50 protein-coding genes and 2 pseudogenes (1 of these 52 only partly in view) are annotated in these 57,671 nt (G+C 33.1%); 28 read left to right on the forward strand and 24 right to left on the reverse strand.

Going from position 1 to position 57,671, the window contains the following annotated elements:
- From AXG55_RS09645 to AXG55_RS09655, 3 genes are all read right to left on the reverse strand, one after another.
- Positions 1-968 carry the 5' portion of a pyridoxal phosphate-dependent aminotransferase gene (locus AXG55_RS09645; protein ID WP_148697912.1) on the reverse strand. 238 nt of this gene lie to the left of the window's left edge, so 968 of the gene's 1,206 nt are visible here — the first part of the coding sequence; it begins with the start codon at positions 966-968; its stop codon lies beyond the left edge, outside the window.
- Positions 969-1,147: 179 nt separating this feature from the next.
- Positions 1,148-2,620, reverse strand: coding sequence for a hypothetical protein (locus tag AXG55_RS09650; RefSeq protein WP_148697913.1), 1,473 nt, complete (start codon positions 2,618-2,620; stop codon positions 1,148-1,150).
- 234 nt (positions 2,621-2,854) lie between these two features.
- The gene (locus AXG55_RS09655; protein WP_148697914.1) at positions 2,855-3,826 is read right to left on the reverse strand and encodes a flagellin N-terminal helical domain-containing protein; all 972 of its coding nucleotides are present in this window, start codon (positions 3,824-3,826) and stop codon (positions 2,855-2,857) included.
- Positions 3,827-4,117: 291 nt separating this feature from the next.
- Between AXG55_RS09655 and AXG55_RS09660 the strand changes: the two genes are divergently transcribed.
- Genes AXG55_RS09660 through pyk form a run of 6 tightly spaced genes read left to right on the forward strand, consistent with a single transcriptional unit; the run spans position 4,118 to position 12,331 of the window.
- Positions 4,118-5,383 (forward strand): DUF1343 domain-containing protein, encoded by a 1,266-nt coding sequence (locus AXG55_RS09660; protein WP_148697915.1) that lies wholly within the window; start codon positions 4,118-4,120, stop codon positions 5,381-5,383.
- A gap of 4 nt (positions 5,384-5,387) precedes the next feature.
- Positions 5,388-7,112: a hypothetical protein gene (locus AXG55_RS09665; RefSeq protein ID WP_148697916.1), complete on the forward strand. Its 1,725-nt coding sequence runs from the start codon at positions 5,388-5,390 to the stop codon at positions 7,110-7,112.
- On the forward strand, positions 7,109-9,139 hold the full coding sequence (locus AXG55_RS09670) for a hypothetical protein (RefSeq protein WP_148697917.1): 2,031 nt from the start codon (positions 7,109-7,111) through the stop codon (positions 9,137-9,139). Before AXG55_RS09665 ends, AXG55_RS09670 begins: the two co-directional genes overlap by 4 nt.
- Positions 9,136-10,632: an exodeoxyribonuclease VII large subunit gene (gene xseA, locus AXG55_RS09675; protein ID WP_233231127.1), complete on the forward strand. Its 1,497-nt coding sequence runs from the start codon at positions 9,136-9,138 to the stop codon at positions 10,630-10,632. Before AXG55_RS09670 ends, xseA begins: the two co-directional genes overlap by 4 nt.
- Positions 10,633-10,662: 30 nt before the next feature.
- A complete protein-coding gene (gene xseB, locus AXG55_RS09680; protein WP_148697919.1) occupies positions 10,663-10,893 on the forward strand; it encodes an exodeoxyribonuclease VII small subunit in 231 nt (76 codons plus the stop codon).
- Positions 10,880-12,331 (forward strand): pyruvate kinase, encoded by a 1,452-nt coding sequence (pyk, locus tag AXG55_RS09685; protein WP_148697920.1) that lies wholly within the window; start codon positions 10,880-10,882, stop codon positions 12,329-12,331. Before xseB ends, pyk begins: the two co-directional genes overlap by 14 nt.
- A gap of 5 nt (positions 12,332-12,336) precedes the next feature.
- On the opposite strand, the gene trpS is transcribed toward pyk, so the two are convergent.
- The gene (gene trpS / locus AXG55_RS09690; RefSeq protein ID WP_233231128.1) at positions 12,337-13,383 is read right to left on the reverse strand and encodes a tryptophan--tRNA ligase; all 1,047 of its coding nucleotides are present in this window, start codon (positions 13,381-13,383) and stop codon (positions 12,337-12,339) included.
- A gap of 256 nt (positions 13,384-13,639) precedes the next feature.
- On the opposite strand from trpS, the gene AXG55_RS09695 reads away from it, so the two are divergent.
- Positions 13,640-13,981, forward strand: coding sequence for an integration host factor subunit alpha (locus tag AXG55_RS09695; RefSeq protein ID WP_148697922.1), 342 nt, complete (start codon positions 13,640-13,642; stop codon positions 13,979-13,981).
- Positions 13,982-13,997: 16 nt separating this feature from the next.
- Here the strand turns inward: AXG55_RS09695 and AXG55_RS09700 are convergent, their stop codons facing one another.
- Complete coding sequence (locus tag AXG55_RS09700) at positions 13,998-14,333, reverse strand: HU family DNA-binding protein (protein ID WP_233231129.1); 336 nt, start codon at positions 14,331-14,333, stop codon at positions 13,998-14,000.
- A gap of 702 nt (positions 14,334-15,035) precedes the next feature.
- Here AXG55_RS09700 and AXG55_RS14870 point away from each other — a divergent pair.
- From AXG55_RS14870 to AXG55_RS09710, 3 genes are all read left to right on the forward strand, one after another.
- Positions 15,036-15,203 carry a hypothetical protein gene (locus AXG55_RS14870; RefSeq protein ID WP_233231130.1) on the forward strand — a complete coding sequence of 56 codons (168 nt, stop codon included), beginning with the start codon at positions 15,036-15,038 and terminating at the stop codon, positions 15,201-15,203.
- A 114-nt stretch (positions 15,204-15,317) separates the two neighbouring features.
- Positions 15,318-17,870, forward strand: a complete 2,553-nt coding sequence (lon, locus tag AXG55_RS09705; protein ID WP_148697924.1) for an endopeptidase La — start codon at positions 15,318-15,320, stop codon at positions 17,868-17,870.
- Between the two features lie 18 nt (positions 17,871-17,888).
- Positions 17,889-18,986, forward strand: a complete 1,098-nt coding sequence (locus AXG55_RS09710; RefSeq protein ID WP_148697925.1) for an ATP-binding protein — start codon at positions 17,889-17,891, stop codon at positions 18,984-18,986.
- Between the two features lie 129 nt (positions 18,987-19,115).
- Here AXG55_RS09710 and rpmG read toward each other — a convergent pair whose 3' ends face one another.
- A complete protein-coding gene (gene rpmG, locus AXG55_RS09715; RefSeq protein WP_148697926.1) occupies positions 19,116-19,283 on the reverse strand; it encodes a 50S ribosomal protein L33 in 168 nt (55 codons plus the stop codon).
- A 165-nt stretch (positions 19,284-19,448) separates the two neighbouring features.
- Here rpmG and AXG55_RS09720 point away from each other — a divergent pair, with 165 nt between their 5' ends.
- Entirely contained in the window at positions 19,449-20,438 is a 990-nt protein-coding gene (locus AXG55_RS09720; RefSeq protein ID WP_148697927.1) for a polyprenyl synthetase family protein, read from the forward strand.
- A gap of 109 nt (positions 20,439-20,547) precedes the next feature.
- On the forward strand, positions 20,548-21,546 hold the full coding sequence (locus AXG55_RS09725) for a tetratricopeptide repeat protein (protein WP_148697928.1): 999 nt from the start codon (positions 20,548-20,550) through the stop codon (positions 21,544-21,546).
- Between the two features lie 392 nt (positions 21,547-21,938).
- On the opposite strand, the gene AXG55_RS09730 is transcribed toward AXG55_RS09725, so the two are convergent.
- Genes AXG55_RS09730 through AXG55_RS09740 form a run of 3 tightly spaced genes read right to left on the reverse strand, consistent with a single transcriptional unit; the run spans position 21,939 to position 25,234 of the window.
- Entirely contained in the window at positions 21,939-22,232 is a 294-nt protein-coding gene (locus AXG55_RS09730; RefSeq protein ID WP_148697929.1) for a hypothetical protein, read from the reverse strand.
- A 54-nt stretch (positions 22,233-22,286) separates the two neighbouring features.
- Positions 22,287-23,837: a M17 family metallopeptidase gene (locus tag AXG55_RS09735; protein ID WP_148697930.1), complete on the reverse strand. Its 1,551-nt coding sequence runs from the start codon at positions 23,835-23,837 to the stop codon at positions 22,287-22,289.
- The gene (locus tag AXG55_RS09740; protein WP_148697931.1) at positions 23,834-25,234 is read right to left on the reverse strand and encodes a lytic transglycosylase domain-containing protein; all 1,401 of its coding nucleotides are present in this window, start codon (positions 25,232-25,234) and stop codon (positions 23,834-23,836) included. The genes AXG55_RS09735 and AXG55_RS09740 overlap by 4 nt, the downstream gene beginning before the upstream one ends.
- A 69-nt stretch (positions 25,235-25,303) precedes the next feature.
- Between AXG55_RS09740 and AXG55_RS09745 the strand changes: the two genes are divergently transcribed.
- The 3 genes from AXG55_RS09745 to AXG55_RS09755 all read left to right on the forward strand — a co-directional run bounded on the left by AXG55_RS09745 (position 25,304) and on the right by AXG55_RS09755 (position 28,123).
- The gene (locus tag AXG55_RS09745; RefSeq protein ID WP_233231131.1) at positions 25,304-26,059 is read left to right on the forward strand and encodes an ABC transporter permease; all 756 of its coding nucleotides are present in this window, start codon (positions 25,304-25,306) and stop codon (positions 26,057-26,059) included.
- Between the two features lie 24 nt (positions 26,060-26,083).
- On the forward strand, positions 26,084-26,818 hold the full coding sequence (locus AXG55_RS09750) for an ABC transporter ATP-binding protein (RefSeq protein WP_148697933.1): 735 nt from the start codon (positions 26,084-26,086) through the stop codon (positions 26,816-26,818).
- A 456-nt stretch (positions 26,819-27,274) separates the two neighbouring features.
- Complete coding sequence (locus AXG55_RS09755) at positions 27,275-28,123, forward strand: Rpn family recombination-promoting nuclease/putative transposase (protein WP_233231132.1); 849 nt, start codon at positions 27,275-27,277, stop codon at positions 28,121-28,123.
- Positions 28,124-28,171: 48 nt separating this feature from the next.
- Here AXG55_RS09755 and AXG55_RS09760 read toward each other — a convergent pair.
- Positions 28,172-28,339, reverse strand: a pseudogene (locus AXG55_RS09760) (transposase); the annotation flags it as partial.
- Positions 28,340-28,542: 203 nt separating this feature from the next.
- Between AXG55_RS09760 and AXG55_RS09765 the strand changes: the two are divergent.
- The 4 genes and pseudogenes from AXG55_RS09765 to tnpC all read left to right on the forward strand — a co-directional run.
- A complete protein-coding gene (locus tag AXG55_RS09765) occupies positions 28,543-28,833 on the forward strand; it encodes a hypothetical protein (RefSeq protein ID WP_148697936.1) in 291 nt (96 codons plus the stop codon).
- 45 nt (positions 28,834-28,878) lie between these two features.
- Positions 28,879-29,187, forward strand: a complete 309-nt coding sequence (tnpB, locus tag AXG55_RS15165; protein WP_148697937.1) for an IS66 family insertion sequence element accessory protein TnpB — start codon at positions 28,879-28,881, stop codon at positions 29,185-29,187.
- 93 nt (positions 29,188-29,280) lie between these two features.
- Complete coding sequence (locus AXG55_RS09775; protein ID WP_148697938.1) at positions 29,281-29,742, forward strand: hypothetical protein; 462 nt, start codon at positions 29,281-29,283, stop codon at positions 29,740-29,742.
- A gap of 12 nt (positions 29,743-29,754) precedes the next feature.
- Positions 29,755-30,825, forward strand: a pseudogene (gene tnpC / locus AXG55_RS09780) (IS66 family transposase); the annotation flags it as partial.
- Between the two features lie 394 nt (positions 30,826-31,219).
- Here tnpC and AXG55_RS09785 read toward each other — a convergent pair.
- Complete coding sequence (locus tag AXG55_RS09785) at positions 31,220-31,789, reverse strand: imm11 family protein (protein ID WP_148697940.1); 570 nt, start codon at positions 31,787-31,789, stop codon at positions 31,220-31,222.
- 61 nt (positions 31,790-31,850) lie between these two features.
- A complete protein-coding gene (locus AXG55_RS09790) occupies positions 31,851-32,501 on the reverse strand; it encodes an AHH domain-containing protein (RefSeq protein WP_148697941.1) in 651 nt (216 codons plus the stop codon).
- Positions 32,502-32,733: 232 nt separating this feature from the next.
- Between AXG55_RS09790 and AXG55_RS09795 the strand changes: the two genes are divergently transcribed.
- Positions 32,734-33,675: a DUF2079 domain-containing protein gene (locus tag AXG55_RS09795; RefSeq protein WP_233231134.1), complete on the forward strand. Its 942-nt coding sequence runs from the start codon at positions 32,734-32,736 to the stop codon at positions 33,673-33,675.
- Between the two features lie 47 nt (positions 33,676-33,722).
- A complete protein-coding gene (locus tag AXG55_RS09800; RefSeq protein ID WP_148697943.1) occupies positions 33,723-34,073 on the forward strand; it encodes a hypothetical protein in 351 nt (116 codons plus the stop codon).
- A 98-nt stretch (positions 34,074-34,171) separates the two neighbouring features.
- Here the strand turns inward: AXG55_RS09800 and AXG55_RS09805 are convergent, their stop codons facing one another.
- Complete coding sequence (locus AXG55_RS09805) at positions 34,172-34,540, reverse strand: hypothetical protein (RefSeq protein ID WP_148697944.1); 369 nt, start codon at positions 34,538-34,540, stop codon at positions 34,172-34,174.
- Positions 34,541-34,722: 182 nt separating this feature from the next.
- Here AXG55_RS09805 and secA point away from each other — a divergent pair, with 182 nt between their 5' ends.
- Positions 34,723-37,245: a preprotein translocase subunit SecA gene (gene secA / locus AXG55_RS09810; RefSeq protein WP_148697945.1), complete on the forward strand. Its 2,523-nt coding sequence runs from the start codon at positions 34,723-34,725 to the stop codon at positions 37,243-37,245.
- A gap of 56 nt (positions 37,246-37,301) precedes the next feature.
- On the opposite strand, the gene AXG55_RS09815 is transcribed toward secA, so the two are convergent.
- Both AXG55_RS09815 and AXG55_RS09820 read right to left on the reverse strand, forming a co-directional pair.
- Positions 37,302-38,480: a GAF domain-containing sensor histidine kinase gene (locus AXG55_RS09815; RefSeq protein ID WP_148697946.1), complete on the reverse strand. Its 1,179-nt coding sequence runs from the start codon at positions 38,478-38,480 to the stop codon at positions 37,302-37,304.
- A gap of 343 nt (positions 38,481-38,823) precedes the next feature.
- On the reverse strand, positions 38,824-40,380 hold the full coding sequence (locus AXG55_RS09820) for an ATP-binding protein (protein WP_148697947.1): 1,557 nt from the start codon (positions 40,378-40,380) through the stop codon (positions 38,824-38,826).
- Positions 40,381-40,586: 206 nt separating this feature from the next.
- Between AXG55_RS09820 and AXG55_RS09825 the strand changes: the two genes are divergently transcribed.
- Positions 40,587-40,952, forward strand: a complete 366-nt coding sequence (locus AXG55_RS09825; protein WP_148697948.1) for a response regulator — start codon at positions 40,587-40,589, stop codon at positions 40,950-40,952.
- A gap of 5 nt (positions 40,953-40,957) precedes the next feature.
- Here the strand turns inward: AXG55_RS09825 and AXG55_RS09830 are convergent, their stop codons facing one another.
- Positions 40,958-41,260 (reverse strand): rhodanese-like domain-containing protein, encoded by a 303-nt coding sequence (locus tag AXG55_RS09830; protein WP_148697949.1) that lies wholly within the window; start codon positions 41,258-41,260, stop codon positions 40,958-40,960.
- Positions 41,261-41,411: 151 nt separating this feature from the next.
- Here AXG55_RS09830 and AXG55_RS09835 point away from each other — a divergent pair, with 151 nt between their 5' ends.
- The 4 genes from AXG55_RS09835 to AXG55_RS09850 all read left to right on the forward strand — a co-directional run bounded on the left by AXG55_RS09835 (position 41,412) and on the right by AXG55_RS09850 (position 44,656).
- A complete protein-coding gene (locus AXG55_RS09835; RefSeq protein ID WP_148697950.1) occupies positions 41,412-43,085 on the forward strand; it encodes an ABC1 kinase family protein in 1,674 nt (557 codons plus the stop codon).
- Between the two features lie 6 nt (positions 43,086-43,091).
- Positions 43,092-43,502: a hypothetical protein gene (locus AXG55_RS09840; RefSeq protein ID WP_148697951.1), complete on the forward strand. Its 411-nt coding sequence runs from the start codon at positions 43,092-43,094 to the stop codon at positions 43,500-43,502.
- Positions 43,503-43,582: 80 nt separating this feature from the next.
- Entirely contained in the window at positions 43,583-44,275 is a 693-nt protein-coding gene (locus tag AXG55_RS09845) for a hypothetical protein (RefSeq protein ID WP_148697952.1), read from the forward strand.
- Between the two features lie 33 nt (positions 44,276-44,308).
- Positions 44,309-44,656: a histidine triad nucleotide-binding protein gene (locus AXG55_RS09850; protein ID WP_148697953.1), complete on the forward strand. Its 348-nt coding sequence runs from the start codon at positions 44,309-44,311 to the stop codon at positions 44,654-44,656.
- A gap of 21 nt (positions 44,657-44,677) precedes the next feature.
- Here the strand turns inward: AXG55_RS09850 and AXG55_RS09855 are convergent, their stop codons facing one another.
- The 8 genes from AXG55_RS09855 to AXG55_RS09890 form a co-directional block, all read right to left on the reverse strand.
- Positions 44,678-46,471 (reverse strand): leukocidin family pore-forming toxin, encoded by a 1,794-nt coding sequence (locus AXG55_RS09855; RefSeq protein ID WP_233231135.1) that lies wholly within the window; start codon positions 46,469-46,471, stop codon positions 44,678-44,680.
- A gap of 443 nt (positions 46,472-46,914) precedes the next feature.
- Positions 46,915-48,735 carry a leukocidin family pore-forming toxin gene (locus AXG55_RS09860; RefSeq protein ID WP_148697955.1) on the reverse strand — a complete coding sequence of 607 codons (1,821 nt, stop codon included), beginning with the start codon at positions 48,733-48,735 and terminating at the stop codon, positions 46,915-46,917.
- A gap of 93 nt (positions 48,736-48,828) precedes the next feature.
- The gene (locus AXG55_RS09865; RefSeq protein WP_233231136.1) at positions 48,829-50,673 is read right to left on the reverse strand and encodes a leukocidin family pore-forming toxin; all 1,845 of its coding nucleotides are present in this window, start codon (positions 50,671-50,673) and stop codon (positions 48,829-48,831) included.
- A 550-nt stretch (positions 50,674-51,223) separates the two neighbouring features.
- On the reverse strand, positions 51,224-52,303 hold the full coding sequence (locus AXG55_RS09870; protein ID WP_148697957.1) for a DsbA family protein: 1,080 nt from the start codon (positions 52,301-52,303) through the stop codon (positions 51,224-51,226).
- Positions 52,304-52,322: 19 nt separating this feature from the next.
- Entirely contained in the window at positions 52,323-52,934 is a 612-nt protein-coding gene (gene udk, locus AXG55_RS09875) for a uridine kinase (RefSeq protein ID WP_233231137.1), read from the reverse strand.
- 26 nt (positions 52,935-52,960) lie between these two features.
- Entirely contained in the window at positions 52,961-53,614 is a 654-nt protein-coding gene (gene upp, locus AXG55_RS09880) for a uracil phosphoribosyltransferase (protein WP_148697958.1), read from the reverse strand.
- A 210-nt stretch (positions 53,615-53,824) separates the two neighbouring features.
- Positions 53,825-54,961 (reverse strand): dTDP-4-amino-4,6-dideoxygalactose transaminase, encoded by a 1,137-nt coding sequence (gene rffA, locus AXG55_RS09885; RefSeq protein ID WP_148697959.1) that lies wholly within the window; start codon positions 54,959-54,961, stop codon positions 53,825-53,827.
- Between the two features lie 3 nt (positions 54,962-54,964).
- Complete coding sequence (locus tag AXG55_RS09890) at positions 54,965-56,128, reverse strand: glycosyltransferase family 4 protein (RefSeq protein WP_148697960.1); 1,164 nt, start codon at positions 56,126-56,128, stop codon at positions 54,965-54,967.
- A gap of 152 nt (positions 56,129-56,280) precedes the next feature.
- On the opposite strand from AXG55_RS09890, the gene fliD reads away from it, so the two are divergent.
- Positions 56,281-57,633, forward strand: a complete 1,353-nt coding sequence (gene fliD / locus AXG55_RS09895; protein ID WP_148697961.1) for a flagellar filament capping protein FliD — start codon at positions 56,281-56,283, stop codon at positions 57,631-57,633.
- The last annotated feature ends 38 nt before the right edge of the window (positions 57,634-57,671 follow it).

Here is a 57,671-nt window from a genome sequence, read left to right on the forward strand (position 1 = left end):
CGAATAAAACTTTCGACTCTGTTCTTGTATATTTGAACATCCACTTTGGCGTTATAAGCAACAGGTATAATTCTTTGCATTAATCTTGGTGCCGAAACGAAGCCCAGAACGCGGGACGCGTTTCTAAAAGCGTTTATGATTTCTGGAAAAGCAAATTCCCCACGCCACGCAATGAAACCGATACGCTCCCCCGCTAAACCCAGATCTTTTGAGAAAGATCGCACAAGCCAGCTATGAGCATACAAATTCATTAAAGGCACGACCTTAGATTCATCATATATAACACGTGAGTAAGGTTCATCGGAAACAAGTTGAATTACATGCCCCTTCTTATTTTTGATCTCCTCAAGAATATGGACAATACCTTCAATGGTTTTTTTACTATAGGCAATGCCTGAAGGATTATTGGGAGAGTTCATCAGAACCATTTTTGTTTTAGAACTGATTTTTTTTCTGAGATCATCAAGAATAGGTTCATGTTTTTTATCACATTTAACAATAATAGGTTTTGCATTATAATTTTCTACATAAGGGATATATTCTGGAAAATAAGGTGCAAATATAATCACTTCATCATTTTCTTCGATAAAAGTTCTTAACAAAATTTGAATTCCACCGGCTGCTCCAACCGTTAAATAAACAGAATCCTGTGCAATATGAGTTTTTTCGGATTTAGAAAGTTCTTTTGCCAAATAATCTCTCACCTCAAGTAAACCAGCGGAATCCATATACCGGTGATGACCTTTTTCAGAGCTCATAAGCAATTCTTTAAGAGAAGAAAGCACTTCTAGGGGAGGTTCTAAATCAGGATTTCCTAAGGAAAGATCTATTAAATCAAAACTTGGATTTTCTAGCTTGATTTTTTGACCCAGCATAAACATTTTACGAATATCGCCGCCCATTAGTGAAAGATTTTTAAATTTATTTGAGTAACATTTAGCAATGTCAAACTTTTGCAATTTGTGCATAAAAAATTGTCACCTTATTAATAATAAGTTTTGATAATTCTCAAATAAATTTATTAATTCGATTTTATTTAAAAAATTAACAAATTTTAATCATTGTAATAAAATTTATTTTATTACAATGTAACTTGTCTTATTTAAAATGTCAAATTCTATTATATTACGATGAAGTATTAAATAAATTAATTTGCTTGAATTAAAATGGCACTTCCAGAAGGAACACTAACCTCTAAAGCATATTTAGAATTAAATATAAAAGAAATATTTACTGGAGACCACTGACCGTTAATCTCGATTGAACTTCCTGCAAACTGGAATCCCTTTGTGGATTCAAGATGGGGAGCTGTTAACAACATAGCTGTAGCAGAAGAAATTGATTTATGATAAATAACTTTTGTTTTAATCGAATGAATGCGACTGGTATTTATAAGAACCGTCGCAATTTCACCATCCGATTTGATCACAGAATGGGTTTTCAAAAAATTTTCTTTATTATCATGTTTTAATTTAATTTTACTATTTAATATTTCACCAGGAAGCATCTTTGAAAAAAGTAACATTCCATAATATATTGCTTCAGCACCTACAATTTGGCCGTTACGGTGACTTGATATTGGTGTATAACCTCCTATTTTACCACCCCCATGAAAATTTGCACCAACAGCGCCATACTTTGCAAGTGTAAAGCAGTAATCAATGAGCCATAATGCAGAGCCAAAAGCATTGCTAACACCATCTGCACCTCCATTATAAAATGAATTAGTTTCAACCATACGATAGCCATTTGGAATATTATTTAGTTTAGTTACTTTGTTCATTTCAATTAAGCTTAATATGAGTTTTCTATCAGGAGCTAAAAGCAAATCCATGGTTGCATCGGGGCTTTTTCCATTTGCTCGATAATAGTGATGAGTTAATTGGTTAATTTTATTTCCTCTATCTGACGCAAAAGGAATAGTATATTTAGCATAGTAGTGCGCTGAACTTGGACCTGAAAAAACAGGGTTTAAAGAAACATATTTAATTGCAGAAGTAAAATAATCCCAATCAAACAAAAAATGATCATAAGTATAGTTTTCGGGTCGTAATTTATTTTTATGGTATAAATCGGGTTCATTGCCAACTTCAAAACTTTCTAATCTGTCTCCTAAAATTTGTAAAACAAAATCAGCCTCATTTGCAGTTTCATATTCAAGTGATGTGGCGGCATTTAAACCATAAATCACCTTCCAATTTACAGCTCTTAAAAATCCGGCGAGTCTTTCAATGTCTGAGGGAGATGTTTTAAAAGGAATATAACCTTCTCCTTCTGGATGCCATTCTGTCTGATTTACTGTATTACCACCAATTCTCAAAACACCTGTCCCCAAATTAGAAAAAAATCGAATAAGAGCTTTATTATCTGCCTGAAAATGCGGTGTAGATAATATTGATTTTTCATAACTAAACCCTAAAAAATTTTCACCTACGATTCCCATTTTTTGTGAAGATAAAATAACATTTGCCCTTAAAAACTTATCGGAGATAGGTTTCGCTGGCTCTGTTACTTTAGGATTAGCATCATTAAGATGAAATGCTCTAAGTTCACAATGCAAACTAAGTGCAAAAAAGGAAAGCATTGGGGCGCTTAAAGAAATAAATATTCTTCGCATCATATATTATAAATCCCTGTATTAATTATAAAAAAATCCTATCATCTTTGATCAGATAAGAAATAAAAATTTATTTATATTAGAAAAATTGTCAAATTATTTTATAATATTTTATTTTTTACAAAAAATTATAAAAATTATAAGTAAAATATTTTTGCACATAAAAAAAGCTTTCAAGGGTGTTGAAAGCTTTTTTCTTAAGAATTAATTGAAGAACTCTGACACAATCAGATCAAACTATCCCAACAGTTTCAAAGCTGCTGCAGGAGATTGATTTGCTTGGCTTAACACAGCAATACCAGCTTGTTTTAGAATATTGCTTTGCGTATAGCGTGAAGTTTCTTCCGCAAAATCTGTATCGCGAATGCGGCTATTTGCAGCGGAGAAGTTTTCACTTTGAATCGCCAAATTCGCAACCGTGGATCCTAATCGGCTTTGGATAGCACCCAAATCAGCTCTGAATCCTGCAATAGTATTAATAGCATCATCGAGTTTCGCAATTGATTTTTGTGATCTTTGCTTAGAGTCAACTGAGTTTCCACCTTCAATATAGGTACCAATAGATCCTTCACTCTCATCATTCCCGCGACCTAAATTTAATCCAATTGTACTTGTGTTGATTTGATCAAATTTAATACGAATGATGTTTACAGGGTTTCTACCAAAAGGATTATCAACACCTATTGCATCCACTCCTTCATACCAGTTCTTACCAACTTGAACTTCAAAGGGAGGAATATTTGCACGACTTCTCATTTTCTCATCAGGAATATCTTGTTCAATATTCTTACCAACTAAAAGTAAACTGCCGTTATATTCAGTAGAATTTGTAATACGGTCAATTTCATCTTTTAATGCTGTATATTCCTTATTGATAAAGTTACGCTCATTATTACCAATCGTATCTGATGCACCTTGAACAGAGAGTTCTCTCAGACGGTTGAGAATATTACTAATTTCGTTCATACCGCCTTCTGCAACCTGCACCAATGAGATACCATCATTAGCATTACGTTTTGCCATATTTAGGCCTCGAATATCTGCCTTTAATTTTTCACTAATAGCAAGTCCGGCAGCGTCATCGGCTGACTTATTAATTCGAAAACCAGAACTTAATTTTTCATTAGACAAATCATTTGCTAACGTAGAATTTGTAAGTGCTCTTTGTGAATTGAGAGCCTGCATGTTGGTCTGAATTCGTAAACCCATAACCTGTTTCCTCCATGAAACGAACAAACACCCTCTATCAAGGGTTAGCAATCATCCATGATTGCCATTTTCCTCGTTTAAAATCAGCGTAAAAGATTTTATTTCTTATTACGGCGGCATTAAAAATTTTATTTTTAAATTTTGTTATGCCATCATAAACAAGGACTGAAAAAAGAATCGGAGAATACCGAGGCGACTTAACTGGGCAATCGTTGCATATAACAACAATAAGACATTTCAATTTTAACAGATCAAATTTATTTTAAAATATCATTTAATTGTGAGGGATAAATGAAACCAGCTATCGATAGATTAAAAACAGAAACAAATATTTTAAAAAATTTAGGAAAAATTGGGGTAGTATGTAATCAGACATCGGCAAACTCATCCTTTGAACCGAGTTTAGAAGTTATTTATAAAGTAGCAAACAATTCATTCAATTCTTATGTAACATGTATTTTTGGCCCCCAACATGGTTATTCACAAACAGAACAAGATAATATGAAAGAAACGCCCGATGATTTTTATATTTTTCAAGATGGGCAAAAAGTTCCTCTTTATAGTTTATATTCGAGCACACGAGAGCCTACTGAAAAACAACTAGAAAATGTAGATACCATTATTGTTGACTTACAAGATATTGGTTGTAGAGTTTATACATACATGTTGACATTAGCAGCTTGTTTGAAAGCAGGTGCTAAACATAATAAAAAAGTAATAGTACTTGATAGAGCGAATCCTTTGGGGCTATGTCAAAAAAATAAAAATAACTTTTGGAACTATGTCGAAGGTAACAGACTCGAAACAAAATGGCACAGTTTTGTAGGTTGGTATGATATTCCTATGAGACACGGTTTAACAATGGGAGAATTAGGATATTACTTTATTCAATGTGATAATTTAGACATTAAATATGAGGTTATTACAGTTGAAAATTTAACGAGGAATTTAGACATTATTAAGCTAAAAAATATAAAATGGGCTATGCCTTCACCCAACATACCTTCATGGGAATCCGCATTTATGTTTCCTTCATTTGTAACGCTTGAAGGAACAAATATTAGTGAAGGAAGAGGTTCTACAATTCCTTTTCAACTCATAGGATCTCCTTGGCTTAATGCAAAAAAATGTATTCAGTTTTTAAATGACAATAGTAATTTATATTTATATGATGAGAAAATTTCTAATTCTATCTTTTTAAGAAATCATAAATTTAGACCAACATTTAATAAATATACAAATACAATATGTGATGGAATTCAATTTCACATTGGAAAACCTGAAAATCTAGATTTATTTGCATTAGGTATGAGCTTTTTATATTATTGCTGCAGTGAACATTCAGACGAATTCAAATGGGCTCAACCTGGTTATGAGTATAATTATGAAGATTTACCCATTAATCTCATATTAGGGACAGATGATTGGTATAATTTATTTTCAAAATCAGGAGAAAATAAATCAATAGATATTTTGAAATCTAGTTTAAAAAAATCAAAAATTGATGCACAGAATTTTATTAAAAAAATGGAACCAATGTTAATTTACAGAGAATAATAAAATGAATAAACATAGTTTTTCAAAGTCAACCATATCTAATATATCAAAATTTTCAATTGATAAAAACTATTTTTATTTCATAATTCCAGCCATAATATCTTATGTTTCCATTAAAACAATATTAGATATATTAAATTGGAAAAATAACGTTTCTATTTATTTTCCAAAAAATTTGTTTATTGAATCTATTAGCAATCCAAGTATTTATAGTATTTTAAAACTTTCCTCAGTTTTATTTATAGCCATATTAATCCCTACTATTATTTTTAGATTTTGTGTGGGAATTATTTTAATTAAATCTCAAATAAAAGTGCAAAGATTTTTTTCATTTCTAATCACTTTAATATTTATATTTACTGCAAAAAATGATGGATTCTATTTTGGAATTAACAATCTTAACTCTGAAATTATAATCAGCCTATCAAAATTAATAAATATTACATTATTCTATTTTATATTAATTTCATTAATAATGTTATTTATAAATATAAATAACAAAAACGCAAATAAAAGAATGAGAACATACTTTATTTTTTTTATATGTATATTTTATCTAATTTATGATTGGAGAAAAACGAGTAATTTTAGAGAAGAAACCAAAAAAAATATGGAGAATTCAGAGCTCATTTTTATAGTAGATAACACTACTGAAAAAGATTTAAATAATCTCAAAAAAACTTATAATTATAACTACTTAAAAGAGAATTTCAAGCTCCAAGAAGACAACATATCGCTCGTTTCAAATAATAATGCTTCAAATTTTACGTCACTTATTACTGCTCTTCTTCCTTATGAATCCGGCATTCGTAATGAAATCCCTAGTAATTCAAATATTATTTACTTAAAAAACTTTATAGAAAACTACAGAAGAAAAGATAAATTTATATATATTAGTAATATTGGTAATCCTTCAAGCCTAGGTGGCATTATAAATAATTTTGATGGTGGCGTAACATGTGATAACGATTTAAATAGTATCTTTAAATATTCAATGCTTGAAAACTTAAATCCATTACTTGTCTTTTTAACCCCATCTATGCTATTAAACTATACTCCTAGTTCATTATGTTTAAACTCTTATTTAGACAGAGAACAACTTGTTTTAGCAGACTTGTATAAGGGAATTAACTCTCCAACTTCAAAAAACAAAATTATAATAAGTTTTATTGACCCCAAAATTGGGGCAATAAATATTTTAAAAATAATAGAAAAAATTAATGAAACCTTAGAAAGCGAAAAATTCAATACAAAAATGTTATATTTGGACTCACATTCAATGTTTGCGAAATTAATTACACTAAGAAAAACAAAAATTGAAGATAAAAAATACCTAACAATCAATCAAATTGCCGAAAAAGAACTTATTAATTATCCTCAAAAAGACCTTGAAGTCTATCAAGAAAAAAACAAGGAAAATATTTCATTAAATAAAGCAAGTTTTATAGATAATAGATTATCTTATAATTTAAATGATTCAACTATTTACTCCATGAATTTAGAGAGAAAAATTGACTGCTATAATACAGATCAAAAATTATTATCATCGTCATTTTATGAAAAAATATCTAATGATATTCCTCAAAAAATAACTCTCAAAAAAAATATGCAGAATAACGATGAAATTTGTGATAAAATTATTGAAGATAGTTTTAAAAATGATTTTTCATTAATGCTTAGCGATACACTTTTTAAAAAAATGTTTGTAGTCATTTCGGATAAATTATGAAAACAAAAAAAACAGATAGAAATACCGCGATAATTTTTTTTATTATAATTATACTTTCCATTTTATTTGCATTTCGAAATCAAGCCTATACTTTTCTAACATCATTTAGTAAAATTGAAGCTGTACTTGAAAGTTTTAATATAGATGAATATATAAAAGAAAATATTGATAAAAAAATCTTGCAAGTATTAAACCAATCAGAAAGAGTGGAAGATAAAAATTTATTTGATCTTTTCCATTTCACAAAAAAAATGAAATCTAAGCAGCAAGATTTTAATGAATTTAGATATAACGATAAAGTTCTGATAAATATTCAAAAAACAGAATTTTCCTCAAGCTTATTAACTTATCAGTATGGAAACGATAAAAAAACAACCATTCAAGTGAATTCTATTATTTTAGTTCCAGGAGAAATTATATCATGTGATTGTCTAGATAATTTATTAAATAAAACACTCATATTTGAAAGTAAGGGAGTCCCTGCAAATAAGCTTGATACAATGAGCTATCTTAATATAACTTATGAGGACAAAACATTCGATAATTTAGAAATAAAAAATAATCAAATAACAAAGATAAAAATCACACAACCTAAAGAAGGTAAAACTATTGCAATCACATGGAATAAAAATTCATCAGGAGTTTTATTTTTTAGGGGTGTTGATAATACCGAATATAAAAACAAATCAATTTTTATAACAATTAAATCAAAAAATTTGAGCGATAATTTTTTGAATAAAATTAACGAAATTTTTCCAAAAGAATACACTTATTATAACAAAAACTCATTTCCAATATCTTCAAAATATAGTCAAAATATAAAGACTTTAGAAACATTTACATCGCAAATAAACAATGGATTTACTTATAATTCACAAGATTTATTTAAGGAAAAAGAAAAAAACTTTTTTAATTTAATTAATTCCAACTTTAAAGATTTACTTCGAATCAATGTTTTTAACAAAAAAAATGATGATGAATCTATTGAATTTGCAAATACACTCGTCAAAATAAATAGAGAAAGCTCGATATCCAATATTGATTCCCTTATTCCTGATATTGTTAATAATTCCAATGCTGAATTTGTCAGAATAGATATCAACCCTAACTCTGATGACAATGAAGATATATTATATAATATAATCAAAAAATTAGACAAAAAGTCAAACCTATTTATAATAAATGGCAATAATTTTGACTTCAATAAATCAACATTACAGTCGAATCAATCGATACTAATGATAATACCTAATAGCTCAATGATCAATATTATGAATTACATTAAAACTACATATGATAAAAATCCTATTCAACAAAATATTGTTACCGATATACTAAATAAAATTATACGAAATAAAGAAATAACTAAGGAGAACTTAACAAAGCAAAACACAATTGTAGTTCAATCAGAAAAAGAAGAGGCTTTTATATTTAATAAGGAAAACTACTTTACAAATAAAAATTTTTCCATTCCTTTTAACAAAATGAAACAATTTCTTAGCATTATAGATGAACAAAGATCGAAATACCAAATGCGCGATCTGGTATTTTCTTTTTCAAATCTCAAAAGCGCGAAACTTAAAATTTATTCTAAGGATAGAATATTAAGATGTTTTTCAAATAAAAATATAAAAATTGGACAATTTTCATTTGACTTGAAACAGGAATATTACAATGTGGAATTGAAAATCCAAAGTGAAGAGGTTATAGATGAGTGGCAAGTCAGCTGCTTGTTGAATGGAGATAGTTTTAGCAATGATTATAGAATTGAAGCACAAAAAGATGGGAAACAATTAAACCAACTTCAAATTGGAATGGGTGAATACGTGGCACATCCAAATGGCAATTTCATAGTAAGCAATTCATTAAATTTTAATAATTTTACTGATTTTTCTTTACTTTATTCCTTTGAATCACCGCGCAAATCCTATTCTCATCTTTCTGAAGATCTCATTGTATGGTCTCACTTTTTTCCATCCTTGCCAGCAAATTTAAAATATTTTATTACTTACAAAGAGAGAAAATGAATAGGTTTTATCATACCTCTGAAAACAAGATCATTCTTACTGGAGATACTTTTACAATAAAAGAGCAAATAAAAAAAGCAGGAGGAAAATGGGACGCCGCGCAAAAAAATTGGTGGCTCATTCAAAGTGAAGTTTCTGCATCTTTAATTAAAGAACTTGGTTTCTCTTTGCTAATAAATTCAAATGATCGTAATTCTCATTTACCTGAAAAAAATGAGGATCAACAAAAAAACTCTGAAAAATTAAATGTTGAAAATTTACCTGATAATAAGGCTATGAGTGTCACACATTTTGTTTTACTTATTGAAGCTATTATAAGAAAAAATTTGTCCGAAAAATACTGGATATGTGGTGAAATTTCAAGTTTTAAATCAACAAATGGTCATGTTTTTTTTGACTTGATAGACAAAAGCGCTGGAAATGAATTTTCAAGTTTGAGTTTAAGAGCAGCAAGTATTTCTTGTATTTTGTGGGCTAATAAAAAAACTCAACTAAACGAGAAAATTTCGAAAATTTTATTTCAAGATGGAACACGAATTAAAGTATTAGTAACCTGTGACTTTAGAAAAGAAGGTTCAAAAATAAATGCTATAATTGATGACATTGATATTCAGTTTACCCAAGGAGAACTGGCATTACAAAGAATACAAATTATTCAGGAATTAAAAAAAAGAAATTTATACCACAAAAATAAGCAATTAAAATTAAAAGAATTTCCCTTAAAAATAGCTCTTATTACCGCTGAAAATAGCCGCGCCTGCGCCGATTTTTATGATGAACTTCGCATATCACATATTTCTTTTCAAATCACATTATTTGACTGCAATATGCAAGGGGAAAAAACTTCTGAAAATGTAGCTCATGCCTTAAAATACATTACCCTAAATTCTCACCTTTATGATTGCATTGTGATCACACGTGGTGGGGGCAGCCGCCTCGATCTGCGCTGGTTTGACGATCTCAATATTGCTACTCAAATTGCTTTAAGTCCTCTACCGATTATTACGGCGGTAGGCCACTTTGATGACACAAGCATTGCCGATGAAGTTGCTTATCACTGCGAAAAAACACCAACAGCGGCAGCACGATTTTTAACAGAAAATATTTTGTTTCATTTGAATACGTTTTTCTCTAGATTAGAAAAAATGACGAGTTTATTACTCAAGCGCACATCAAAAGAGAAACAACTTTTAGTTTCACTAGAACAACGTTTATGTCATGCCGCAAGAAAAAGAATAGAATCTGAAAAAAAACAAATTAAAGGGATTTCACAAGTTTTAAAAGCTTTTCAATCCAGTATTTCTCAAACTCTTTTAAGAGGCTATGCTCTCGTTTATGACGATAATGGAACACTTATCACAGGGAAAGATTTTTTAAAAAATCCACCTCCCCATTCCCTCAAACTTAAATTCGCAAATGATTGCGAAAATCAACATATCTTTGTAGATGTGTCTGTGAACGGGATCAACCTTAAGAACGATCAACCTTCTTAATATTATGACCTTTTATTACACGGAAAAAACATGGAAAATACAAATTACAACACCATGCTTGCCCAAGTGAATCATATTCTTTCCAGCATGGAAAACGACAAAATACCCATTGATGAACTCACTGAAAAACTTGATGAAGCCTATGCTCTGATTGAAAAATTAAAATCCAAACTTTTTGATACTGAAATTCAAATAGAACAAATCATGAATTCAAGAAATATTCTTATTAACCCAGAAGAGGATAAAAATGGATCTCAATAATCTTCCCCGAACAAAAATTGTTTGCACGATTGGACCGTCTTCGAGCACAAAAGAGATGATCGTTAAACTCATTGACGCCGGAATGAATGTAGCAAGACTTAATTTTTCTCACGGAGATCATGCTGTCCACGCTGCAAATATTTCTTTAATTCGTGAAATTTCAAAAGAAAAAAACATTCAAGTTGCCATTTTACAAGACTTACAAGGACCGAAAATACGTACAGGAAAACTTATCAACGGCGGCATGACACTGACCCGCGGCCAAAGACTCACTTTGCGCTATGCGGCGGAACAAACTAGCAATGAATTTCTTCCTATCGATTATCGCGAATTGGCGTCGGACGTTAAAGTAGGAGCGCGCATTCTTCTTGATGATGGTTTGCTTTCCATGAAAATTATAGACATTCGCGGTTCCGATGTGGATTGTGAAGTCACCCATGGCGGATTTTTAAAATCAAGAAAAGGAGTTAATTTTCCAGAATGTCATCTTTCTATTCCTGCGACAACAGAAAAAGACATTCGAGATCTCCTTTTTGGAGTAGCACAAGGTGTTGATTATGTCGCTTTATCCTTCGTACAAACCCCTGCTGATGTTGCCAAACTCAAAATGATGTTGCGCGCCCTGGGAGCGGATACTCCTGTGATTACGAAAGTGGAAATGCTGAGCGCCGTGCATCATATCGATGAAATTTGCGATGTTTCAGACGGTATTATGGTGGCACGTGGTGATTTGGGTGTGGAATGTGGTTTTGCCAATGTGGCTGCCTATCAAAAGAAAATAATCGAATCCGCTCTAAATCACGGCAAGCCTGTGATTGTGGCGACACAAATGCTCGACTCCATGATTGAACACAGACGCCCCACCAAAGCAGAAGTGTGCGATGTTGCCAACGCTGTATTTGATCACGCCGATGCCACCATGCTTTCAGGGGAAAGCGCTTCAGGCAAATATCCCGAGCTGGCGGTTGCGACCATGCGCAATATTTTAGATCGCGTTGACAAAAGCAAAAGCATCACGCCTTTTGAGCCCACTCCACTCAGTAAAATGAGCGCCGAAACCTCAGCCGAAGTCTTTGCAAGAACAACAGTGGAACTTGCAGAAAAAATGAAAGCAACAGCCATCATTTGCCTCACTTTAACGGGGAGCATGGCACGTTATGTGGCTAAATATCGCCCACAAACTCCTATCATTGCTTTTAGCCCCCGCCCCGATGTGGTTCGTAAACTTTGTTTAGTTAGGGGTGTGATTGGCGTATTGAACAATATTTTTTATGACACCGATACGGCATTTTCAGAAATTGCGAAATATTTAGCAAAAGAAGGTTACGTTAAAGAAGGAGATCTCGTACTTATTACGGGAGGAATTCCAGTCAGTCAGATGCTACCAACCAACACTTTAAAAATTCATCGCGTTTCAAAAAATGACGCTTGCTCTTAATAAAATTAATTAAGATATGATTTTAATCCAAATGCTTGGCGCGCACGCTTCGTGACATTGTCCGCGTAGCTTCGCGCTTTTTCATAGCCTGGTTCTAATAATTTTTTAACTTCATTAAAGTTGTTACAATAATATTCATAACGTTCCCGATGACTCCCAAAAACTTTTTCATGCTCATCGACGAAATCTTTTTTGGCGTGACCATATCCGTAACCCACACCTTTTTCTAATTTTTCTTTCATATATGCAATGGCATCATCAGATGCAAAAGATTTAAATATTTGAAAAATAACGCAAGAATTGGGATCTTTAGGATCGTTTAAACCTTTTGAATCTGTCTTAATTTCTTTGACACATTTTTCTAGCTCTTTTTTAGTCGCAAAAACAGGTAATATATTATTATAACTCTTACTCATTTTTCTTTCGCCATCGGTTCCTATTAACGTTGGTGTTTCCTGAATAACACCTTGTGGCGCAATATATACGTCAACACCCACAAGATTATTAAATAACTTTGCCATATCTGATGCATATTCAAGATGTTGTGCTTGATCTTTTCCAACGGGAACAAATTGACTGTCAAAGGTAATTATGTCCGATGACATAAGCGAAGGATAAAACAATAAGCTTGCCGTGGGAACTTTTCCGTTTGCAATGGCATCTTTGTACGCGTGAGAGCGCTCCAATAAACCTGCTGCCGTGGCACAGGACAAATACCAAGAGTTTTCTTGTATTTGTGGAAAATCACTTTGTAGTATTATGGAATTTTCTTTAATATTGTATCCCAGTGCGAGCAGTAAGGCAATTAACGGATGACTCAACTGCCCCGGGCGCATAATTTCCGCTCTATTTGTCAGTCCATGCCAATCTGCGCACATGAGAATCACTTCATTTTGAACATCCTTTGACAAATCAATACAAGGTTTAATAGCACCAAAATAATTACCAATATGAACATCTCCAGAAGGTTTAATTCCCGTCAAAAATCGCTTGCGGTCTCCCAACGTTTTTGGTGAGGATCTGTTGACTGTGTTTTGGTTGGATTCTTTCATTTTGAAGGGACTCCTAAAGACTGAAAAAACAGAAAATACAGCCAATAGCAATAGCATGTTAAAGTTTTAAAAACAATCTCGTGCATCTTTCAAAAAAAAATGGTAAGCAAGAAAAGCTTCCTTTTTCCTATTTTTTGTCGTAAAGGCTATTGACCACAGGAGAAAAGTTGACACTGATGGGGATTGTGTTTGTCCAGAAGAATGTGAAAAAATAGAACTATAAAAGTTCTTGCTAGTTATCTTAAAGAGGATGCTTATGACTCTAACAAAAGACAAGATTGTCGAATTAATTCGTGCTAAAACTCAATTTTCTTCACACGAAGCCAAGAACTTGGTTGAAACTATTTTAGAATCCATTAAATCTAAATTAGAAAATGGAGAAGAAGTTAAAATTTCAGGCTTTGGTAAGTGGGTTGTCCGCGAAAAAAGAAGCCGTCCCGGCAGAAACCCGCACACAGGACAGCGTATTGAAATATCAGCAAGACGCGTTGTCACCTTTCATCCCTCCGAAAAGCTAAGAGATGCTGTTAACAATGCAAAGCTAGATGATAGCAAGCTTGTTATGGCAGGCTCTCACGAAGAAGATTACAACGAGTAAAAAGAAATAAGTTTACTTATTTCTTTTTAACTGCGGATTTCTTAGCAACTCCAACTCTTTCCTTCAAAGATTTCGCTACGCGAAAACTAATCTTTTTAGACGCAGGTATTTTAATCTCTTCGCCAGTTTGTGGGTTGCGACCTTTACGAGCTGCGCGATCTTTACAAGTAAGAATTCCTACTTTATCAATACGAACCTTATGACCACCGGCAACATTGTCTTCGATAGCTTCTAAAAATGCAGAAATAACTTCTTTAGTAATTTTCTTTGGTAATTGTTCGAAACGAGCAGAAACATCAGCGATGATTACGCTTGTAGGAACAGTTGAAATTGAACTTTTACTCTTAGCCATAATAAATAACTCCATGTGTTAATTAACGAGACCGATTGCCCGGAAATTTGTATTTACATTTCATTCTCTCATAATGCAAGATTTGCAGTGAAAAAATCTGATCCAATATGACGAAAAGATTTTTTATAGATACTCTTAAGTCTTTTTTTAAAAATTTAAACTTATTTAGAGCTATTAAGATTGAACTTTCTTTAACATTATTGGTACCGAACATTATTTTGAATGATTCCCCATTAATTGCAAAATATTTCTTACTAACTGCCAAAGATAAAGAGTTCAATAAATGAGCAAAAATGATTCAATATATAAGAATCAATTTCTTCAGTATCAAAGATAGACAAAAAATCCATAAGAATATTTCCCTATATAAAATTGGGAGACCCCTTAGTTCCCTTCCCATTCTTAAATAAAGAAAATAAATTGTTTTAATATTCAATAAAGAAAATGGATTAAAAATCTGTAGTATATTCCTAGCCCCAATTTACTGGCCAATTGACCTGTATCAAAGCGAACATTTATTGCGGTTACGGCAACAATAGAAAGAGAAAAGAGGAGATTTTTAAATATCCTTTCCAAAATGACATATTTGGATTTGCGCCAATACCTGGCATAGAGAAGCTTTATTATTAAGCAATAAAATTAAAAATTACGAAAAGGATTAGGAAAAAATTTTCTTCCCTCATAATAATATATAAAATTTGAATGAGCCAAGAAATTGTCGTACGGCGAGCAATTCCATTACCTTGTCTCACTAATCAAAAAGCTCTTGCCGAAATTCTAAACAGACAAATAAATTTAGGAAGCTTTTCTAAGAAAAAAAGAAATCCAAAATTTTTTAGAGAAAGAACCTATGACATGCTGTTTCTTTAACAATGTTTAGAAGATAGATGTAAAAAAAAAATGGTATTGCCAATCCATTTAAATGTCATAGAATAGTTATGAAGAGGTTGAAAGTATTCACATGACCACAAAGGAGTAGCTCAAATGGCTGACAAAAAAACGACAAGCCGCACATTACCGCTTTTGCCTTTGAGGGAATTGCTCGTATTTCCGCACACAGTTGTTCCTTTATTTGTAGGTCGCGAAAAAAGCATTAAAGCTCTTGATGATGCTATGGCACGCAATCGAGAAATATTTCTTGCCGCACAAAAAAAACCCAAATCAAACGACCCGCTTCCTGAAGAAATTTATGAATTTGGGACAATTGCGCAAATTTTACAATTACTTCGTTTGCCCGATGGAACAGTGAAAATTCTTGTTGAAGGTAAAAAACGCGGGCGCATACTTAAATATGTTGAATCAAATGAAATGCTTGTTGTAGAAATTAATGAGATTCAAGAGCCTTCCGGTCGCTCTGCTGAAAATGAAGCTCTTGTTAGAACCGTAAAACAAGCTTTTGACACCTATGTCAAATTAAATAAAAAAGTACCACCTGAAATGGTATTTTCCATCTCAAGTATTGAAGACGAAAGCAGACTTGCAGACACTCTCGTTGTGCAACTTGCAAATTTAAAACTTGCTGACAAACAACGCATTCTAGAAACAATTGATCCTGCAAAAAGATTAGAGGAAATATTTAGTATTATTCAATCAGAAATTGAAATATTGCGGGTTGAGAAAAAAATTCGTGCGCGTGTTAAACGCCAAATGGAAAAAACACAAAAAGAATATTATTTAAATGAGCAAATGAATGCCATTCAAAAAGAGCTTGGCAATGCAGATGATATTAGAACAGAAATCGCTGAAATTGAAAGTAAAATAAAAACTAAAAAACTGAGCGATGAATCTAAAGAAAAGCTTAAAAAAGAAGTCAAAAAACTGCGCAGCATGAGTCCTATGAGCGCGGAAGCGACTGTAGTTAGAAATTATATCGATACGGTTTTATCGCTTCCTTGGGCAGATTATGCACCTACAATTAAAGATCAAGCGTTTGCAGAAGATGTTCTCAACGAAGATCATTTTGGACTTGAAAAAGTAAAAGAAAGAATTCTTGAATATCTAGCTGTAACAAGCTTAAGCGATAAAATAAAAGGCCCTATTTTATGTTTAGTTGGTCCTCCAGGCGTTGGTAAAACGAGTTTAGCAAAAAGCATTGCGCGTTCAACAGGCAGAACTTTCTCACGCATTGCTCTCGGTGGTGTTCGTGATGAAGCCGAAATTCGCGGCCACAGAAGAACTTATATTGGCGCCATGCCAGGAAAAATACTAAATGCAATTAAAAAAGCAGGCAGCGGCAACCCTGTCGTTTTACTCGATGAAATCGATAAAATGAGTTCCGATTTCCGCGGCGATCCCTCGAGCGCCATGCTGGAAGTTCTAGATCCAGAACAAAATCATGCTTTTAATGATCATTATCTCGACTTGGACTATGATCTTTCACAAATTCTTTTTATTGCCACTGCCAATAGTCTCAGCGGTGTTCCCAAACCATTGTTAGATCGTATGGAAATTATCCATTTGAGTGGCTATACAGAACAAGAAAAAATCAATATCGGACAACAACATCTTATTCAAAAAGCAATTAAAGCGAATGGACTCGATAAATCCGAATTGAAGTTCGACAATTCTGCCCTTGAAGAGTTGGTACGTTATTATACTCGTGAAGCAGGCGTTCGTAATTTAGAACGTGAAATTTCAAGTATCTGCCGTAAAATTGCGCGCGAATTATTAAAGAGCAATAAAAAACCAACGCCCACTAAGTCAACAAAAGAAAGCAAAGAACAGAAAGAGGCGCAAAAAGAATTAAAAGAAAGTAAAGAAACACAAAAAGAGAATAAAGAAACAAATGAAAAAGTAACACCTCTGGATGGAATGAAAGCGCCTCTTATCGATGGCGCCCTTGTACAAAAATACCTTGGACCAAGAAAATACAGCATTGGTGAAAAAGAATCGAAAAATGAAATTGGTGTGGGTCAAGGCCTTGCCTATACTGAAGTCGGTGGAGATTTATTAGTAACTGAAGTTGCTGTCATGAGTGGCAAAGGAAATTTAAAAATCACCGGAAAATTGGGCGATGTTATGCAAGAATCAGCACAAGCCGCCTTTTCCTATGTGCGCTCTAGAGGATCCTTTTTAGGATTAGAAGATGAGTTTTATTCTAAAATAGATATCCATGTTCACTTCCCAGAAGGCGCCATCCCCAAAGATGGCCCTAGCGCTGGAATTACCATGGCCACAGCCTTGGTGAGCGCTCTGACCAAAAAACCTTTTAACCGTGAAGTTGCTATGACCGGTGAAATCACACTGCGTGGCAGGGTATTGCCTATTGGTGGTTTAAAAGAAAAATTACTGGCAGCACACCGCGGCGGCATTAAAAAAGTGATCATACCTAAGGAAAATGAACGCGATTTGCTTGAAATTCCTAAAAATATATTACAGCAACTTGAAATTGTTCCTGTAGATCACATGGATACCGTTTTGCTACATGCAATAGCTTGGGAAACCAATGATGCTCTGGAAACGAAGTTAAAAAACGCTCAATCCATTGCATTAGCAAATGTAGCTACGATAGGAAATCAACCACTCATTCATCATTAATTCATTGTGCGAGAGGGTATGTCACCCCCTATTAGCAAGAAATTAGTAGAAGATATTAAACTTCAATGGTTGACTATGATTGACACCATTGAAGATCCTCTCGTACTTATTGATGAAAATTATAATATCATTCGTCAAAATAAAGCCTATCTTCAAACAATTCAAAAATCACTGAAAGACATTCGCTTTAAAGATTTAATTGGACAAAAATGCTACGAAACTTTTGCTAAAAGAGCATCTCCCTGCAAACACTGTCTTGTAAAATCAACAAATAAAAAAAATCCCGACACGGCATGGAATAGTTCACAACTTATAAAAGATCACACCTTTGCTATCCGCGCACATTTAATGTCACCCACTGCCGAACATAAATTTCCTCGTTACGTTATTCATTATCGCGACATTACTGTTGAAAAAAAACTAGAAAAAAGCCTTTCCCATTCAGACAAACTGGCTGCTATTGGTAAACTCGCAGGTGGCGTTGCCCATGAAATCAATTCTCCTTTAGCTGCTATTTTAGCATTTACACAAATTATTTTAACGGAAATAGAAAAAGACTCCCCCCATCGAAATGACTTGGAACAAATACAATTAGCAACTCGAAAATGTAAAGAAATTGTCGAAAATCTATTAAGTTTCGCAAGGCATGAAACAAAAATTGTCGAAAAAAATCAAATTCATTTAATTGAAGAAATTAAAAAAACGGTGAGTCTTGCATACGGCATACTTCAACAAAAACATATTAAAATAGTTTGGAATATAGATGAAACAACAGATGATATTATTGTTGGAAATTCAGGACAAATTGGACAAATATTTTTAAATTTAATTACAAATGCCATGCAAGCCATGCCACAAGGAGGATGGATTGAATTTGAAAGACATGATGAAAAAGATTTCATTTGCATTTCTATTCAAGATGCAGGAAGTGGAATAAAACCAGAAATTATCGATAAAATATTCGATCCTTTTTTTACAACAAAAACGGTAGGACAAGGAACAGGATTAGGTCTTTCCATCACATATTCTTTAATAAAACAACATGGTGGAAATATTTCAGTGAGCTCCCTTCTCAATGAAGGAACAACATTTACATTAAGATTTCCGAAAATATAATTAAACATTTTTATGAATTTATGAGTTTATTTTTAATATTTCTTCAGCATAGCTTTTTTCAAAAAATAAAAACGCCTTCTTGCATTTTTTAAGCATAAAGGCGTTTTTAAATAGCGGGCAAATACGGAATTATTTGCTTTCTCTGTGAAGAGTGTGCTTGTGGCAAAATTTGCAGTATTTTCTGAGCTCAAGCTTCTTTGTAGATGCTTTTTTATTTTTTGTAGTTGAATAAAGATTGTTGCCAGAGCAAGCAATCTTGCCATCACCACTACAAATAAGTTTAATGATATCGCGCATTTTAGTTAACTCCTCAATTCTTTTGTCATGCACGCGCTAAAAAAACGCAGTGGCGAAAAACGTACAAACAATTTCATTTTTTTGCAAGCAGTTTCTTAGACTATATGCTACATGATTCTTGTTTTTGGTACTTGAATACGCATCTCTCAAGAAAAAGGCACAAAAATGAGCTATTCTCTCCTTCCTATCGAAAGCCTACTCAAACTCATTGCATCAGATATTGAGAAGTGCGCCATCGCAGCGGACTCCATTGCGCAATGCGACCATTTTTACTCTGAAATTTCAAAAGCTTATACTTACCCACTACAAGCAGGAGGAAAGAGAATTCGCCCCCTTTTGACTTTACTATGCGCGGGAGCTTTAGGCGGCTCAGAAGCCCTGGAAGTGGCTCAAAAATCAGCTTTAGCTATTGAAAAAATTCATACCTATTCCTTAGTTCATGATGATTTACCCTGCATGGATAATGATGATTTACGAAGGGGATTGCCCACAACGCATAAAGTTTACGGTGAAGCAAAGGCTCTCCTCGTGGGTGATGCTCTGCTGACAGAAGCCTTTTCCTTACTGGCAAAAACAGTCTGGCATAAAAATCAAAATGCACTTTATTTAAGCCATTTAATTGAAGATCTCGCAGAGGGGGCGGGTGCTTCTGGAATGATTTGGGGACAATGGCTTGATATTTCTCTTACAGGCGCCACTCATGTGACGTGGGAGCAAATGGAATGCGTTCATAAAAATAAAACGGGCAAACTTTTAGGCTCCTGCCTTGCCCTAGGCGGAATCTGCGGTATTTCAACCTGGGAACAAACCATATCCCAACAAGATCTTTATAGTTTTAGAAAAAAAATGAAAGAGGCGGGTGTTTTCATTGGACTCTCATTTCAAATCAGAGATGATATTCTCGATGCCACAAAAACAAACGAAGAATTAGGTAAAACAGCGGGTAAAGATGAAATTCAAAATAAATTTACTGCTGTAAAATTACTTGGAATTGAAAAAGCGGAAGAAATGTCTCTTTTTTACACTGAAAAATCAATAAATCTTTTAAATGAAATATTTTCTCATCCTTTTTTAAAAACATTAAATAAAGATCATTCTCATTATCAAAAATTACTTATCTCCCAAATAAAACAACTTCTATCTCGAGAAAATTAAAGCCGAGTTACTTTTCCATTAGGCACGGCAATAAATTCACCCCTGTATTAAAAAAATATCTTTAATATAAGAAATAATAATATGCTCTTATATTAGAGGATAATGGATTATGATAAAAAGTTTCCAAATTATAGGTGTTTTTATTTTTACCTTATTTATTTCGTCCTGTGTTTCAAATCCAAATGATTTTCCTAAAAGTAATGAATCTCAAGGAAATTCTGCCACGCCCCCCTCTTCGGGCTCTAATGTGGGGGCACATCAAACAGAGCAAGCAAAAAATTTTGATCCCAAAGAAATTATTGATTTACATGAACAATCTAAACAGGAAACTTTGGAAAAAATAGATCAAATTGAAAGCAGCAGTAAAGAAAGAGAAAAACACATCATGATTTTAGAGAATGAAATCAAAAAAATGAGTTATCAAGTAAATGATTTAAGTCAGGATAATATTGTTTCTAAAAAAGTGATTTCCTATTTAAAAAATGACATGAATAGCTTAAATGAACAATTATTAAGCCAAAGAAAAGAGATTGAAATACTAAAAAGAGGATTACGTTCTGGAATTTTCGAAGATCAAGCTTCTTTTGAAAAACAACCCCCTGGCATTGCCGGTGTGACAATGCTTCCCGACATGATGGAAAGTCGCGATATTTATACCGATAAAAAAATGGATTCAGGTGGGATCCCCCTACAGAGCGCAACAATGATGTCTAATAATGAACCCATGGGACCTCCGCAGTTGCTTTCTGAGGCTGAAAAAAAGCTCACTCAAGGTCAATTTAACGAAGCTCTTACAATTCTAAATAGCATCAAAAAAAATTTTCCGAACTTTGAAGACAATGGCAAGTCTCTCCTCCTCGCCAGTGAAGCGTGGCTCAGATTAGGCGAGTACAATAACGTTTTTAATGAACTCCGCACTTATTATGTTAAATTTCCAAATACTCCAGAACTTGCTCATGCAAAGTTAATGGAAGGCCAAACTTACGAAAAATTGAATAGCAAATCCAAGGCAGCTCAAGTTTATCAAGAAGTTATCAGTCTCTCCCCACAAGGGACTGATGCTCAAAATGCACGCGAAGGACTGCTAAGAATGCGTGATGCAAAATGATTATGGGTGCCACTACAAATAGCGAAGATGACTCATAAATTCTTTTGACTTAAATCACCAATCAATTCTATAATTATTTAAAATTATTTAGATTTTGTTAAATTAAATGAAATCATTCTGATAAAATATGAAAAGAAATCATTTTTATGTTGCAGTAAATCATAAGGCATGCTATCTATTTCGCTAGGAAACCTAATGGGGTAACCCAAAAATAATGTCGTTCGGGTATTGTTTTTGTCCTTCCTAAAAAAAATAATCCTTTCCTTTTGAACTCTTGCCTTTAGCATTATCCTTTCTGTTATTTCCTATCACATTCCCTCCACAGAGGGACGACCAAGCCGCCGGGCGCCGAACAGAGCGGCGGCTAGATTTTTTGTAGCTTACCATTTCAATTAAGTTGGCCTAGGAACACCTGTTTTATCAAAAATGTCTTCTTTTGCAAATTTTCTTAATTTTATTAGATTTTGATCAATTTTCTCAACATTTCTATTAATAGTTGCTACCATATCAGAAAAGTTTTCATGATCAAAACTCGGATCCATATAGCGTTTTCCTTGGGTATCCTCATTTAATTCTTCAAGAAACCCTTTTGCCACAAAAAGAGCGTTATTCACATCATGAATCAACTCTCGCAAGTGCAGACTCACCATATTCACAATGACTTCCGGAGTTTGCTGATCAGCCATCAAAGCCGTCCTCCTGTTTAATAAAATACAATATATTAATATATTAAAAGATTTTTATAATCTGGAAATGAACGTTTCGATAGATCTTGTCACTAGCCTGACACACTTTCCTGTAGCACCGCTGCCTTCAGACCATAAACCCGTTGGTTTATCGCACCACATGTAGGTGTCTATGTGATTCCATTGAGGAATGGTCACAAACTTTTGTAAAAAGAGAGCCGCTGTTATGGAACCTGCAAAACCCGACGTGCCACTATTGGCCATATCGGATACATTGGAATCGAGATAGGATTCATAATCCGCTGGCAAGGGAACCTTCCATACCCAGTCCCCCGTTTCTAAGCCCGTTTTAAATAAGAGCTGCGTAGTTTCTTTATCATTGCCGTAAAGACAGTCAATCATTGTCCCTAAAGCCACACGCGCCGCTCCCGTAAGCGTGGCTAAATCGATTATCCAATCGGGATTTTCCTCACATGCTAAATTCAAGGCATCGGCTAAAACCAATCTTCCCTCAGCATCGGTATTGTCAATTTCAATTTGCAAACCGTTACGAGCACGATACACATCACCTGGACGCATAGCCTGACCCGATATCATATTCTCTGCCAGAGGCAACCAACAAGTTAATTTCATAGGTAATTTTAAGCGCGCGCAAGCAAGAAAAATTCCTAAAGCCGCAGCAGAACCACCCATGTCTTTTTTCATAATGCGCATTCCAGAAGAAGGCTTAATGTCATACCCCCCCGAATCAAAAGTAATTCCTTTTCCTATTAAGGAAACATGGGGCATTTTATTTAAACTTTGATGCGTAGTGTAAGTCAGTTTTATAAGTCGCGGCTTGACTTCACTTCCTTTACCTACGGCAATAATGAGTCCGCAATTTTGTTTTATTAATTCCTGATCATCAAAAACCTCAATTTGAATATGATTCGGCTCATGGGCTTTTTCACATTCAAATTTAATGAGAGATCTTAAATGCATTTCGTACGTTTCAGGATTTAAAATATTAGGAGGCATATTTATAAATGAGCGCGTATAGCACATAGCATCACTCAATGCCTGGGCTTTTATTAAACACTCATTTGAAAACAAGGACTGATCTAAAACAACAACTGATTTTTTTTGCTGTAAATTTTTTGTAACTTTATTAGAGATTGATTTTTGCAATAGTCCTAAAATAAATTCATGATTTTCAAATTTAATTTTAGTTTTCAAATCCTCAGAAAAAGTAACAAAAAATTTGACTTCATTTTCAAATTTATTTGCCAATTGCAACAGGGGAGCAGATAACAGAGCTCCCATATGACTTATAATATGAGCCTTTCCCGGCTCTTCATAGGCTAATTTTTTAGGTTCATCTTTGGGAATAATATAGAAGAAATTTTTACCGGTATTATTTAATGGATACAAAATTTTAGTCTTTACTGTTCCCATAAATGAAATAGGAAATTCAAACTTTGCAGAATTTGAATTATAATCATTCTCACTTAAAATAAGAAGGGAAATCCCACCAGGCTGCTCCTCAATTTGTTTTGAAAAATCATCTTCCGCTTGAATTTCAATGGAAAACTGAGGAGAAAGTAGCCAGCCTGATAATAAATTCATTTTAAAGATCCACCTTTTGCACTAAGAACGGTACGTCGCAAAACTAAACTCGACCCCCCTTTTCCTTTCTTTGCCAACACGGTGTATTTGTGCATAGCCACCTTACGCGCTGCAAGAAACTGCGCATAGAAGTTGCTTGAAGCAAAGCGAAAAGAGGGAGAACTATAATGATCAATAACCTTGCATAAATCACGGGAACCGGTTTCATCAATAGCACGCAACATGCCATTCACGCCATGATTGTAAGCAGTTAATGTTAGTGGCCAATTTTGAATTTTAGCATAATCACTTTTTAATATTTTCATAGCAGCTCTGGTGGAAAGAGCCGGATCGGTTCTTTTATTTACGGCATCGGCTCCTTCGAACATACGCATGGTAGCGGGCATGATTTGCCATAAACCCATGGCACCCACTTTTGAGCCCGCTTTAGAATTATAGCTACTTTCTACATGGGGGAGTAATGCAAGTTCAATAGGCAAACCGCTTTGTTTAACAATAGGATAAACAGAAGGCAAATAGTTAATACTACGTTGCACCCCGGCATCAAATTGTGACTTTAACCCCGTTTGAAACCGCAAATTCGTAATGGCATCTTGCAAATTGTGATACGTCAACTCTGTTTTTTTAAAAAGCTTTGCAATTCTGCGCTCTTCCTTAGTCCATTTATTTTGTGGTACTTTAAGTTTATTTGAAATATTATCCAGAATTTTTGCATATTTTTTGCGTTCTTTATCCATAAATTCTGAACGTTGTGTTTTATTTTGCGGCAATGTAACACTGGCATAAACTTTTGCTAAATTGTTTTTATCATGTAAAAAAGCTTCATTTAAATCGATTTCTGTATAAACTCTTCCCCAAAATTTCACATTATTTTCAATACAAGGCAACATCGGAAAAGGATCTTTGCCGTAGTCCATTGAAGGACTTGAGGTCAATAAATTAGGTTGTTCTAAAATAGAATTGTCATCGCGCATTTGCCGTGTTTTTGACAAGTTACTTTTTGAATTTTGTGTTTCCACATTTTGTATTTGTTTATTGGCGCCTACTTTATTTTTAGAATTCGATAGACTCTGAGGCGGCGGTGGAATATCGCCTAATTTATTAGCATAAGAAATATCCTCAATAATTTCCTGCTCCTGTTTCAATATTTTTTGAGCATTTTTTTTCTGATTTTTAGAGTCTAACTCTTCTTTTTTTTGAGAGGATTTAAATGAATTTGTATCAGGAACATGATTTACAATAGGATTATAATATAAAACAGGTTTCATACCCGCTTCAGGCGGGAGATCCACTTTTAAATCCAGAGAGCGTGATTCCAAGACATAATAAGCTTGAGAAAGAAATAATAATGATAATGTCAGTGTCTGACGAGTCATTTGCAGATTTTTTAGAAACATATTAAATCCTCTGGCAGATAGGGGCTAAACCTGCTTCAAACTTCGAACAACAGTATGAAAGGCAAATTCATGTCTCGCATAAATAGATTGATTTTTCCAGCCTTATTAGCAATTCTTTTGCTTTTCATACTCGAATTTATATTACAAAAAGCTATGGTACCAGAATATATTATCCCTTTGCCTTCAAAGGTTGCAAACGTCATTTTAACAGACTGGGAAATAATTTTACAAAATACTCAAGTGACAGCTTTAGAATGGATAATTGGTATTTTTCTTGCTATTTTATTTGGTTTTTTATTGGCTTTTTGTTCTTTTAAATTTGAAAAAGTTCGTTCCATTTTAGCCCCACTTCTTGTTATATCTCAAAGTGTACCTTACTTGGTCTTTACACCACTTCTCATGATTTGGCTAGGTTTGGGCATGGCTCCAAAAGTTGTCCTTGTGGTTTTAACCTGCTCATTTCCCATTTCCATCGTTTTGCAGCAAGACCTGCTGAATGCAAAAAAAGAATACGAGCTTATTGTGGAAATGCTCCATATAAAACCAATACAGGCCTTTTTTCATATTTATTTACCTTACTCCCTACCTGGTTTTTTTAATGCCTTAAAAATTAGCGTAAGTTATTCTTTTGGCTCGGCCGTTCTTGCCGAACTGATGGGCAGCGAAAGTGGCTTGGGTATTTATTTATTAAGGTCACAAGCAACCTACCGCACCGATAAAGTTATTGCCGCCGTTTTAGTCATTATTTTAATTAGTATTTTAAGCACAACAATGGTTTCTTATTTGAGAAATAAAATCGTTTTTTGGCAAGTGTCTAAACATTAAAATTTTTAGGAAGTATTTTCAAACATGATTCAAATAAACATACAAAATTATTCCTATAAAAATAAAATACCTGTCATTAAAAATATTTTTATAAATCTTACGGAAGGAAAAATAACTTCTCTTATTGGAAAGTCGGGTTGCGGCAAATCAACTTTATTAAGAGTGCTTATGGGAATGGAACAAGGCGCTTTAGGTAATATTATTTTTAATCAAAATGATTTTTCCTTGGACAAATGGAATGGAAAACAAAATTTATTTTCCATGGTTCCCCAAATTCCACATTTATTTCCCTGGAAAAACATTTTAAATAATATTACTTTAGCAATAAGCAATGAAAAAATGTTAAGGGAACAAAAATCAAAGGAAGACATTGCCCTCAACGCCCTTAAAATTGTACAAATGGAAGAACATTTTAAAAAATATCCTGATGAAATTTCTCTAGGAATGGCACAACGCGTTTCCTTAGCACGCGCCCTCGTCCTCGATAGCCAAGCCATTTTACTCGACGAACCGTTTGCCTCAATCGACGCCCAAACACGTTATCACTTGCAAGATTGGCTTGCGCATAAAATATTAGAAACAAATAAATATGCCATTTTAGTAACCCACGACGTACGTGAAGCCCTCCTCCTTTCAAATGAAATTCATATTCTTTCTGGCTCTCCTTCCGAAATAAAAAAAACATATTTAAAAAATGAATTTCAAGATTGCAATCCTGTTTCTTTAGAAAAAGAAATGATTCAATTTATTGGGAGTTAATTATTTAATCAATACCTTTTAAAATAATACGAAATTGAATTAGCAAAATTGGGTTATATAATTTTAAAAGCATGGGACATCCTATAAATACTGTCATCGAATCCACTATCCTAACGGCGAGTGAACTCGAAAAAATTTAAATAATAGTATAGCTGAACAAATAAAATATAAATACTTTACCAAATAACGATTTTAATTTTAAAATATTTTTAATTTTAAATTCATCAAATCTTAATATTTACGAATAAAATTTATTATAATATTTTTAGTAAATTAAATGAATTTTTGTTTTCAGTAAGAAGTGAATTTTTAATATTAACAATATAAAACTCGAATTAAATTAGACTTTATATATACCTGTCCAGTTTCTGATCACCCCCTTATTTAAAAAAATAAATTTGCTATGAAATTTAAATAAACAAACATGAGGTTTGTTTATTTACAAAGGAATTTGTTTTGGAAAATATAGAAATTTTAGATGTCAAGAATGATTATATTTTTAAAAGAATATTTGGAGAAAACGAAAATATATTTATAGATTTTGTAAATAGTATTTTAAATCAGAGTGATGACAAAAAAATAAAATCGGTTACTTTTTTAAATAATGAAATAAATAAGGATAGTCAATATGATAAAGAATCACGTTTAGACGTTCTTGCCCAACTTAACAACGGTTCCTTCCTCAATCTGGAAATGCAAATGCTCAATACCGGTGAATATGAGAAACGTTGCTTATATTATTGGGCAAAACTCTATGAACAACAATTAAGTGAAGGAAAATCTTACCGTTATTTATGCCCTTCCATTTGCATTCACGTTTTAAACTTCAATTTTTTTAAAGAAAAAGAAGAGTTTATTACCAATATAGGACTACTCGATAAAAAAACATATAGGGTATTTTCCGAAGATCTGGAATTTGTATTTTTAGAAGTTCCCAAAGTTCCAAAAAATTACTATAATAACCTAGACAAGTGGATGCACTTTCTAAGAGGAATTTCCAAAAAGGAGGTCATAAAAATGAACAATCCTAACATTCAAAAAGCTTTTGAAGCCCTTGAATATATTAGCCAAAGCCCCATTGAACGTGGAAAATACGAAGCAAGACAAAAATATCTTCATGATTTTAATACCGCTATAGAAACGAAGTTGTTAGAAGGTATAGAAATTGGAAAAAGTGAAGGTGTTGAAATTGGGATAACTAAGGGAAAACTTGAAACAGCAAAAAAATTGAAAAGCATGGGGCTTCCTATAAATACTGTCATCGAAGCCACTGGCCTCACGGCGGATGAACTTGAAAAAATTTAAATATTCCCCTAAACGGGGAGAGTATTTTTTCAATATTAGGGCGTGTCCTCATTTGAGTTTAACCCAGATAAATGTGCACGCTAAAAAGAGCATGGCTCTAAAGTTACGAGCAGGTTTTTCATAGCGCGTCGCAATACTTCGAAAATGTTTAAGTCTTGCAAAGAGATTTTCTACAAGATGACGAATTTTGTAAAGATGTGCATCAAATTCATAGTTTGTCTTGGTGCTATTGGACTTTCTTGGAAGTAACACGTCGAGGAAACCCACATTTTAAAAGTTAAAAAGTTTGAGATAGTAACAATGTCCAAGTGGAAAAAATAGGAGGGGACATGGATAATGTTACGTTAAAAAAGAAGTTGAGCACGTATACTTCGGATAAGGGATATTTAAAAAATGTTTCAGAAGAAGTGTAGCATGAGTTGCTATTAGCTTGGGAAAACTGGACAGGGACAAGTAAAGAATTTTATTCATCACTTGGATTCTCGCAGTGCCAGATAGCATCACTGATTGGTAAAGCGAAAAAGTATAAACGTGAAGGTTACTTTGTAGAAAGTGAATTTAAGCAAGTTAAAATTGAGGTAGAGCCACCCACTAATGAAATTACTCCAAACCCAACTTGCAGTGCAGCAGAGATTGTTATGTCTGATGGTAAAATAATTCGGTTTGCACAGATTGATTATTTATTGGATTTTCTAAAAAAATCTGCATGAGAGAGTTTATTGTAAGGTACCATTAAAGCCAGCGGTAAAAAAAGAATGTTATCATTTAATAGAAGAACTAAAATATTTATTTTTAAAGAGCCAACCAACATGCGTGAATCTTATGATGGTTTATTTAATAAGGCAAAAACAGTGTTACGTAAAGATCCTTTTTCTGGGCATCTTTTTTTATTTATAAATAAACGGAGTAGCTCATGTAAATGCCTTTATTATGATGGGACAGGGCTTGTCATAATAGCAAAGAGATTAGAGGAAGGGTTATTTTCAAGGATAAATCCTCGGTATAAAAGAGAGATTGTTTTAACCCAGGCTGAGTTTAGTCTTTTTTTGAAGGTGCAAATTTAGAGAAAAGGTTTATATAAAGCCCTGTAGAAATTAAAAAAGTAACAAATAAACTCAAGGCCTTGCAATTATAAAAAAATATTTTATGATTGGCGAATGAATGAAAATATAATCCAAATAAAAAGCAGAAATGAACTTTTAAACTACTCTAAAGAGCAGTTAATTCAATATTTTGAAAAGCAAAATGAAGAAATTAAAAAAGAAAATATTGAATTAAAAGCATGCAATAAATTACTTTCTGATAAAATCCTAGTTATTGAAGGACAAATTGTAATACTTAGGAATAAAATATTTAGAAAAAAGTCTGAAAAGAGCGCCCTTAATAAAAATTTAAACTTAGACTCCAAAGGGAAAAATTCAAAAGGAAAAAAGAAACCTGAAAAGAGAAGTTTACTTCCTTCAGAAAATTATCCAGAGGCAGCAATTATTGAAAGCCATGTTGAATTAAAAGAGCTTCCTAATTGCACTTGTTGCGGTAACGCAATGGAAGATTCTGGCATGACAGAAGACAGTGAATATTTAACAGTTGTCCCTAAAGAATATATTATTATCCAGTAAAAAAGGCATAAATACCGTTGTGGTAAATGCCATGGCGAAATAAAAACTGCACCATCCGCACCACGTATTATTCCAGGATCAACTTACGGTGACGAAATGATTATTGATGTTGCCATGGCAAAATATTGTGATTTAGTTCCAATAGAAAGGTATAGCACTATTGCAGGGCGTGAAGCTTTGGTTGATTTACCTCCTAATAGTTTAATTGGGACTACTCATAAATTATCAGAATATGTTGAACCAGCATATCATAAAGTCCGTGAAGAAATCATGTCATCCAAAGTATTGCATGCAGATAAAACCCCGCATCGGATGTTAGAAGGGGATGATAAAAAAAGTTGGTATTTATGGGGATTTTCTAACAATGAAAGCAGTTATTTTGAAATAAGGAATACGAGATCAGGCGATGTGGCTTCAGAATTGTTAAACCAATCAGATTGCCAATACTTGGTGAGTGATGTTTTTTCAGGTTATGGAAAAGCTGTGAGGGAAAGTAACAAAATAAGGGAACAAGAAAACAAACCTAAAATAACAATCGTTTATTGCAATGCCCATAGCAGGAGGAAATTTAAAGAAGCAGGGGATAGTTTTCCTAAGGAATCTGAGTGTTTTATAGAATATTATAGGAAAATATATCAACTGGAAGCTGAAGGAAAAATGGATGCTGGTACTTTAAGTGATAAAAGAACTGAAATGAAAGCACTCTTTGAAGAGATGAAAAAAGAAGCGGAATCGCAAAGGGAAATGTATTCTGCAAAAAGCTCATTAGTAACTGCAATAAACTATTTCTTAAAAAATTATACTGAGTTTACATTGTTTTTGTATTATCCATTTTTACTAATAGATAACAACCATCAAGAAAGGCTATTAAGAAACCCTGTTATTGGAAGGAAAACTTGGTTTGGGACACATTCCAAACAGGGCGCCAAAACAACAGCCATTTTTTTCACACTTGTTGAGTTGTGTAAACTTAATAAAATAAACCCAAGACATTACTTTAAAAAACTCGTCCAACACTTGCATGCAGGCCTTGCGCCATTCACTCCAAAAGAATTTAAGGATATGCTTAATAATTCTGGGTAGGGTAAAAATTTATCAGCATCAAAAATTTAACCACACAGAATGCCAGTCTAAGGAGTTATTGTATTCCATTGTCAAATAACTTTACTACTATGAAAAAAACGCATACTTCATCGTTTTCATTCATTAACCTAATACCTTTGAAATTATTATATATTTTGCGACTTTAATTTAAAAGGCGTGGCACCTCGACGTGTTACCCTAAACTATACATTCCCGTAGGATCATTATTCGAAATAGGGTTATTATTAGCGTATTGAAATAAATTTGCTTCTAGAGGATTTTCTACAAGGCCTTCTAAAATGCCAAAAAAAAATTAATCTATAAATCGAAATTAAAGATCTCATTTAAAATAATGGCGTAATTTTTTATATTGATTTACATTATTTCAATTGAACTAACCCACAGGCTTTGTTGTAAACCCAGTTATTTTTTTCTTTTTAAATTCATTCAAAAGTTCTTTTGTTATAACAGTAATTACTTCATATCCTTTTAATCTAAAAATATGAACTCCTTCAGGAACTAATTTACGATCAAGTATCATTTCATCAAACGAATGATAGTCACCTAATATATCTGGTCTATTGTCTTCTTCAGTCCACAAAGTAAATTTTGACTTTTCTCTATCGACACAATCTATCATATTTAGAATATTTAATATATAATATGTTTTTTCCTCAGGAAGAACAGATACTGGAATAAGCTGATAATTTTTTTCACCTACATTTTTTAAGCATTCTATAAAATTTTCATTTATATATGGAGCATCACCAATGCCATGATGAAAATCCGCGAAATTTTTGCCCCAAGATTTTTCTATAATTAGTTCATTTTTAATATCAATAATGACGGCATTTTTAAACAAATCGTCACTATATTTATGGCCTGTAGCTTTATCAATAGAAGAATATAAAAGATAGTATTTTGATTTAGGAGAAGGCCACTGAATTTTAAAAAGTTGATCCATATTTACTTCCATTATTATTGCAAATTTTCATATGAGGTATAATTTTTATACCTCATATATATTAATTCTTTGATCTATTATTATTTCTTTGTTCCCTACTTATAGAAGAACCTCCTCCTGATTTTCCTTTGCTATTATCCTTGGTTTCTTTCCCTCTGCTTTCTGTTAATTGCTTATTTAATCGACTTCCTGGAGTCGATATTTCCTTTTTAAGTTTAGCAAGTTCGGCTTTGAAAGCATCTTTATAGGTAGTCCCTGATAAATCTTTAGTAGCTTTTGAGAGTCTATCAAAAACCTCCTGATGATATTCAGCAGGATGATTTGCCTTATGCCCTGGAAGTGATACATGATTTGCGGAATCTTTTGAAATATCCATTCCAGCTTTTTCAAACATTTCTCTAAATCGTGGCGTCCAAGGCCCACCACCTTTAGGAGACACATTATTTTTATCTGTTGCAATATGATGGATCTGAGCTTTTTGAACTTTTGCGGTCACCATAGAGGCTGCGGCAGGTGCTAACTTAGGTGCAACTGAAGTCTTCGATGCATTAAGATTTTCAATAGAAACCGGTTCTACATTTACTGTTGCGACATTTTGAACAGAAGAAACTTCATTAGCAAGTGCCGTGAGTTCAGTCAAAACATTTGGAGGGCATGTGCTATTAAGAACAGATTCTATAAAATCACATTGAACTGCTTGAACTTTCTGCAATATTGAAGCATTGGGTGATGCAAAAGCTTTATTATAAATACCAGTATTAGGAGGCGGTAAATTTTTTGAACTTAGAAATTATCATTATGTCGTAATAGGTCTGTCAATTATAATTTATTTTTTATTTAAACTAAATATAATTCGAAATAAAAGTTTTTTCTTTTCACAACCGTCTAAACTTGTATATTATTCTCTCATAATTTTATCTTTTATTTCCTATATATGCGATTCTTTGTCACAATATTATGGATTTAAAATATCAGGAATAGATTTTAGTATATTTGAAGGTTTATTACAAAATGCGATTAAAGGAAATTGGGGTTTTGAAGATATTACACAAATTTATCACTTTGGTGTTCATCAAAATTGGGTTTTATTTTTAGTACTACCCTTTTATTATATTATTCCACATCCATTATTATTAGTTACTTTATCTTCAATAATACTATGGATTCCTGGAATTCAAATTATTAAAATTGCAAAAAAATTAGGATACGACGATTCATTTGCGTATTTATCTTCAATCTGCTGGTGGACTTGCGGTTTTACTGTTCAATCTTTGCATGGAAATTTTTATCCAGAATTCTTTTACCCCTTATTTTTATTTGCAATGCTAATATCTTATTTGGATAAAAAAAATATACCAGTTATTATTTATGCCTTTTTATTTTTAAGCGTAAAAGAGGATGCTATTATTTACATAATAGGATTTTCAATTGCTATAATATTTAAAATAATTATAAATAAAGTAAAGAAATATCAACCTGAAATATCATTATATATTCACTTATTTTTAATTTTATTAAGCATATTTTTTGGATTAATTAACTTTGCTATTGTGAAGCCTTATTTTTTGAAATTGAGCAATATTCAAGAAGTTGGATATATTGGATGGTGGAAACAATGGGGTAGCACCCCTTTTGAAATTTTAGTAAATTTACTAAATAATCCAGGCATATTTACTAAATCTTTATTTGCCTCTTCAGGATGGAAAATTTTATACATACCAGTGCTTTTTATTCCGTTATTTAATTTAGAAGTTTTATTTGCTTCACTCCCAATTATATTTTTATATGGTATTTCTCAAGGAAATCCTGCAGAATACAGTTTATATTATCCTCTTGTTATATGGTCATTTGCATTATATGGTCATTTGCATTATATGGTCTTTTAAAAAGTCAATTTTTACCAAAAAAAATTCTAATAATAATACTATTATTATTGCCTCTATGGAAATCTTCATGGCTAAGTATTGAAAAAATAAATTGGGGAGAATGGAAAAATATAAATACTTATAAAATAGCAATGGATAGTTCAAAAAGTTATTGCATTCACGAAGGCCTATGGCCTTATTTAGTTAACTTAGAAATAAAAGGATTCCCATTTTTAGACGCTCAAAAAATTTTATGTACTCCTGTATTTTCAATTCATAGCTCACCTTTTCCAAATAGCGAGAAAGAATTATACAATCTTTATATTAACTTAAAAGAAGATGACTGTATTGAAAACCAAGTTGGTGGAATTATTGAAATCAAAAAAAGTAACTTTTGTTTGAATGGGAATAAGTTTTAAGCAAAATTTTATTCATTTTAAATAAAGTTAATTAATTTATATATGAAGAAAAAAATAATGAAAAATTAATTTTATATTCAATTTATCCTCTACAAATCTCAATGCGACACTTTCTTAATAAATTGAGAGCCTACACTTTTTACATTTGATTCATCGAAGACGTCGCATGCCAATTGAAAGTCATCGATATCTAAGTAACCTTTTTCATTAAGAACATCTTTTAAACGATGAAAGGAATCGACCAGCATTCCATTTTGATCCAACAGACCATCCATTTCGGCGCGTAATTTACAGACTTCTCCCCCAATGCGGGTGATGCTATCTAGTATTTGTTCAATTTGTTTCGTTAAGTTGACATTAAAACTATTGTCATCCGCTACATTTCCAGGCGGTTCTAAATCAAGGGCGTAGCTTTCAAGGTTATCATCATTGAACTCATCAAAGATGTCCTGAGTTGGATTAGACATTTTTATTCCTTCCCCTTAGCCTCATTTCTTTTCATACTTTGCACTTGTCGGAAGCTTCCTAATTGAAATAAGAGGAAAGAATGAACCTGCTGTCTCTAAATTTGGCACACAGGCTTATTTTGTGTTAAAAGGCTGTTGGTTTTGGGCTTTTTTATTTTGTTTGAAAGGATAAATTCTACATCATGTTAAATATTCTCAAGTCTCTCTTTGGAACGAAAAACGATCGAGAATTGCGAAAAATCGCACCTATTCTAACAAAAATAAACATGCTCGAATCGAAAATGCAATTGATGAGTGATGGCGAATTAAAAGCGAAAACCGCGGAATTTAAATCTCGTTATCAAAAGGGAGAAACGCTCGATTCCTTACTTGCCGAAGCCTTTGCTGTGGTTCGTGAGGCGAGTAAACGCAGTTTGGGAAAACGTCATTTCGATGTGCAGCTCATTGGCGGATATGTATTGCATCAAGGCAAAATCGCAGAAATGCGTACAGGTGAAGGAAAAACCCTGACGGCGACAGCACCAGTGTATTTAAATGCTCTTTCAGGAAAAAGCGTACACGTGGTTACGGTAAACGAGTATTTGGCTTCGTCTCAGTCCCTTGAAATGAGCAAATTATATGGCTTCCTTGGACTTACAACAGGCTGTATTCTTTCAGGAATGAGCGATCAAGAGCGTCAAGAAGCCTATTGCTGCGACGTGACTTACGCCACTAACAACGAACTTGGCTTCGACTATCTTCGCGATAACATGAAGGTTCGCTTGGAAGATTTTGTACAACGCGGTCACCATTTTACTATTGTGGATGAAGTGGACTCCATTCTTATCGATGAAGCGCGCACGCCTCTTATTATCAGTGGCCCTTCGGACACAACATCTGATAAATATCTTGTTTCAAACAATGCTATCCGTGGGTTACGTAAAGAAATTGATTACACTGTGGATGAAAAATCCCGTGCCTGCGCCCTTACCGAAGCCGGAATTTCAAAAGTTGAAAAACGCCTAAATATTGAGAATTTATTTGATCCGGAAAATAATGAGCTGGTTCATGCTTGTAATAATGCGCTCAGAGCCCATGTTTTATTTAGAAAAGATGATCATTATATTGTACAAAATGGACAAATTATTATTGTCGACGAATTTACCGGACGCCTCATGCACGGACGTCGTTTTTCCGATGGTCTTCACCAAGCTCTCGAAGCCAAAGAAAATGTGCAAATCCAACCTGAAAATCAAACTTTAGCGCAAGTCACATTACAAAATTACTTCCGCATGTATGAAAAATTATCAGGTATGACGGGAACAGCAGATACAGAAGCTGTTGAATTCCATAATATTTATAAATTAAATGTTGTGGTGATCCCCACAAATAGAAATATGATCCGTAAAGACTATGATGATGTTTTATTTTTAAAACAAGCTATTAAATTCAATGCTGTAGCAGATGAAATTGAAAAAATTCATAAAACGGGTCAACCAATTCTTGTAGGTACCGTAAGCATTGAAAAGAGTGAATTACTTTCCGAGCTTCTCAAAAAGAAGAAAATTCCTCATCAGGTTTTAAATGCAAAACACCACGAACAAGAAGCACATATTATTGCAGAAGCAGGACAAAAAAATCGCGTTACCTTATCAACCAACATGGCAGGACGCGGAACCGATATTATTTTAGGTGAAGGTGTTGCTGAACTAGGAGGCTTATACGTTATTGGTACAGAGCGTCATGAGAGCCGCCGTATTGACAATCAGCTGCGCGGGCGTTCCGGTCGTCAAGGGGATCCGGGAGCAAGTAAGTTCTTCTTGTCTTGGGAAGATGAACTCATGCGTCGTTTTAATAATAAAGCCAATCAATTTATTATGGAAAAGTTTGTCGGTGACGAAGCCATTCACGATCCGCGTCTCACCAACGTCATTAGTAAAGTACAAAAACGAGTGGAAGGCTTTAACTACGACATTCGAAAACAACTTCTACAATATGATGATGTTTTAAATCAACAAAGAAAAGCCATTTATGCTGCTCGTATGCGTATTTTGCGCAAGGAAAATGTAAAAGAAATACTTACTGGAGAACCTGTAGAAAAATTTGCGCGCACCATTTGTGATGATTTTTCGCCCCCCAGTGGTTTGCCAGGCGAACTGGTTGCCGTTGACTACAGAAATTTAGAGAGAATTTTATTCCGCAATTTCAACAAAGCCATTCCTTTTACTTCAGATGAAAGAAGAAAAGAGGAAGTCAGCCGCCTGGAATTTTATGAACTCATCACTCATAAATTAATTTCAGAATATGAAGAAAAAGAAAAACTCTTTGGTGCCGAGCAAATGCGCGACATTGAGCGCTGGGTCATGCTTCAAACCATAGATTCTTGGTGGAAGGATCACTTACTAAATATCGACCACCTCAAAGATGGCATTGGACTACGCGGTTATGCACAAAAAGATCCTCTGCAGGAATATAAAAATGAAGCCTTTGAATTATTTATCCGTTTGATCAGCGCCATTAAGCAAGATACTTTGCAAATGATTTTCCGCGTACAACCCAATTTGGCTGAAAAGTTTATTTCTGAAGCTAAGGAAGAGGTGGAAAGAAAAGCAAAGAATGAATTAAAAAATTCTCATGCTGCCCATGAAGATCCCGAAGTGGCTTTTGAAAATCGCCTTGAAGAAAAAGAAACCTTAGAGAGAAAAAGAGCTATTTATTCTTCTTAAGAAATTTATTTCATTGCAAAAAATAAGGCGCACAGAAGTGCGCCTTATTTTTTAATTTAATTTATATACTCTAATATTTTTTTAGGCAAAATAAACTTAAATGTCATTTGTTCACAGTTTTTTTGCATTAAAACTTGTCCACCTTGCATGCCAATATATTGATTTAAATAATTTAAAAGATTAGGGATACCTTGTTTATCATTATTTGCACTTCGTTGTATAGAATCTTCAACAATGGAACGGCTATCGGAAACAACAATTTCAATATCATGAACAAACTCTTTTAAAGCGATATCAATCCACTTATATTTTTTATCTTTAATAAATTGAATCGCATTTTGAAGAATAGATGAAAAGACATGAGAAATTAAAAAGGGTTTGCATTCAATTATCAAATTAGGATTTAAATCCCATGTTAAAGATAATTTAATTTGAAAAAATTTTATTTCATCATGACAAGCAGAAATTGCATTTTCAATAATTTGTTGTATAGAAACAAATTTATATTTATCATAAACAATAATATTATTTATATTATTATCCTCAGATTGAAAATATGTACATTCAGAATTTGATGAATTCGATTTTTGGTTATGTAAAAATCTTACATTACTATTGCATATTTCCATTTCATTTTTATCAAAAATATCGACCGTATTTTCAAGTAGACTATTGCTGTTAATATTTGATAATAAAAATCTATTTCTGCGCAATTCAAGTAATCTAACCACCCTATTTGCAAGAAATTTTAAATACATTTTTTCACTATCAGATAAATCATTTACCTTATTATCCATAATACATAAATAACCCAACTTATGTCCTATAGAAGAATAAATAGGTGTAGCTGCATAAAATCGAATATAAGGATGTTGAATCACGCAAGGTAAATTTGAAAATCTATTATCTAATAAAGTATCTTGAACAATAATAATATCTTCATTATCATAGCTCGTTTCAAAAAATTCAACAGGAATTTTTAAAAATCCCAAACCTTTTCCCGATCCAAAATTATCAAAACATTTAATTGATTTAAACCAAGATCGATTTTTGTCGACAAAGCTAATATAAGCTACAGGACATTTAAATACTTTAACTGCTAAATTAGTTATTTCATCAAAATCATTTTCAGGAGTAGAATTTAATATTTGATAACTTCTCAGCGTTTCAATCCGTTTTTGATCTGCAAAAGAATCACACATTCCCTGTCTCATTGAAGCCTTTTTTTTTATCATTCCATGATATCCTAAAAATAAAGTACTATTATTGAATTTAACAATATGTATGTTTTTTTAATTAAATTAATACGAATTATAAAAAGAAACGATTTAAAAATTTTGTTCTCACTTTAGCTAAACCCAAATGTGCATTTATATAGTAACGCACGTTACGTTTAAGCATTATCAAGATCTTAAGAAATAATCAAGAATATGTTTAAAATTTAGTTTATATATTATTCATATTTAAAATTAACAAAAACTTAATTATGCATATTATAATGACATTTAATTATTTAGATATTTTTTTTAAATTTATAGTTTTTTAGATTATTGCCAATTTTTTTATTTTTTTCTTGATCTAAAAAATATTTTTTTGTAAAAACATTTTATCTAATATTCTATAACTTAATACTGATTCTAAAAAATTTTCATCACAAATAATTTCTGGAAAAATAGCATGAAATGTTTGCAACACAGATATTATTTTATCCTGACCTCTTAGTGATAATGATAATATTTTTTCATTTTTTTTGATTAAGTTTTTCATATCAAAAACAGTATCATCATTATAAGATCCATTTAAATAATTTATTTTAGTATTTACAAAGTGATATGAGAAATCTTTTAGCTTACCATTTTCAATTATTTTGAATAAATATTGTGAAAAAACATCTTGCTGCATAACATCGCAATGAGGATCTAGCCAAACCTGCAAGCAAAAGCGATCTAATAGAGGACCGCTTATTTTTTGCAAATATTTTCTACTTTCCTTAGGATGACAGCGACAAGGCTTTGTTTTAGAAAACAGAAAACCGCAAGGACAAGGATTGGTAGTTGCGCACAAAATAAATTTTGCAGGATAGCGAATGCTGCCTCCGGCACGTGATAAAAATACCTCTCCTGCATCGAGTGGTTCTCGCAAAGATTCTAAACTGGGACTAGAAAACTCCGCAAGCTCATCTAAAAAAAGAACACCGCAATGCGCTAAAGAAACTTCACCCGGTTTTAAAGAACTGCCTCCCACCAAAGCAGCAGGAGTGGCCGAATGATGAGGGGAACGAAAAGGTCTTTTCACGGATCCACTTAACGAATGTATTAGCTTAACTTCTAATTGTTCTTTTTGATTTAAAGGGATTAAAAATTGAGGAATTTTTTGTAGAGAAAAACTTTTTCCAATACCTGGTTCACCCGCTACTAAAATATGATGATTGCCAAAGGCCGCAGCTAATAGAGAAATACAAACTTTTGGATTTTTCATTAACAATAAAATATTCTCTTCAATATCAGAAACAAAGAAGCTTGATTTTTCAAAAAACTGTAATTGATTTTTTATAATAGAAATCTTTTTATCTGAAAGTTTTTCCTTATTTTTTTGAACATTTATATCCTTCATTTTTCGTTTATTAAGCCATTCTAAAAGAGTCGCATAAAATTGTAAATTGTCATTCTCTGACATATTATTATTTGCTTTTGGTAAGCAAAGACACATTGATTCCTTTTCCTGACTCAATGCCGATTCATAAATTAAAGCATTTTGGACTTCTTTTAATTGCCCTGAAAGAGAAAGTTCGCCAGCTAAAAATTCTTTTTCCGGAGCGCACAAACTTTGCTGATTTTCTTGTTCTTCAAATAGAGCATAAATAATAGATGCAGCGACTGCAAAATCCAATTGAGAAAAAGGAATGCGCGACATTTTAATCAGCTCATTGGGTGTGATATTCACAACAACTCTACGGGCAGGAATAGATATCCCAGTTGACTCCAATGCCGACCGCACGCGTTCCCGCATGTCGCGCGTGGCCTCTGTTCCTAAACCCAAAATATTGAGACCTGAAAAGCCATTTCCTAATACAGTTTCTATTTCTACAGGGAATATTTCTACTCCAACTAGCAAATAAGAGAATGTTTTTGCCATATGAACCTCCTAAATCACGCAATGTAAAAAGTTTTTAAAAACTTTTATGTGAAAATTAGACGAATTCGGGCAAAAAAACGGGGCATGCACAAAAAATGAACAAAGGGAGACTTAGAACTTTTCAAGCCCTTTAGCGAAGTCCTCTCAAGCTCTCTTTTCTCTTACCGATAAGACATATCAGTATAAAACGATTGGGGAATTTGAATATGGCGAAAACGGTTTTGATTGTAGATGACGTTCCCACGGTTCGGAATCTCGCAAAATTTGCTTTAACAAAAGCGGGCTTTGTCATATTGGAAGCTGAAAATGGCTCGGTAGGTTTGGCAGTTGCAAAATCAAAACAGATTGATCTCGTCATCTCCGCACTCAATATGCCCGTGATGGGCGGATTTGATTTAGCAAAAGCGATGAAAGCAGATCCTAAAACGCAAAACATCCCTATTTTTATTTTAACCAAAGATACGAATCCCGATGATGCTCAAATTGGAAAAGAAATTGGCATAAGAGCCTGGATTATTAAGCCTTTTGTCCCAGATAAACTATTAGCGGCTGTAAAAAAAGCGCTTGAATAAAATAATTAAAATAATTCTTTAAGCTCTTCATATCCTCCTGGATTGGCAAATCGGGTTGATTTCACACCTTTATGAACCAGAAACATTTCCGCTTTTTCGGCACGCCCCCCCGATTTGCAGTAAATATAAACTTCTTTATCTTTTGGAATTTCTTGGAAACGGGTTTCTAATTCTGCCATGGGAATATTTATGCTTCCTTTCAGAGTCCCTCCAGAACACTCATTGGCATCACGGACATCAAGTAAAACTTTCTTGCTGACATCGCCGCTTTTATACATCACCGCAAATTCTTTACAGTTTAGCTTCATCGTGAACTCCTGTTTCTATTTTCTCAAAAACATTTTTGTAGCAAGTTTTTTATGATGCAACACTATCCATTGGCACGAATCCTTTAATTAATATAATGGTCATAGTGGCGTAAAAACATATTTACCCCAAAAGCCGATCGAGGTCATCTGTATGCCTTCAAGTATTCTACAAAAATTTAGAAATGTAGGAAGACTCACCAACATAGTTAATATTCTTGCACGCTATGGCTTCAAACGTGAAATTCAACGCACAGAACTTGGCGATTTACTGAATCATTCTCCAGATGAAGCACAATCTCAAGAAAACACGACAAATTATCATTTTTCTCGTGCAAAACGATTGTCTATGGCTTTTGAAGAGCTGGGACCTACTTTTGTAAAGTTAGCGCAGTTGCTTTCCTCAAGAGAAGATCTCATTCCAAAACATTATGTTGAAGAATTCAAACGCCTTTGCGATAAAGTAAAACCCATTCCCCCCGAAATTGTTGAAAAAACTCTTGCTTCCGAATTGCCACCGGATCTTTTAGCTGAAATTGCCCATTTTAATTACACTCCTATAGGCTCCGCAAGCATCGGGCAGGTTCATAGGGCAAAGCTCACCGATGGCAGCAATGTGGTTTTTAAAGTACAACGCCCCGATGTCGATGTTATAATCAACAATGATCTCGCTATATTAATGACTTTAGCCACCATTTTAGAAACAGCCCTTCCCGAATTAAAACAATTGCGTCCTACTGTTATCGTTTCCGAACTCAGACGATCTCTCATGAACGAACTCGATTATTCCCGAGAAGCTGCCAATACGGAAAGAATGCGCCATTTTTTTAAAGATCATGAAAATATTATTATCCCAAGCATTTATTATAAATATTGCACCTCAAAAATACTTTGTATGAGCGAAATGTATGGAACAAAACTCACCGATAATATTAAAATTGAAAACGGATCTTCCCTTGTTCGCATTGGTGTTGAAGCTTTTCTCGATATGACTTTTCAATTTGGCATATTTCATGGCGATTTGCATCCCGGGAATTTAATTCTGAGAGAAGATGGCAAGCTGGCCATCATCGATTTTGGTCTGACTGTTCGCCTCAAGCGCGATTTGCGCAATACCCTTGCCTTTATGTTTTATGCCCTTTCGAAGCACGATGTTGAGACCTGCGCACGACTTTTTGTCGAATTAACTGAAAAAGATGATCTTACTATTAGCTCACAATTAGAATCAGAAATTGCTGAAATTCTCGATAGCGTCATTTCTGTTCCCGTCCAGGAACTGCGCTTAGGCCGCACTCTTATGAGAATTGCGCGGGTTGCGGCTAGCCGAAATGCACCCATGGAAAGAGATTTAATCCTATTTTTTAGAGCCTTAATTGCATTAGAAAACTTTGGTAGAAGCCTCGATCCTCACTTTCAAATTCTAGAATTTGCTACGGAATATTATGAAAAAAATTCTCTGTTGCAATTTGATAAAAAATGGCTGGAAAGAAACATAGGGCTTGCCATGCACGATTCAGGAGCATTTATCAAGGATCTCCCCATAACACTCCGAATTTTGGCAAAAAAATTACAAAGTGGTACTTTAACCTTTCAGTTTAAAAGTGAAGACATTATATTTTTAACAAGAGAACTCGATCGCGCATCAAATAGGCTTAGCCTTGCCATATTATTAGGATCCATTGTGTTAGGGAGTAGTATTGCTACTTATGGAAAACAAGGTAGACTGTACGACTTCCTAGCTACCTTTGGGTTGATTGGCTTTGGAACGGCGGTCATTCTAGGATTGTGGCTCATTATAGGAATTATTCGATCAGGGCGGTTTAAGTAAAATTTTATGCTACCAGGTTTTTGTGTCGACATATGGCTGTGTTACGGAAGCTTCTCCTATGGATTTGAAAGTGAAATTCATGAGTTTGGAGAAAACGAACTGGCATTGTCTTTACAAACTCAATCCGATGAACAAGCCGATCAAGTAGAGTCTTTTTTTGAGCAAGTGGTTGAAAAACCAAAAGGCTTATTGCGCGTCGAACTGCGCGTCTACGGACCCGATAAACTTTTCAAGCGCCACAATATCAATGGTCCTGTTTACTTATTTACAGACATGGTTCCCAAGCAAGCACCAAAACACAGAGGCTCACCCATATTAAAATTCTTTTCCATTAAAGGCATTTCCCCGGCCAACTCCGAGAGCTGGATAAAACTTGTCCGTCAAATTTGGAATCAAGGGCAACAAAAACCTACTTAAAAAAGATAGAATAAAAAAAGAATTGTTACTTTGTAAAAAGTCAACGCCATAAAATTTCCATTGTCCTTGGAGGAATCACCTTGCGACAAAAAACAATTTATAAAAAAATCTATATATTCGTTGTTACTTTAGTATTTTTTTGGCCTCTATTTAGCAAGGGGGAAGCTACAGAACTGCGCAGAGTTGTAAATGGCGAAGAAGTCTATGAGCCAAAAAAAGAAGATGCTAAAAAAGAAAAAAACAAAAAAGAAATGAGTAAAGACAAAGAAAAATCAAAAGAAACCAAAAAAACTGCAGAGCCTAAAAAAGGTGAAGAGAGCCACGCGATAAAAAAAGATGAAAAAAAGACTGAAGATAGTCACGCTATGAAAAAAGATGAAAAAAAGACTGAAGACAGTCACGCTATGAAAAAAGACGAAAAAAAGAGTGAAGACAGTCATGCTATGAAAAAAGACGAGAAAATGGGTGAAGACAGTCATGCTATGAAAAAGGAGGAAGGAAAGAGCGAAGAAGGTCACGCGATGAAAAAAGACGAGAAAATGGGTGAAGACAGTCATGCTATGAAAAAGGAGGAAGGAAAGAGCGAAGACAGTCATGGGATGAAAAAAGATGAAAAAATGGGTGAAGAAAAATCCCTGATGAAAAAATATAAATCAAATAAAGTTGTAACCTCCGAAGAGGAAGACCATTACGAAGTTCATAAGCCTATTGGTATTATTTGGTTTTTTAGTGTTTTTGTGGTATTGCTGGTTGTGATTTTTGTTTTTACTTAACAAACAAACTCAAATTTATTTGAAAGCATTCCCATGAGCGAAAAAACAATATTTGAAAAAATTTTACAAGGTGAAATTCCTTGCAAGCCCGTTTATGAAGACGAATACACCTTTGCCTTTAATGACATCAATCCTCAAGCCCCCGTTCATATTCTCATCATTCCTAAAAAGAAAATAGTCAACGTTGCCGAATCGAACGAAACAGACATTGAACAAATGGGACGCGTCCTCTACACCGCTAAAAAAGTCGCCGAATTAACGGGCATTGCTAAAACCGGCTACCGCCTTGTCATGAACAACGGTGATCACGGTGGCCAAACCGTTTATTATATGCACTGCCATGTGCTGGGCGGAAGAAGTTTAGCATGGCCTCCAGGGTGAGGGGTATTCCTTTTTTTGGAATTATAGCTGCGCTTGAAAAGCATCAAATTTAAGATTTCTACGTGAACCTGCACTGGTAATTGCCAATTGTCCCTTTGAATTTATTCCCACTACTTTTGTTCTGTCTAAATATAATTGAATATATCCCTCTGTATTAAGTACCCACTTTTGGTCATTATTCATACTACAATTATTGATATACAATGAATTATCAGAACCTAATGTCAAACATGAGTTGTATTTCATTCTTGTTTTAAACTGCTTTTCATCATTATCATAACCCCATACCTGTTCTCTGCTTTTTTTGCATTCTTCTTGAGTTACAAGACCATCTTGATTTGCCGTTATACAATTTGTCTTTTTAATTTCAGATATATTTTGTAAACGAATGTTTTGTTCTGGAGATAAATAAGGAGAAGTCCAATCGATATTAAATTTTTGTGTTATCTGAGGTAAAATATAAGAATCTGTATTAATGAAAAATTTAGATACCAACATACCAGCAGGAATAACAGTTCCTAAAATCACAGATGTTGTTGCTCTTGTGCCTATTTCAAAAGTGGAGGTCCCTAATGCATATTGATCCGCTTTATAGATTGCTTGAAAAGAAGGGGTAAAAGATTTGTAGCCAATGGCAGAAATCTTATTTTTATTTGTTGTCCAGGTTGAATCCCACAAAGCGCCGGAAAAGTAACAAAAATTGAAGTCTCTTCGTGTTAAGAAATCACAAATTTTATTATCCAACTTCGAATCCCAAACCCAAGAGGCATTATCATCATAACTTCCATTTTCAACTGAATATTCTTGAGTTTTAAAAGAAACATCTCTTCTATCTGTGACCTGAATCGAAGCACCTAAATCTACGGAACCACCTGCTTCTTCACTTGCTTTTAAATTTCCAGACAAACCCACAGTCATGCCATGGCTTTCGACAACAATACTTTCGGGATTGGTATTTTGTGGAAACGATTCTATCAAACTCGCTTTATTTTCAGGTGTTAAATGCTTTATCCAAAATTCATATTTATTTGCAAAAGGACCTACAAACTCTCTTCTATTCGCCCACGATTGCCACCAATTGTAACCTTGTCCCAACTCCTCAGCTAAATGCCATCCCGTTCCTCCTTCTTCTAAAGGAGATACCGTAATCATCACATACTTTCCGTTTTCAGTTCTAGTGACATCGCCTGTCTTATCATCTACTTTTAAAAGTTCTTTCGATCCCGACATATCTATTTTATAATTTAATTCTAAAAAAGCATTTGAATTACAATAATCTCTTGTATTATTATAACCATTATCATAATAAATTCTCATAGGGCATTTTAAATTTCTCCTAATTAATGCAATATTTACAGCATTTCCATTCATAAAATTTTTAGCTGTATTAAATTTTTTTGTACCAATTTTTTTTTCATCATAATTTTTATTTTCATTTAATCTTAAGATATTATTTAATTCTTCATTTGTATTAGCATCTTGTAAAACAATATATTTTGCACCCTCAATTGTTTTCTTTATTATGACATAATTTCCACTTATTTGTACTCCTCCTAATTGCCCCATTATCGACATGAGTTTTTCTGAGTTAGAATTATTTCTTAAGTCAAAAATAATGACTTTATTTTCATCGTATTTTTCAAATATATTAATATTCTTAAGATCATCAATAGAAGTTAGTAGCAACTGATGACTTAATTTTGAACTCAAACTTTGTTGATTTTTAATTCCTTCTTTTTCAAATTTAGCACACCCAGTGGCTATAGCTAAAGATAAACTCAAAAAAAACAAAGAATTATTAAATTTATGATACATGTAAGCTCCTTTTATTACAATAAAAAACAATTTATAAATTAATATCTTCACAAAAAAATATTTCATTATAAATGAGGGATTTTCAATTATATATTTTTTAATAAGTTTTAATTTCCCATACTTATTTTAAATGGGATAGATATGCTGAAGAGCATTGTCTTGCGTCCCTGAAACGAAGAAAATGAACTAAAAAATACAAACCAATTAATAGCACATAATTTTCAATATTAAATATTTATTTCATTTAAATTAAAATAAATTAAATTTATTTGTATAGTAAAAAAATGATTAAATATGAATATAAATCGAAAAAGTAGTTATATTATTATTTGGTTAAGGGTATCTATAAAAACTCAAAAAAGGGGAGTCTCTCCTGATTTATGCAAGCTCTTTGGAAATTTTATGCCTAATTTAAATAACACTCTATTTTTTTAAATAATTTATTATAGTTTTGCCTGAAAAGCTTCAAATACTGTTCCTTTTTGGGAATCCATATGAAACAGCTTCAGTTCTCCATTTTTATCTTGCCCAATCACTTTTGTTTTATTGGAATATAATTGAATAAATCCTTCTTTATTTAAAATCCATTTTTGATTATTATCCATTGAACATTCTTTAATTAATAATTCATTATTTGAATTTAACGTCAAACATGAATTTGCAATTAAGCGGGTTTTAAATATCTTTTCATCATTGTCATAGCCCCAAACTTGAGATCGACTTTCTTTACATCTTTCTTGATTTATTCTGCCATTTATACTTACGGTAAGACACTTCGTATTATTAATATCAGACATATTTTGAAGTCTGATATTTTGCTCCGACGCAAAATAGGGGGAACTCCAATCCACACTTAAAACTTGCGAGACCGAGGGCATTGTATAGGTATCTAAAACAGTTCTAAATAAAGAAACAGCGACAATGGGAACAATCGATCCTATAATCACTCCTGTTTCCACATTTGTTCCCACCTCAAATGTGGAGATATCAGTCACTTCTTTTTTTGCTTTATAAATCGCCTGAAAGGAAGGAGTAAATGATTTATGGCTAAGTGCTGAAAATTTATTCTTGTTTGAGGTCCAGCTCGTATCCCATAAAAAACCTGTAAAGTAACAAAAACTAATATCCTTACGCGTTAAATAATCACATAATTTTTCATTAACTTTTGCATTCCAAGCCCAAATGGCGTTATTGTCATAGCTTTCATTTTCAACAGTATATTCTTGCGTTTTAAAGGAGACATCTCTTCGATCTGCAATTTGAACCGATGTTCCTAAATCCACATTAGCAGAAGGAAGACCTTTGCTATCGATACCTCCTTTTAAGGCTCCTGATAATCCAACTGTAACGCCATGGCTTTCGACCACATTGCTTTCTGGATTGGTATTTTGTGGAAAGGTTTCGACTAAACGAACTCCCTCTGTTTTATTTAAATGTCTTATCCAAAACTGATATTTATTTGCAAAAGGTCCTACAAAATCCCATCTATTTGCCCAGGATTCAAACCAATTGTGCTCCTGATGAATTTGGTTTGTCAAATGCCAACCCGTTCCCCCTTCTTCCGTAGGAGAAACCGTGATCATTAAATATTTGCCATTTTCCGTTTTTATAATACGTCCTGTTTTTAAATCTTCTTTTAACGTCGCTTTAGATCCGGACATATCTATTTTATAATTTAATTCTACAAAAGCTTTTGAATTACAATAGTCTCTTTTTTCATCATAATTTGTAGTTTTTGTTTGATAAAATTTTCTCATAGGACATTGTCTATTTCTAGCTAATAAAGTCACAGTTGCCACACTGCTGTTTAAAAAATTTTTCTCTGGGTCAAATCCTACTTTATTTGTTTTTTTTCTATTTGAATTTTTATTATTTATTTTTATCAATAAACTATTTAATTCTTCTGCTGTAGGAATATCTTGTAATACGGTATAATGAGAACCCTCGATGGTTTTTTTAATAATGACATAATTTGCATAAATTTGTAATCCTCCTAATTTTCCCATTAAGGACAAGAGTTCATCTGAATTAAATTTATTTCTTAAGTCCATAACAATAATTTCGTTTTCATCATATTTTTCATTAATATTATTATTTTTAATATCTTCAATTGATGATAAAATTAATTGTCTACTTAATACGGAATTAAAATTTTTTTGATTATTATATTTTATATTGTCATCATTTTCAAATTTACCGCAACTAGTTACAAAGTTTAAATAAAAAATTGAAAAAAATAAAAAAATATTAGATTTATAATTCATAAATAATCCCCGTATTATATTAATTTATTTTTACTGTATCATGACTAATATAAGAAACAGGGATTGTCAATAAGAAAAAAACTATGGATTAATTTATAAATCAGCTTGAAAAGCACTTAATGATAATGGAGTAACCTCATTTGAACCCATTGAAATGAGTTTTAATTTTCCATCATTTTTATCCGCTGCAATAATTTTTTCCTCACCAAATTTTGTTTTAATGAAGAAACTATTGCCATCATTAGAATTTTCTTTATAAGAAAACTTTTGATTATTATTAAAATTACACTCTTCTAAATGAATTATACTTTCTGAATTTACTGCTAAGCAATAACCATTTTTTGAACGAGATTTAAATTGATTTGTATCGTTATCATATCCCCATGCTATAGCTCTTTCTCCTTTAATACAGTCATCTAAAAACACAGAGTTATCATTTTTAACAGCAACACATTTTGTTGTATAAATTGATGAAACATCTTGTAACCTTAAAGTTTGTTCCGAGGCAAAATAAGGAGAGCTCCAATCCACAGAAAAAGATCTTGTCACATTAGGCATCGTATATGTATCTAATTCGTGCTTATGAAATAAAGGAATCATTGAAATGATTGCAGGAGAAGGAATGGAGTAGGAGTATCCTAATAAAACCCCCGCATCAGCATTGGTACCTAATTCAAAAGTAGATATCCCATTCTCATCAGATTTTGTTTTAAAAATAGCCTGAATAGAGGGCGTAAAAGCTTTATGACTGATAGCCGAAAATTTATCTTTTCTAGAAATCATATACGATTCAAAAATTGTGCTCGAAAAATAGCATGCCGAGTTCATATCTCTATACGAAAGATACTCGCAAATTTTTTCATCTACTTTTGCATTCCAAATCCATTCTGCCTTGCTATCATAGCTATTATTTTCAACAGAATATTCTTGAGTTTTGTAGGACACGTCTTTTCTATTTGTCATCTGCATCGAAGCGCCTAAATCAATATTACCGGAAGGATTTCCTTTAGCATCAATTCCACCTTTCAAACCTCCCGATAACCCCACAGTAAATCCACGACTTTCTGTTACTGAAAACTCTGGATTTGAGTTTTGTGGATAGGTCTCAACCAAAGTAACATTGTTGTTATTTGTGATATGTTTTATCCAAAAACGATATTTATTTGCAAAAGGTGCTAGATATTGATACCAAGTTGAAAATCCTGACCAATGCATAGTTTGTGTCATATCATCTGCCATATGCCATCCTGTTCCTCCTTCTTCTTGAGGAGAAAGTGTAATCATTAAATATTTTCCACTTTCTGTTTTTGTAATTTTTCCTGTGGCAGGATCTTTTACTTCAGTGAACTTGGAACCCGACATATCAATTTTATAATTTAATTCAACAAACGCGTTATTATCACAATAATCTTTTTGATATAAATCTTTACTATATCCATAATATAATCTCATAGGACATGATAAATTTTTACCAACTATTTTTATAGTTGCCTGAGATCCATTTAAAATATCGACATCGGAATGAGCCATTTTAAATTTTAATTTCGGAATGAGAACATCTAATTCTTGTTCCGTTGGAATATTCTCAAACAAAGTGTACTCAGGTCCCTTGTGTCCTTTTCTGAGTAAAACAAAGTTTTCTTGAAAACTGAGAGCACCCGTTTTAGACATTAAAGATATTAACTTTTTTTTCTCGTTTTCATCTGCTTTAGTTAAATCAAATAAAAGTGTTTCATGCCGATCAAACAATTCTTTAATACTATTAAGATCAGCAGAACTTGCAATTTTTATATAATTTTTTGAATTTTGACATATCTCATCGCGCTCATTGAGTTCAATATTTTTTTCCACTGATCTTGAAGCGTCTTTCGCAAAGCTTTGCTGCGATACCACTATCAAACTTGATAAAAGTAATGAATATTTTAATTTATTCCCCATTTTAAGCCTCCTAAAGCAATGAGAATGAGTCTCAAATCTCATTAAGCAAAAGGAATGCCAAAATTGAAGCCATTTTTTATAATCACAATGACATGATATATTTATTAAAAATTAATTAAAAAAATATGACATAATTTTAATAAATTAAAAAACACAAAATTATCCTCTTTTAAAAGAAGATAATTTTATAATTATTATTAATAATTAAATACCACAAATAGTTATTTAATTTACCCTTATATACTCATAATCACTAATAAAAGAATTTGAATTTAATGGCTTTGCATCTGTTATATTATCATAGCCATACTGCATTTCAATTTTTGAATGCACCAGTTCTCACTTAAATGGAACGATCTCTTTTTAAAATTCATATTGTACCTCTTTAAAATTAAAACCAGTCTTGTTTGTCCCACACAAATTGGATTATTAATCTTATATTGTTACGGTTATCTATAAAAATTACGTGCAGAGGGAATACCCCGCTGCACGTAATGAAAATTCAATTTTTTTATCTATTTCATTAAGTATAATTATTTAATTTATTAGACTATTTTACAGCAAGGCGGGTGTCGATTTCTTTTTTGAGCCCGTCAAAGCTCATATTGCCTTCATACTTTTGGCCATTGATAAATAACGAAGGAGTTGCATTGATTCCAATATCATTACCTTCTTGTATATCCGCATGTATTGATTTGCTTATTGTACTGCTTTTATCTTCTCTACAGGATTTGAAATCATTTATATTTAATTTCAACTGATCTGCGAAACTCTCATAGAGATTCGCAGACAAAGGAGCTGAAGGCTCTCTGCTGAACAACAACTTATGCATTTCCCAGTATTTTCCTTGATTCCCCGCACACTTTGCCGCAATAGCAGCGGGCATGGCTTCAGGGTGAATTTCGGTTAAAGGAAAGTCTTTGAAAATATATTGCACCTTTCCTTTATAAGAAGACAAAAGTTTTTCAATGGTTGAATGCGCTTGAACGCAATAAGGACATTGATAATCAGCAAATTCTACAATTGTAATTTTAGGTTGAGTTAAATTATCATCATATTTGTAGCCATTTTCTTTAAATTGAACCACAATTTCTGAAGGTTTTTCAATTCCCACAAGCTTAATTTTTCCTTGCTCTTCTGCGTTTTGCAATAAAGATTGCTCCTCTTTTGCTTGGGCAACGCGCGTCATATATTGCTTAACCAAGCCAACGCGTTCTTTTTCGGGAATTTGTTGCATTTGAGGATTATTTGCGTTTTGTTTTATGAAGCTTTGCACCTCTAAATCATCAATTTTTACATTTTTTGAAAAATAATCTTTCTTAGCATCATCTAAAGTATTTAAATTATTTTTCTTTTGATATTCAAAAAACCAGGAATCTAAATAATATTTTTCAAGTATATTTTGTGCAGTTTCATATACTTTTTTTTGCGCATTGATAATTTCTGATTTTTCTCCTTGAGTTAACTCAGCGAAAGTAACAGCCTTGCCATTATACATTCCAAAAGTTTGATTATTATTTTCAATTTGACTGTTATTTCTTGTTTGGCAACTCGAAACTGCAATAGCCATACTTGCCAGCGCAGACATGATCATCCATTTATTTGAAATTTTTAATTGAGCCATTTTCATGCTGTATCGTCTCCTTATTTTAAAAAAAATCTTTTTTCAAATCTTCAAAAAGATTTGCTAAACTATTATTATCATATGCAATATGAGTTGCGAAAACACGTGAAGGTTGCACAAACATTTCGTGCATGGGTTTCACAAAAGAATCAAACTGAATTTTAACTCCCTCAGGATGACGCCCTCTCTCTTCCACATCTCTTTTTAAACGTCTTGAATATCTTGTTTCCTCAGCAATATCAATAAATATGGCAAAATCAAAATGAGGCCTAAGTATTTCTTGTGAAAGAATTAAAATTCCATCAACGATAATAAATTTTGTAGGCTTGAAAGGGATAGTTTCTTTTTTACGAGTATGAGTGACAAAATCGTAAATAGGAACTTCAACAGCTTTGTTTTCAGATAATAATTTAAGATGTTGCGCCATCAAATGAAAGTCTATGGCATCGGGGTGGTCAAAATTCACACTGCCATCACCAGAAAATTTATCACTGTGATCATGATAATAATTATCTTGACTCAGTATTTTACAATCATCATTGCCAAGAAATTGCTGTAATTGCTTAGCAGCCGTTGTCTTACCTGAACCACTACCACCTGAAATTGCTATAATTTTTATGTCTTTATTTTTTTTCAAAATATTACCTCAAACTGCTTTATTTTCTATAAAGTTCCGTAAATTCTATCACCCGCATCGCCTAATCCTGGCAACAAATATCCTTTTTCATTCATCCCTCTCTCTACAGAAAGACAATAAACAGATACATCAGGATGGGATTCGTGCAAAATTTCGAGCCCCTCTGGTGAGGCTAATAAACAGTGGAATCGGATTTCATGAACGCCGTATTGTTTTAAGCGATCAATAGCCGCTACGACTGTAGAACCGGTTGCTAAAAGAGGATCTAAAAGAAAAATTTTATTTCCTTCAATATCATCGGGAAGTCTAAAATAATATTCAACCGTATTATTCAAAAATTTATCTCGATATATTCCAATATGACCCACTTTAGAAAGAGGAAACATTTGCATAAATCCATCAAGCATTCCCATTCCTGCGCGCATGACAGAGACAATTGTCACATCTTCACAAATAAAAGGACTTTCCATTTTTTCAAAAGGAGTTTCTATTGGTATGTTTTTTATTTTTAAATCTCTTGAGCTCTCATAAGCCATAAGCCTGCTCATTTCGCTTAATAATCTTCGAAACTCGCCCGCATTTGTATCTTTTTTACGTAAAATAGAGAGAGAATGTGATAATAAGGGATGCTGCAATAGGTGAATATTTTGATGATCAATTTTCGAATTATGCTTCGACATAAAATTTCCTTTTTTAAAATATAGTTTACTTGCTTAAGAATTTAATTTTAACTTAACATTCTTAAATTGTTTTCAAAAGGATTTTTTATTTTTTATTATAAAATTTTTGTTTTTATTAAGATTTATTTAATACATCAAAAATGAATTTTTTATAAAACATCTCGACAAAGAGAATAGAATTAATTTTAAATATTATAAAAAATCAATAAATTAAATTGTTTTTGACCAATTGAAAATTTCTTCCACTACATAAGAATAATCATCCTGAATTAGATCGGGGAATAAAGGCAATCGCAAAAGTCTTTTAGAATATTCTTCTGTAATGGGCAAATGTTCTTTTTTATAACCTAAGCATTCACCCGCAGGAGCCGAATGCAAAGGAATATAATGAAAAGTGGCGCCAATGCCACGTGCACGTAGATAAGACATTAATGAATTTCTAGCATCTTCATTTTTTAAAATAATATAAAACAAGTGATAATTGGAATCACAATAATGCGGAATTTTAGGAAGAGCTAAAATTTCTTTTTGCTCTAAATCATGCAATTGCTCCATATAATAATTATGGATGACTCCCCGCTTTGCATTGAGTTCATCCATAATATCTATTTCAGCAGACAAAATGGCCGCTAAAGGCTCTGCTAAAATATAGCTCGATCCTTTTTCTACCCATGTGTACTTATCCACTTGCCCGCGCAAAAATTGACTTCGATTTGTTCCTTTTTCTCTAATGATTTGCGCTTTATCAGCAAGAAATTCATTGTTTGTCAGAAAGGCACCACCCTCACCACAAATCACATTTTTGGTGTCATGAAAACTTAATGTCCCCATATGTCCAATTGTACCTAAGCTTTTTCCTTTCCATTTTGCTCCAATGCCATGAGCTGCATCCTCAACAATCATAATATTTTGCCCCTCACAAAGTGAAAAAAGGCTCTCCATATCACAGGCAACACCCGCATAATGTACAGGAATAATAGCTTTTGTTTTATGAGTTATTTTTTTTGCGACATCATTCATATCCATATTCATAGTTTGGGGATCAATTTCACAAAATATAGGTTTTAAACCTGCAACAAGCACGGCATTTGCCGTAGATGTAAACGTAAATGAAGGTAAAATGACTTCATCATTTTCTTTTGCATCTAATAATAACATGGACATTTCTAGAGCGTGTGTGCAAGATGAAGTCAATAATGCATTTTTAATTTTTAATTTATTACGAAATTTCTCTTCGGCACTGTGACAAAAAAACCCATCCCCTGAGAGTTTTCCCGAAGATAAGACTTCATTTATATTCTCAAAAACTTTTTTAGGAATGTGAGGTTTTGAAAGAGGGATTCTCATATTTTATTTCTCCAGTGCTTGACTATATAATGCATTTAATTTTGTTACTTTATTTTGCCAACTATGTTCTTTAAATACCCAATTTTTTGCATTTTCACCATGTTCGCATATCAAGTTTGGATTTTCAACATACTCACTTATTGCCCAAGCAATGTCTTGGGAATTGCGTGGTGAAACTAAAAGACCACGGACATGATTTTCAATCTGCTCCGGTGTTCCTCCTGAATTCGTGCCAATAACAGGCAAACCCATGGCCATAGCATCCAGGACAGAAAGGGAATATGTTTCTTTATATGTTCCTAATATAAAGATATCCATGGCACTTAAATAAGGAATAATATTTGTTTGAAACGGAATTAACTGAATTCTATTTTCAACTTCCGGTCTTTTGGAAAATTCTTGCAGCCATTCATATAATTTCAAGGCTTGCAGTTCATAGACACGAGTGCCATCTGCTGCCGTATGATCGAGAGTGGGCTCTCCCATGAGCCAAATTTTCACTTTTGTTTTAATCTCAGGTTTGAGTAGTAAAAGGGCTTCCGCAATTTCACGCACCCCCTTACCAGGATCAATGCGGCACATGGTAGCAACAACAAACTCATCATTTTTAACATGATAAAGATCTCTTATGTATGTGCGATCTTCATGTTTTTTTTGATATACCGAGAGATCTCGCCCATAACGTAACAAATGAACTTGCTCCGGTAAAATAGGATAATTTTTTCTTATTCTGTCATTTAATATTTCAGATGAAGAAGTAATGGCAGTAACCTTGCTATAAATAAAGCGATGAATAATATCATTTTTTGAAGGCGCGCTCATGTATAAACTAAAAATCTGACGTTTATTTTTTAAAAAAAGCATGGCTAAGGAACAGAGCCACACATCCTGTCGTGTATGTGAATGAACAATATTAAAGTTATCTTTTTTAATAATTTTTCTAAGATATTTTATATCAGAAATACTAATACGTGCTTGCTTAAATCCATAATAAACGGGAATAGCAAGCCTTTGCGCTTCCTCATCAATACGTGAACCTGGAATACAATAAATTGCCGACTTTATTCCTGACTCTGCCAGTTTTTTCACTAATAAAATCGTATAGAGCTCAAGACCACCATAAGCATGTGATGTATTTACGTGTAAAATAGATAAATTTTTTTGCATTTTTTTTCCAATTTCAAATGCTTTTTATGTATAACTCATGCAAGAAATATCTCACATTCGCTATCAGCTTGTTAAAGCCACCAAAAAGCGATACTATATAAACTATAAATTGAATACAAGAATCATAAAACTTCATAAAAGGCCAAACATTTATGGCTGGAATAAGAATTAATACAGGTTCTGGCATCGATCCTAAAATGGTAGACCAACTGGTTGAAATCGAGCGCGAACCCATTAAACAACTGGAAACGCGTAAAAAAACTCTCATTGATGAGCAAAAATTATTTAATGATCTAAAAGCACTTGTCTCAACTTTAGGAACAACTCTCAATGGAATGCGCACAAAAGCGGACTATTATAAACTCAAAGTCGTGAGCTCACACCCTGATATTATTGAAGGCACTGTAGATAACAATGCCCCCATTGGTTCTTATGAAGTTGAAGTCAAACACTTAGCAAAAACTCATAAACTGCTCACGCAATCTTTTGAAGACAAAGATAAAACTCCGGTGGGCTTTGGCTACATGACCATAGAAACGGAAGAAGGAGATTCTTTTGATGTCGACATCGATCCCGATAGATCGACTTTGCAAGATGTGGCAACTCAAATAAACAGTATGGATAAAGGTGTTAAAGCCATTGTTATCAATACCAAGGAAAAATTAGAGGATGATGATGAAGACAATTTTCGTTTGCTTGTCATCTCTGAAAAATCGGGGAAACAAGCTAAGGTTACAATTGACCCTGACACCACTTACCTTGATTTCAAAGAACAAATTACGGGCAGAAACCTTGAGATGGTATTCGAAGATGTAAAAGTATATAACGAAACAAACAAGGTAACAGAATTAATTCCAGGACTTGTATTAGATGTAAAAAAAGAGGAACCAGGCACAAAAATCAATCTTAAAATTGATTATGATACTGATAAGAGTCTAGAAACTATTAAAAAATTTGTTGAATCTTATAATAAAGTAAATGAGTTTATTGACAAACAATTTCAACTCGATCCTGTTACAAATAAAGCGGGAGTTTTGTCAAAAGATAACAGCTTACGTTCTTTAAGGAGAGCCTTACAAACTTCCATTCAATTTAGCCTTCCCTCAGGAAAATTTCAAACACTGGCTGATGTAGGAATTTCTACCGACCCCAAAACTGGCGCTTTAAAATACGACGAAGCTAAAGCTAAAAAAGCTATGGCCGAAGATTATGTCGGAGTTTCTAAGCTGTTCATTCAATCGGATGATACTGTTGGAATTGGGATTCGCATGTCAGATTCCGTGCGCGGATTACAAAACCCTGTCAGTGGTGTTCTTCCTTCAAAAGATAGAGAATACAAGCATATTCTTGAAAACTTTGATAAAGATATCGCTGTTAAAAACCGCCAAGCAAAGCAAAGGGAAGAGGCCATACGACGCCAATTTACCGTAGTCGAGCAGCTTATCAGTGGAATGAATGCACAAGGTCAAGTTTTGCAACAAAAATTAGGTGGCGCTCAAGGCTAAACCTTTTATCATTGTAAAATTGATATTGATGCAATTTT

The sequence above is a fragment of the Silvanigrella aquatica genome, assembly GCF_001907975.1.
Taxonomy (GTDB): Bacteria; Bdellovibrionota_B; Oligoflexia; order Silvanigrellales; family Silvanigrellaceae; genus Silvanigrella; species Silvanigrella aquatica.

What these genes read in the sequence shown, in the direction of transcription:
- AXG55_RS09740 (WP_148697931.1), bottom strand. Translation starts at nt 25,234, where the DNA reads ATGTTTCTAAAAAATCTGCAAATGACTCGTCAGACACTGACATTATCA.
- AXG55_RS09650 (WP_148697913.1), bottom strand. Translation starts at nt 2,620, where the DNA reads ATGATGCGAAGAATATTTATTTCTTTAAGCGCCCCAATGCTTTCCTTT.
- xseA (WP_233231127.1), top strand. Translation starts at nt 9,136, where the DNA reads ATGAATAGGTTTTATCATACCTCTGAAAACAAGATCATTCTTACTGGA.
- AXG55_RS09785 (WP_148697940.1), bottom strand. Translation starts at nt 31,789, where the DNA reads ATGGATCAACTTTTTAAAATTCAGTGGCCTTCTCCTAAATCAAAATAC.
- AXG55_RS09820 (WP_148697947.1), bottom strand. Translation starts at nt 40,380, where the DNA reads ATGGCAAAAACATTCTCTTATTTGCTAGTTGGAGTAGAAATATTCCCT.
- AXG55_RS14870 (WP_233231130.1), top strand. Translation starts at nt 15,036, where the DNA reads ATGAGCCAAGAAATTGTCGTACGGCGAGCAATTCCATTACCTTGTCTC.
- pyk (WP_148697920.1), top strand. Translation starts at nt 10,880, where the DNA reads ATGGATCTCAATAATCTTCCCCGAACAAAAATTGTTTGCACGATTGGA.
- AXG55_RS09700 (WP_233231129.1), bottom strand. Translation starts at nt 14,333, where the DNA reads ATGGCTAAGAGTAAAAGTTCAATTTCAACTGTTCCTACAAGCGTAATC.
- AXG55_RS09725 (WP_148697928.1), top strand. Translation starts at nt 20,548, where the DNA reads ATGATAAAAAGTTTCCAAATTATAGGTGTTTTTATTTTTACCTTATTT.
- rffA (WP_148697959.1), bottom strand. Translation starts at nt 54,961, where the DNA reads ATGAGAATCCCTCTTTCAAAACCTCACATTCCTAAAAAAGTTTTTGAG.
- AXG55_RS09665 (WP_148697916.1), top strand. Translation starts at nt 5,388, where the DNA reads ATGAATAAACATAGTTTTTCAAAGTCAACCATATCTAATATATCAAAA.
- xseB (WP_148697919.1), top strand. Translation starts at nt 10,663, where the DNA reads ATGGAAAATACAAATTACAACACCATGCTTGCCCAAGTGAATCATATT.
- fliD (WP_148697961.1), top strand. Translation starts at nt 56,281, where the DNA reads ATGGCTGGAATAAGAATTAATACAGGTTCTGGCATCGATCCTAAAATG.
- AXG55_RS09735 (WP_148697930.1), bottom strand. Translation starts at nt 23,837, where the DNA reads ATGAATTTATTATCAGGCTGGCTACTTTCTCCTCAGTTTTCCATTGAA.
- AXG55_RS09825 (WP_148697948.1), top strand. Translation starts at nt 40,587, where the DNA reads ATGGCGAAAACGGTTTTGATTGTAGATGACGTTCCCACGGTTCGGAAT.
- AXG55_RS09660 (WP_148697915.1), top strand. Translation starts at nt 4,118, where the DNA reads ATGAAACCAGCTATCGATAGATTAAAAACAGAAACAAATATTTTAAAA.
- AXG55_RS09695 (WP_148697922.1), top strand. Translation starts at nt 13,640, where the DNA reads ATGACTCTAACAAAAGACAAGATTGTCGAATTAATTCGTGCTAAAACT.
- AXG55_RS09710 (WP_148697925.1), top strand. Translation starts at nt 17,889, where the DNA reads ATGTCACCCCCTATTAGCAAGAAATTAGTAGAAGATATTAAACTTCAA.
- lon (WP_148697924.1), top strand. Translation starts at nt 15,318, where the DNA reads ATGGCTGACAAAAAAACGACAAGCCGCACATTACCGCTTTTGCCTTTG.
- AXG55_RS09830 (WP_148697949.1), bottom strand. Translation starts at nt 41,260, where the DNA reads ATGAAGCTAAACTGTAAAGAATTTGCGGTGATGTATAAAAGCGGCGAT.
- AXG55_RS09750 (WP_148697933.1), top strand. Translation starts at nt 26,084, where the DNA reads ATGATTCAAATAAACATACAAAATTATTCCTATAAAAATAAAATACCT.
- AXG55_RS09850 (WP_148697953.1), top strand. Translation starts at nt 44,309, where the DNA reads ATGAGCGAAAAAACAATATTTGAAAAAATTTTACAAGGTGAAATTCCT.
- tnpB (WP_148697937.1), top strand. Translation starts at nt 28,879, where the DNA reads ATGTTATCATTTAATAGAAGAACTAAAATATTTATTTTTAAAGAGCCA.
- AXG55_RS09720 (WP_148697927.1), top strand. Translation starts at nt 19,449, where the DNA reads ATGAGCTATTCTCTCCTTCCTATCGAAAGCCTACTCAAACTCATTGCA.
- AXG55_RS09835 (WP_148697950.1), top strand. Translation starts at nt 41,412, where the DNA reads ATGCCTTCAAGTATTCTACAAAAATTTAGAAATGTAGGAAGACTCACC.
- rpmG (WP_148697926.1), bottom strand. Translation starts at nt 19,283, where the DNA reads ATGCGCGATATCATTAAACTTATTTGTAGTGGTGATGGCAAGATTGCT.
- AXG55_RS09805 (WP_148697944.1), bottom strand. Translation starts at nt 34,540, where the DNA reads ATGTCTAATCCAACTCAGGACATCTTTGATGAGTTCAATGATGATAAC.
- AXG55_RS09865 (WP_233231136.1), bottom strand. Translation starts at nt 50,673, where the DNA reads ATGGGGAATAAATTAAAATATTCATTACTTTTATCAAGTTTGATAGTG.
- AXG55_RS09840 (WP_148697951.1), top strand. Translation starts at nt 43,092, where the DNA reads ATGCTACCAGGTTTTTGTGTCGACATATGGCTGTGTTACGGAAGCTTC.
- trpS (WP_233231128.1), bottom strand. Translation starts at nt 13,383, where the DNA reads ATGAAAGAATCCAACCAAAACACAGTCAACAGATCCTCACCAAAAACG.
- AXG55_RS09860 (WP_148697955.1), bottom strand. Translation starts at nt 48,735, where the DNA reads ATGAATTATAAATCTAATATTTTTTTATTTTTTTCAATTTTTTATTTA.
- AXG55_RS09855 (WP_233231135.1), bottom strand. Translation starts at nt 46,471, where the DNA reads ATGTATCATAAATTTAATAATTCTTTGTTTTTTTTGAGTTTATCTTTA.
- AXG55_RS09870 (WP_148697957.1), bottom strand. Translation starts at nt 52,303, where the DNA reads ATGAAAATGGCTCAATTAAAAATTTCAAATAAATGGATGATCATGTCT.
- AXG55_RS09670 (WP_148697917.1), top strand. Translation starts at nt 7,109, where the DNA reads ATGAAAACAAAAAAAACAGATAGAAATACCGCGATAATTTTTTTTATT.
- AXG55_RS09775 (WP_148697938.1), top strand. Translation starts at nt 29,281, where the DNA reads ATGAATGAAAATATAATCCAAATAAAAAGCAGAAATGAACTTTTAAAC.
- upp (WP_148697958.1), bottom strand. Translation starts at nt 53,614, where the DNA reads ATGTCGAAGCATAATTCGAAAATTGATCATCAAAATATTCACCTATTG.
- AXG55_RS09745 (WP_233231131.1), top strand. Translation starts at nt 25,304, where the DNA reads ATGTCTCGCATAAATAGATTGATTTTTCCAGCCTTATTAGCAATTCTT.
- secA (WP_148697945.1), top strand. Translation starts at nt 34,723, where the DNA reads ATGTTAAATATTCTCAAGTCTCTCTTTGGAACGAAAAACGATCGAGAA.
- AXG55_RS09815 (WP_148697946.1), bottom strand. Translation starts at nt 38,480, where the DNA reads ATGATAAAAAAAAAGGCTTCAATGAGACAGGGAATGTGTGATTCTTTT.
- AXG55_RS09655 (WP_148697914.1), bottom strand. Translation starts at nt 3,826, where the DNA reads ATGGGTTTACGAATTCAGACCAACATGCAGGCTCTCAATTCACAAAGA.
- AXG55_RS09730 (WP_148697929.1), bottom strand. Translation starts at nt 22,232, where the DNA reads ATGGCTGATCAGCAAACTCCGGAAGTCATTGTGAATATGGTGAGTCTG.
- AXG55_RS09890 (WP_148697960.1), bottom strand. Translation starts at nt 56,128, where the DNA reads ATGCAAAAAAATTTATCTATTTTACACGTAAATACATCACATGCTTAT.